Genomic DNA, 57,671 nt, shown 5'->3' with positions numbered 1-57,671 from the left:
GATCTTCGTCATGCTCGCCGTGGGACTCATTGCGTTTGCAATGTTCCGCTACGTCGGCGACCCCATCAATAATATGGTGGGCCAGGACACAACCCTGGAGCAACGTGCCGAGATGCGCAAGCAACTGGGTCTTGATGACCCATTCCTCGTGCAATACGTCCGATTCATCGGCAATGCCGCACAAGGCGATTTCGGCGTTTCCTATCGCCAGCGGCGCCCGGTCAGCGATCTCATTGAAAGCCGTTTGCCCGCAACGCTCGAGCTGTCGCTGGTCTCGGCCCTGATGGCCTTGTTCCTGGGTATTCCCATGGGCATCTATACGGCCTTGAAACGCAATGGGGTGTTGTCGCGCAGTTTCATGGCCCTGTCGCTCATCGGCATATCGTTGCCCACCTTCCTGATCGGGATCCTGATGATCCTCGTCTTCGGCGTCATGCTCCGGTGGCTGCCCAGCTTCGGACGCGGCGACGTCGTGCAGCTGGGATGGTGGTCCACCGGCTTCCTGACCAAGAGCGGCTGGCAATCGCTGATCATGCCGGCCTTCACCCTGGCGTTGTTCCAGATGACGCTCATCATGCGGCTGGTGCGGGCTGAAATGCTGGAAGTCATGCAGACGGATTTCATCAAGTTCGCCCGGGCCCGTGGGCTGCCCGAACGCATGATCAATTTCCGCCATGCGTTGAAGAACACCCTGGTGCCCGTCATTACCATTACCGGTCTGCAACTGGGGTCCATCATTGCGTTTTCCATCATCACCGAAACCGTGTTCCAGTGGCCCGGCATGGGGCTGCTGTTCATACAGTCGATAGGCGCGGTCGATATCCCCGTGATGGCGGCCTACCTGTTACTGATCGCGTTCTTTTTCGTGATCATCAATCTTATTGTCGATTTATTGTATTTCGCTGTCGATCCACGATTGCGTGTACAGAGAAGCTAGAAGGTATCAACCAATGGCCCAAAATGCCTTCTCCCGCCTGTACCACAGCGACGTCGTCTACAGCTTCAGCCGTTCACCCACGGCCATCATTTCGGCGGTGGTGGCGCTCATCATCATCGTCGGCGCTGTCGGCGCGCCGCTGTTTGCACCGCACAACCCCTTTGACCTCTCCACGCTGGATTTGCTCGACGCCAATATCCCGCCGATATGGTCGGCCGACGGCGACCCGCGCTTCCTCCTGGGTACCGACGACCAGGGACGCGACATGCTTTCTGCCATTCTGTACGGCTCGCGCATTTCGCTGCTGGTCGGCTTCGCGTCGGTGCTGTTTTCGCTGCTCATAGGCGTCACGCTGGGTCTGATCAGCGGCTATGTGGGCGGGCGTGTCGACAGCGTGATCATGCGCATCGCCGACGTGCAGCTGTCGTTTCCCGCAATTCTCATTGCGCTGCTGATAGACGGAATCGCCCGCGGCTTGCTGCCCCGCGACTCCCAGGACAGTCTTTCACTGTACGTGCTCATTTTCGCCATTGGAATTTCCGGCTGGGTGCAGTATGCCCGCACCGTGCGCGGCGCCACCATGGTGGAGCGCAACAAGGAATATGTCCAGGCGGCCCGCCTGATCGGCATGCGCCCCTTCATGGTGCTGCGCCGCCATATTTTGCCCAATGTAATGGGTCCCGTCCTGGTCATTGCCACCATCCACCTGGCCGTCGCCATCATTACGGAGGCAACCTTGTCTTTCCTGGGCGTCGGCATCCCGCCTACGACACCCTCGTTGGGCACGCTTATCCGCATTGGCAACAGTTATCTGTTTTCGGGCGACTGGTGGATCTCCATTTTCCCCGGTATCGCGCTGGTCTTGCTGGCCTTGTCCGTCAATCTGCTGGGCGATTGGCTGCGCGATGCGCTCAATCCCAAGCTACGCTAAGGCATATCTATGGCACTGTTGGACATTGAAAACCTGCGCATCGAATTTTCCAGCCGGCGCGGTAACGTGGTCGCCATCCAGGACGTCAGCCTGTCACTGGAAAAAGGCGAGATCCTAGGCGTGGTCGGCGAATCCGGCGCCGGCAAGTCCACCATAGGCAATGCGGTGATCGGCCTGCTTGAAGCCCCCGGCAAGATGACGGGCGGCGCCGTGCTGTTGAACGGAGAACGTATCGACAAGCTCTCGGCGCCGGCATTCCGCCTGGTGCGCGGGCGGCGCATAGGCATGATCTTCCAGGATCCGCTGACTTCCCTCGATCCTTTGCAGACCATCGGCCAACAGCTGGTCGAGACGATGCAGGTGCATCTGCAGCTGAGCCAGCAACAAGCCTCGGCGCGGGCTATTGAACTGCTCGAAAACGTGGGCATCGAACAAGCGCGCATACGCCTGCAACACTATCCTCACCAGTTCTCCGGCGGCATGCGCCAGCGCGTGGTCATCGCACTGGCCTTGTGTTGCGAACCGGAAGTCATCATTGCCGATGAGCCGACCACGGCATTGGACGTCTCCATCCAGGCGCAGATCCTCGACCTATTGCGCAAGCTATGCAAGGAAAAGCAGGTCGGCATGATCCTGATCACGCACGATATGGGTGTGATTGCCGAGGTTACCGACCGGGTTGCTGTCCTGTACCACGGCAAGCTGGTCGAGGAAGGTCCCACAAAAAGCTTGCTGGGCAACCCGCAACACCTCTATACCAAGAGCCTGATCTCGGCAGTGCCCCGTTCGGACATCAAATTGCGGCGCTTTCCGATGGTCACTTACATCGAAGATGTGCTTGCGCCAGCCCAGCAAGGCAACCTGGCGATTGCGACGCGCTGGATGGGCGAGCATCGCGACTATGGGGCAAGCTCGGACCAGCCGCTACTGCAGGTGGAAAACCTGAGCATGCGCTTTGTACTGAAGAATGCCTTTCGCAAACAGAACCGGATCATGCTCGACGCCGTAAAAAACGTCAGCTTTTCCATCAAGGCCGGCGAAGTATTCGGCCTGGTGGGTGAATCCGGCTCCGGCAAGTCGACGATCGCACGCCTGATCGCGGGACTGTATCAAACCACCAACGGCTCGGTCATTTTCAATGGCGTCAACGTCACACAACTTACCGACGCCAAGACGACAAACGCCTTCCGGCGCCAGATACAAATGGTGTTCCAGGATCCCTTTTCGTCCCTGAATCCGCGTATGCGCATCCTGGACATCGTGGCCGAACCCATACGGTTTCACAAGCTCGCCACGACCGAAGCGTTGACACGTCAGATCGTAAGCGGCCTGCTCGACTACGTGGGCCTGGGCGACCAGGCACTGTTGCGTTTTCCACACGAATTTTCCGGCGGCCAGCGACAACGTATCTGCATCGCACGCGCGCTGGCAACCCGTCCACGCTTTCTTATTTGCGATGAACCCACTTCCGCCCTGGACGTTTCCATACAAGCACAAATTCTCAATCTGCTGAAAGACCTTCAGGAATCGCTGGGCCTGACGATACTGTTCATCAGCCACGACCTGCCCGTCATACGGCAGATGTGCGATCGCGTGGGTGTGATGCGCCACGGAGAGCTGCTGGAAGTCGCCGAAACCGAGACACTGTTTTCCAACGCCCGGCATGACTACAGCAAGCAACTGCTTTCGCTTATGCCCAGCCTGGATTTCCTCTCGCGCGAAGGCCTCGACGTCGAGGCGGGCTAGTCCAGCCGGCACTCGACCGCAGCACCGCCTGTTACACCGTCACGATCCTTTAACGTTTGGACACCAAAATAACGGCGGTGTGCTGGACGCCTATCGGCGTCCTCCCTATGATTAACGCATCCAGGCTGCGCTTGCCTGGCGCAGGAAATGCTTCAACGCGCACCTCCGTTCAACTTTTATAGGATAAATCGCCATGGGCATTATCGGCATGATCGTAGTGGGTTTTATTGTCGGTCTGATCGCAAGGGCAATCATGCCGGGCGAACAGAAGCTAGGAATCATTTTGACCATCATCCTCGGGATTGTCGGCGCCCTCGTGGCAGGCTTCCTGGGTAGCGCACTCGGCTTATATCAACAAGGAGAACCTGCAGGCTGGATCGCCTCTGTCGTAGGCGCGATTATCGTGCTGTTCATCTACGGAATGATCGCCAAGAAACGGTGACCGAGGTTGCCCCGCAAGTTGGGGCGTCTGCAGACCGGTAATCCAGAGGCACCCCGATACATCGGGGTGCCTCTGCTTTTGTCTACAATATGATATCCGCTCACCCAGCCGCCCGGAGGCTATATGGACCACTCGCGATACAGGACCGAATACACGCCGCAGCGTTTTTGGCAAAAGCTGGCGCCACTTGCGAAGTTGGCCGGCCGTGGCACGCTGGAAAAGGCACTCTATCTGTACTATGCCGTGCAGAACGAGCACACGCCAAAATGGGCCAAGCGTGTCATTTATGGCGCCCTGGGCTATTTCATTTTGCCGCTCGACGCCATTCCGGACCTTGCGCCCCTCATCGGCTACACCGATGACCTCAGCGTCATGGCCGCAGCCCTGGCAACCGTAGCGTTCTACATCACTCCCGAAGTCAAGGAGCAGGCCCACCGCAAGCTGGACGTATGGTTCCGCAAGCCCGGCTCCCGTGCCTACACGGATGCCTGACGGGCCGAAACAGGCGCCGCCGCATGTGCCCGGCTTTGTCGACTACTGGCAGGCCGAAACGCTGCGCATGCGCGAAGCCTTGTCTGGTCCCCTGGAGGACGCCGGCGAGGTACGCCACGCGCGTGCGCAAGGTACCAGCCACTCGCACAAAATTCTGTTGCGCGCGCAGTTGCTTGGCAGGCGCGAGGGTATCGGCCAGCTCATTGCAAAATGGATACAGGGTGCCAGGCTTGCGCTGCTGGGCCTGCTGATGGCTGCCTTGTTGGCCGGCGCGGCGGCCGCCTCCGGCGCATTGGGCGACGGCAGCCGCTCTGTCAACGTATTGCTGGCTCTCGCTGCCTTGTTGGGTCTCAATTTGCTGGCCTTCGTATTTTGGCTGGCCAGCTTTTTTGTCCAGTCGGGCACCAGCGGCTCTTACCTGGGTGAACTATGGCTGTGGCTGACGCGCAAGCTCGCGCGCGGCCCGGATGCCGCCCTGGTTCCGCGCGCACTCGTCGAACTGCTGGGGCGCAACAACGCCCTGCGCTGGTTGCTGGGCGGCGTCAGCCATGGCGTGTGGGCCGTTGCGCTACTGAGCACCGTGCTGACCCTGCTGGCCATGCTGTCGGCCCGGCGCTACGGTTTCAACTGGGAAACCACGCTGCTGTCGGCCGATACGTTTGTATCCCTGACCGCCGCCCTGGGCTGGCTGCCCTCGTTCCTGGGCTTTGCCGTGCCGCCCGAAGCCGTCGTGCGCGCCAGCAATGGCTTGCACGCGCTACCGGAATCAGCACGGATCCTGTGGTCAAGCTGGCTGATAGGCTGCGTCGTCACCTATGGGCTCATTCCGCGTGTGCTGGCCCTGGCCCTGGCTCTGTTCATGGGCCGCAGGAATGTGGCGGCCATCAAGCTGGATGAAAGCCTCCCCGGCTATGCCGAACTGCGCGACCGCCTGTCGCCCCTGAGCGAAAAGATGGGCACCGACGCACCCGGCGGCCCCGAGTTTCAGTCACGGATCCACCCGCAGCATCTTGGGCGATCCGAGCCGGACCAGCTGTTGCTGGCCGGCATAGAGCTTGCGCCCGATACGCCATGGCCGCCTGCGCCGCTGCCCGAACGCATCATCGACCTGGGGGTGATCGACACACGCTCGCAACGCAGCACACTGCTGGACCGGCTGCAACAACATCCGCCGCTACGATTGCTCGCGGTCTGCGATGCTCGGCAAACTCCCGACCGCGGCACGATCGCGCTGCTGGCCGATCTGGCCGGCCTTGCCGCACAGACACACATCCTCTTGCCGGTCAGTGCGACAACGGGCAACGCGGTGGAATCGCGGACCTCTACCTGGCATGACCGCCTCTCGGCGGCCGGCTTCTTACCGGAACAGCGGCACACGGACCATGGTGAGGCGCTGGCCTGGCTGGCCGGACCCCCGCAAGCCGCCACCGACGCAGGAGCGCCGCATGTCCGCACATGAGACACCATTGAAACTGGCCGTCGTCGGTCACACCAATACCGGAAAAACCTCGCTCTTGCGCACGTTGACCCGCGATCCGGGCTTTGGCGTGGTCGAAGACAGTCCCGGCACCACACGTCATGTCGAAGGCGCCCACCTGCTTGTCGATGGTTCAGTTACTGTAGAACTCTATGACACGCCCGGCATGGAAGATGGCATTGCCTTGCTGGACTACCTGGATCAACTGACCAAGCCGGGCGAGCGCATGGACGGGCCCGAACGCATACGCCGCTTCCTGGCAAGCCCCGAAAGCAAGCGCCGGTTCGAGCAGGAAGCCCGCGTGCTGAAAAAACTGCTGGACTGCGACGCCGGCCTGTACGTGGTCGACGTGCGTGACCCAGTGCTGGGCAAGCACAAGGATGAACTGGCCATACTCGCCAGTTGCGGCCATCCTCTCGTACCGGTACTGAACTTCACACACAGTCCCCAACAGCGACTGGCCACGTGGCGCGAAGCGCTCGCGCGGCTGGGCCTGCACGTCAGCGTAGAGTTCGATACGATTGCACCGGCCCTGGATGGAGAAACCCAGCTGTACGAAAAGCTCGCACTGGTCATGGACAGGCACTCCGGCTCGCTGCAAACGCTCAAGCACGACGTGGCACAACAACGCGAAATTCGCCGTCGCGACGCGATGCGCATGATTGCCGAGCTGCTCATCGATGTTGCGGCCTTGCACCTGGCCAGCGAACCCGGCCCGGAAGCCCTGGAGGCAAGCACCTTAACCTTGCGCAGGAATGTCCGGGCTCGCGAAAACTCGTGTGTACAGGCCTTGCTCAAACGCTATAACTTCAATCCGCGCGATTTTCCGGCGCATGCGCTACCGCTGGAGGGCGAACGCTGGGGCATGGATCTGTTTCATCCACAGGCGCTGAAAGATGTCGGCATCCATGTCAGCAAAGGCATGGCCGCCGGCGCCATGGCCGGCGCAACACTGGATGTATTCACCGCCGGCATCAGCCTGGGCGCGGCCACCTTGCTGGGCGCCGCCGCAGGAGGCCTGTGGCAGGGCGCCGACAAGCTGGGCAAGCGCATGGTCGGGCGCTTGAAAGGCTACCAGGAACTCAGCGTGGACGACGGCGTATTGCGCTTGCTGGCCATACGCCAGCTGGCCCTGGTGCACGCCCTGGAGCGACGCGGCCATGCCGCGCAGGGGCCGATACAGCTGGAGCCCTTGCCTGTCGGCGACGCCGCGGCGCCCGCCGATGGATCGCTGAAAACCTGGCGCAGCGACAGGCTTCCTGCCGAGCTGCTGGAAGCGCGCAGCCAGCCGCAATGGTCCAGCCTGGGTACACACTACGATGCCGGCGCGCGCCGCCCGCAAGCAATCCGCGCGCTTGCCGAGGAACTGTTCAAAGAAGCGTAGGGTCGTTGGGCAGGTCGTTTGTGTTGATGTAGCCTTGCGTCAGAGGCGGGCAACGGGTGCGCAGTATCACTTCAATATCGTCGATGGCCGCCAGTATGCCCGGCGCGTAGTCCTTGTTCCGCAGCCGCGTCCTCAGATTGATGCAGACCTGCTCCCACATTTCGTCGGTCGCGGCGATCGCGCGGTCGCTGACAATCTCGATGCGGTGCCTGTCCAGCGCCAGATAAAGCAGCACGCCCGTATTCAACGGAGTGTCCCACACCCGCAAGCGCCCGAACACTTCGAGCGCGCGGCAGCGGCTGTCGGGTTCATGTGCCGGGCTTACGGCTTCGATGGCCACCACCAGTTCGCCCGTATGATCGAGCTCGCTTTTCTTGATGCGATCGGCAATTTGTGCGAGAACCTCAGGCGTAAAGTGCTTGCGCCGCAGCCACTGGCCCTCTACGGTGGACCAGCCAGTCAATTGCTTCCACTTCCCACCATCTTGACGCACGTTTTCTCCTTGGTTTCATACCGCCAACTACCAACTTCCCGAAGCACCGCCACCACCACTGCCGCCTCCGCCGCCGCCGAATCCACCACCGCCGCCAAATCCCCCGCCACCGCCGAAGCCACCCAGCCCACCACCAAGGCCTCCGATGATGCCGCCGCGACGCGAAGCACGGGCCGCACTGCCACGGCCACCGGCGCCGAATTTGCGGCCTATGCGGCTCAGGATAAAGGCCGCCACGGCCGCCAGGAGGCTGAAGCCTACGCTGCCGAACATAAGGAAGACGAAAATGCCGGCCACCACGGCGGCGAATCCGGCAGGCATGAGCATGGTCATGAAAGCCAGCGGTGCAAGCATGACGACGGGAGAGTCGTCATTGGACGGCGAGTCGCTGCCGGCTGCGGGTGGCGGCAGCGGCTCGCCGTCCACCAGCTTGACGAGGCTTTCCACGCCGGCGGCCACACCGCCCCCGTAGTCGTCCTGCTTGAAGCGGGGCGTGACCTGTTCACGGATGATCCGCCCTGCGAGCAGATCCGGCACGGCTCCTTCCAGCCCATAGCCGACTTCGATGCGCAGGCGGCGGTCGTCTTTCGCCACCACGAAGAGAATGCCGTCATCGACTTTTTCACGGCCCAGGCGCCATTGATCGAATACACGCCGGGCATAGCTTTCTATGGTGTCTTCGCCGGTCGTGGGAACCATCAGCACGGCAATCTGCGCACCCTTGCGCTGTTCGAGGTCGGCCAGCACCTGCTCGAGATGGTCGCGAGTATTGGAATCCAGCGTACCGGTACTGTCGGTGACACGGCTTTTGAGCTCAGGAACAGCAGCCTGCTGCGCATGCGCCGGCGCGGCGAGCGGCGGCATCAGCGACACAAGCACCAACCCCGCCCACAATGCCAGCGACATGGCCAAGGCCTTGGCGCGAGATCCACACCACGAGAAAACTCCGGTCACCGATACGGCCATGGTTCATCCTTACGCAACGACAATGAAACTACGAGAACTACGGCTTAGCGGTTTCAGGCACCGAGAATTTCACCTCGGGATCCTTGATGATCTCATCCTGCCTGGAAACCCCATAGTTTTCGATGGTGTCATAACCGAAAATCTTGGCCGTGATGAGCGTCGGAAACTGGCGCACGATCAGGTTGTATTCCTGCACCGCCTGCACGTAGCGTCCGCGCTCGGTGGCAATACGGTTCTCGGTGCCCTCGAGTTGCGTCATCAGGTCGCGAAACAAGCCGTCGCTTTTAAGCTGCGGATAGTTTTCCGACACGGCAATCAAACGCGACAGCGCCGATGACAATTGCCCTTGCGCCTCGTTGAACCGTGCCATCACTTCGGGATTCTGAAGGTCGTTGGCACTGATTTGTATGCTGCCTACTTTGGATCGCGCTTCGGTGACTTGTGTGAGCACGGCCCGCTCGTTGACCATGTAGGCGTTGACCGAGTTGACCAGCTTGGGGACCAGTTCCGCGCGCCGCTCATACTGGTTCAAGGTCTGCGACCATGCCGTCTTGACCTGTTCATCAAGCCGCTGGATGTCGTTGTAGCCACAGCCGGCCAGCAATACGGACAGGCAGGGCAAGAGAATAAGCAGCAATATACGTTTCATCATCGGGAATCCAAAAAGGGCAACAACACAAATTACAGCAGTTTGTACAGGCCTTGCCAATATGCCTGAAATAGCCGCCATGTGCACAAAATCCGACGACATACGCAACGCCCCATCTTTTACGTTACAATGCTGGATTACGTGTCGCACCAGTCAACACGTGTCTTGCAAGCCATTCTGGTCTTGCCTGAGCTTTTTCGCTCTCAACTTCTTTTATCGTCTGCCTAGATTGGTATCTCTCAACTCGAGCGATAGGCTGTCGCTGGAGTTATTTCTTGAATACCCAAATTACATTTGCCTCCCTAGGGCTGGCAGAACCCCTTTTGCGTGCTGTCACCGATACCGGTTACGTGCACCCCACGCCCATCCAGGCCCAGGCCATTCCCCAAGTCATGTTGGGTGGCGACCTGTTGGCCGCTGCCCAGACCGGCACCGGCAAGACGGCAGGCTTCACCCTGCCCATTCTTCACCGCATGCTGCAGTCTGCTCCACAAAACCGCAAAGCCGGCCAACCCCGCGTGCTGATCCTGACGCCCACACGAGAACTGACGGCGCAGGTCGAAGAGTCCGTGCGCACCTATGGCCAGCATACGTCGATAGTCTCAATGGTCATGTTCGGCGGCGTCAACATCAATCCGCAGATCAAGGCGCTGCGCAAGCCCCTGGACATTCTGGTGGCCACCCCGGGTCGCCTGCTGGATCACGCACAGCAAAAGACCGTCGATTTGTCGGCCGTCGAAATCCTGGTGCTCGATGAAGCGGACCGCATGCTCGACATGGGTTTCATCCGCGACATCCGCCGTATTATTGCGCTGCTTCCCCGCACCCGCCAGAATCTATTGTTCTCCGCCACGTTCTCGGATGAAATCCGGGAGCTCTCCAAGGGCGTACTGAACAATCCGATCGAGATTTCGGTCGCGCGCCGCAACACCGCGTCAGAACTGGTCAAGCAAACCATGGTGATGACAGAACAGTCGCACAAGCGCGATCTGCTCAGTTATATCATCCGTGAAAGCGGCTGGCACCAAACGCTTGTGTTCACCCGCACCAAGCACGGCGCCAATCGCCTTGCCGAAAAACTCGTCAAAGATGGACTTGCCGCCGCGGCCATCCATGGCAACAAGAGCCAGGCCGCCCGCACACGCGCATTGGCCGAGTTCAAGGACGGAAAAGTTGCGGTTCTGGTGGCCACTGACATCGCTGCGCGCGGTATCGATATCGACCAGTTGCCGCATGTCGTGAACTTCGAGCTGCCCAACATCCCGGAAGACTATGTGCACCGTATCGGTCGCACAGGCCGCGCAGGCAGCGAAGGCTCGGCACTGTCGTTGGTCGACAAGACTGAAATCAAGTACCTGAATGCCATCGAGAAAGTCATCAAGCGTTCCATCGAGCGTACGACGATCGAAGGTTGGTCGGTCGACATGGTCAAGGCCGAGCCCGCACATGTGCGGGCCGACGACGACCGCCCGCGCCGTTCGAATGCTCCGCGTAAAAGCGCAGGCAATTCGGGCGCCAGGCCTGCCGGACGCGCGGGCGACGCCCGCCGTTCCACAGGTGGCCGCTCCGAAGGCGGTGCTGGTCGGCCCGCTGGTGCCGGCCGTCCCGCTGGCGCATCGACGGGGCAGCCGCGCCATCGTAGCGGCCCCTCGCGCAACGGCGACGGACAGCGCTCAGCCTTGCTGGGAAAATAAGGCGTACTATCTCAGGCTTCCCACCACGGCCGACACTACGCGATGTCTTTCAACACCTGGCTTGCATTCTTTGCCGCCTCCTGGGCGATTTCTTTCTCGCCCGGGCCGGGCGCCATCTCAGCCATGGCATCGGGCCTGAAATACGGTTTCAAGCGCGGCTACTGGACAACGATCGGCCTCATCCTGGGGATACTCGTACAGTTCGTGGTGGTGGCGGTGGGCCTGGGCGCCTTGCTGGCCGCATCCGAGCTGGCGTTTGGCGTTGTGAAGTGGCTGGGCGTCGGCTATTTGATCTACCTCGGATGGAAGCAATTTCGCACTGACGCCGCTCCCGTGGCGGTCGAGGCCGGCAGCGTCGCGCCTTTCCGCGTTCGCGATCTGGTCGCGCGCGGCTGTCTGATCAACATCACCAATCCCAAGGGAACCGTCTTTCTGCTGGCGGTCGTCCCCCAATTCCTGGACCTGTCACAGCCACTGACCTTCCAGTATGTTGTAATAGCCGCGACCTTGTGCTTTACCGACCTGGTCGCCATGGGCTGCTACACCACGCTGGCCGCGCGCGTGTTGAAGTTGTTGCGCAGTCCGCGGCACATCCGCTGGCTTAATCGCACCTTCGGCGCGCTGTTCATACTGGCCGGTACGGTTCTGGCCTCGTTCAGTCATCATAAATAACCCCTGGTGTTGCGATGGGCGACGGAACATCGGCACCCCTGGCGACACCACGCTAAAATCAGACTATGAGCATTACCCAAGAAGTCGCGCGACGACGCACATTTGCAATCATTTCCCACCCTGATGCAGGCAAGACCACGCTAACGGAAAAGCTGTTGCTGTTCGCGGGCGCCATCCAGATCGCCGGCAGCGTCAAGGCGCGCAAAGCTAGCCGCCATGCCTCCTCCGACTGGATGGAAATCGAAAAGCAACGCGGTATTTCGGTGGCCTCCTCGGTCATGCAAATGGAGTATCGCGACTGCGTGATCAACCTGCTCGACACTCCCGGCCACCAGGACTTCTCCGAAGACACCTATCGTGTGCTCACGGCGGTCGATGCAGCGCTTATGGTGATCGATGCCGCCAATGGCGTCGAGCCCCAGACCTTGCGCCTTCTGCAGGTTTGCCGGGCCCGCAATACGCCCATCATCACCTTCATCAACAAGCTCGACCGCGAAGTCCAGGAACCGCTAAATCTGCTTTCCGAGATTGAATCGCACCTGGGCATGGACGCGGTGCCGTTTTCCTGGCCGGTCGGCATGGGCAGGTCGTTTGGCGGCGTATTCGACATACGCCGCAACCGCATGCGCGTATTTCGCGCGGGGCAGGAACGCCGCGGCGACGGCGACGATCTGATCGAAGGCCTGGACAATCCGCTTATTGCCGCCAGGTTTGGCGACGCCTTTACCAAAGCCAATGAGGAAATCGAACTCATCAATGCGGCCGCCCCTGCCTTCGACGCCGACGCCTTCCTGGCGGGCAAGCAGACACCGGTTTTCTTTGGGTCCGCCATCAATAATTTCGGCGTCCAGGAGGTGCTGGACGCCTTGGTTGATTTTGCCCCGAAACCCGGTTCACGCACGGCATTGCAGCGCGAGGTGCAACCGGACGAACCCAAGTTCAGCGGCGTCGTCTTCAAGGTGCAGGCCAACATGGATCCAGCACACCGGGACCGCGTCGCGTTCATACGCGTCAGCTCCGGTCGGTTCGAGCGCGGCATGCGCTTGAAGATTTCCCGCACCGGCAAGGAAATGCGTCCGAATAATGTGGTGTCCTTCCTGTCGCAAAGGCGGGAGTTGCTGGACGAGGCCTACGCGGGCGACGTTATCGGCATCCCGAACCATGGGGTGCTGCACTTGGGCGATGTACTGACCGAAGGCGAAAACCTGCAGTTCACTGGCCTGCCTTTCTTCGCGCCTGAACTCTTTCAAGCTGTGGAAGTCAAAGATCCATTACGCATCAAGCAGTTGCGAGTCGGGTTGACACAGTTGGGCGAAGAAGGCGCCATTCAGGTGTTCCGTCCGGAAGCAGCGGGCGGCGCACTATTGCTGGGTGCCATCGGCCAACTGCAGTTCGAAGTCGTGGCCCACCGGCTAAAGACGGAATACGGTGTCGAAGCGCGCCTGATGCCATCGCGTTACAACATGGCACGTTGGATTACAGCCGCCGACCCTAAAGTATTGCGAAAATTCATGGACGCCAATGCCGCGAACATCGCTTACGATGTGGTCGATGCCGTGGCATTTTTAGCGAGTTCGCCGGCACAGCTGCGCGTTGCGCAAGAGCTCTATCCCGGGGTTGAATTCCACGCCATGCGTGAACACGGTGGCCAGGTTTTTGGGCAAAATGCATAAACGGCCGGACGGCCGCCTGCTTTTTTACCAAGGGTCCAGCTTATATACTGGGCTCTCTTTCCCAGACAGAGGGTAATAATGTCCTGGCGTTTTATATTTGCAATATTAGTCATCGCCGCTGGCGCTTCCGCCTGGGGCGGATTACGGCTGGGCGACTGGCTTGTAGCCCATGGGCCTATTGCGCCACCGGTCGTCGAAGACCCTTCCGCAATACTGGCCACTCCGGTGCTCGATGCCAATGGCTTGCCTTTCATGGCTCAACCACCCCAGCCGCTGGTCAACGGCCAGCAGGGCGTGCCTGATGTTCCCGACCAGATTGCCTGGGAAATTCCCGATCAATCATTGGATCAAACAAAGGCAACCGCGGCCATCGAACTGGCCACTACCACCATTACCATGGAAGAGGCGATGCAAATTGCCGAGGCCGGCACGGGTCAGTCGTTCCAGGGAATTGCCGACGTGGGCGATCTTGTCCTGGGCACAGGCGGAGCCAACCAGCCTTTGCAGCCTGTAGAAATGGCCCCGGCTCCTCCGCCACCGCCCATTGCCGGGACACCCGCCGCAGGCGGCAACCAAGCCTGGCAGGCCAGCCTGCGCCAGGACTTGCAGGCATGCAGCGCCCAAAGCTTCTTCGACAGGCCCAGTTGCGCATGGACGGCCCGCAATAAATACTGCGAACCGAACAATGCCTGGGGCCGCACGCCCGACTGCCCGGCAAAAAGTTTCTAAGCCGACAGCCCGGCGCGCTGTTGGCTAAGCAAACAGCACGCGCTAGTCGCTTAATTCGCCCATCTGGGACTGCAGGTAATTTTGCAGTCCCACTTTTTCGACCAATTCCATCTGCGTTTCCAACCAGTCGATGTGTTCTTCGGTGTCGTTCAGAATGTCCTGGAACAGGTCGCGCGACACGTAGTCGCGCACGCTTTCGCAATACGCCATGGCTTCTTTGACGGTTTCCTGGGCGCCGCTTTCCAGCCGGTGGTCACAGGAAAGTAGTTCAGGCACATTTTCACCGATCAGCAATTTGTGCAAGTCTTGCAGATTGGGCAAGCCATCCAGCATGAAGATGCGTTCGATCAGGCGATCGGCATGCTTCATTTCGCCTATCGATTCGTCGTACTCGTGCTTACCCAGTTTGTCGAAACCCCAATGGTTGAGCATGCGGGCATGGAGAAAATACTGATTGATCGCGGTGAGTTCGTTCTTAAGTTGTGCATTCAGATACTGAATAACGGTTTTATCGCCTTTCATGGCCATACTCCTGAGCAAAGGTGAGGATCGATAACAGCATCGAGCGCGCGCGCCGGCACATGCCAATAGGCGGTCGCGGCTGAATCCGCCTATAAGGCTAACACGACGACACCCGTATTTATCACAAGGATGATGGCCGGACAGCCGCACAGACGGCGTCTGTGCGGCATGGCCTGAGAATGGGAATGAATTGGTTTATTGATGCACTTTGTGACCACGTCGCGCGACAGTCAAGAAACATGCGGTTATGCCATGGCGATTGGGGAAATCGATGGACGGAATCGGCTTGAACCGAGGCAAAATAGCGCCGCCACACAAGATGCCCTGGCCTTGCGGCGAAATTGCAACCGGAAGTGTCAGGCCCGGCGAACCGCGACGGAAACCATGGCGGCAGCAGCAAGACTCGGGTCGTTGGCCGCATTGGCCACCAGCGTGCCCGCCTGCTGAGTGACGGTAGCTTGTCCGGCGTAGCGCCCGCCCGGCAGATATTCCTGCGCCGTATCGGCGCAGCAGCCGCAACATGTCGCGACCCCCAACTGACCCTGCAGGTCAGCCATGGAGGAAGCCCCGTCCGCTATAGCGGCCTGTACTTGACGCTCGGTGATGGCGTTACAGATGCAAATGAACATGAGAACAATTATTATCCAGGCACGGATAAAAATCAATCTCAATTAACAATTATTTACGCCAACGCCTTGTCTGGCGCGGCCGACCTCGTTCCGGACACTGGCCGACTTGCCCAGTGTGCCGCTCAGACTCCAGGAGGAGGCGTCCCCAGGGCGGCACGCGCCTTGCGCAGTATGGCCGGCTCAATGCCGGCAGCCTCACGGTATTTTGCAACGGTACGTCGTGCAATTACCACACCATGCTCGGCCAGGCGCAGCGCGATCTGGCTGTCGGATAGCGGTTTCTTGCTGGATTCCTCGCCCACGAGCTTGATGATCAATGAGCGCACTGCCGTTGCCGACGTGGATTCGCCATCATCGGTAAGCAGCGCGCCGCCGAAGAAGCGCTTGAGCTCGATGACGCCCCAGGGGCTCTGCAAATACTTTTGGCGGGTTGCGCGCGACACCGTGGATTCATGCAGCGCCAGTTCCTGCGCGATGTCGCGCAGCAGCAAGGGACGCATGGCGCTCAGGCCTTTCTCGAAATACTCCTGCTGCCGGTCAACGATAGCCTGCGTGACGCGCAAAATAGTGACAAAGCGCTGGTTCATGCTTTTTATAAGCCCTTGCGCCTGCTGAAGCTGGTTCTGCATGGCCGGCGCGGCCGCCGCCTGGTCCAGCAGGCTTTCGTATACCGAATTGATGCGCAGCTTGGGGACGACAGCCGGATTCAGGCTGGCCTGCCAGCGGTGCTTTACTTTGCGCACGATGACGTCGGGTGTCACGTAGTCGGCCAGGGACGTTGCCCAGTTACGCGCGGGACGCGGCTCGAGCTGCAACAGCAAGGTGTGCGCGGCGCGCAGCGTAGTCTGGTCGCAGGCCAGGGCATCGCGCAAACGGGCCAGGTTGCCGGATGCCAGCACTGCCAGATGATCGCGCGCAATGTGCATGGCGCAAGCAATGATTTCCGGAGCCACCGCAGCGCCGTCCGCCCGCTGCAGATGCCTGAGTTGAAGGCAAAGACAGTCGGACAGGGACAGGGCGGCCACGCCGGGCGGGTCGAAGGACTGCAACAGGCGCAAGGCCGCGCGCAGCTCGTCAATGTCGACGGCCAGCTCCGCGGGCAGGTATTCCAGGATATCGTCCAGCGGGGTGGGCAGGTAGCCGTTGGCGTCCAGTTCATCGATAAGCAGGGACACCAGTGCGCAGTCACGCGGCTGCGCCCGCGTCATGTGCAGTTGCTGAAGAAGATGGCCCTGCAAGGTCTCGGCCAGGGCCGTCTCGGGACGCATGGGATCGTCGTCGGCGTTATTATTGCTGGCCCGGTTCGCCGCGCCCAACACCGTCCAGCGTTCTTCCTGGGCCTGGCTGTCATCGGCTACCGTATCGGCGGCAACGGTGTCATACTCCTCTTCATGCTCCAGCATGGGGTTTTCAAGCAAGGCCTCGGCCAGTTCCAGCTCTATTTCCTGCGCCGACAATTGAAGGAATCGTATTGACTGCTGCAGCTGAGGAGTCAATGCCAATTGCTGATGCTGACGAAGTTCTAAAGACTGACGCGATTGCATTTTAAAATAAGCTATATGAAAACAAACACTCAACAACCAACCCGCCAGGACGCAGCCTTGTTACGTAACACGCTGCTCAAACTTACGGCTACGCAGAAAATACTGTGTGCCGTGGTCATCGTCCTGGTCGCCCTTATCTGGTACAAGCTGCTCAACCGCCTGGTAGCATTTGGCCGAGACATCGATTATGGCGGTTTACACACGCTAGGTGTCCAGACTATTGCACTGCTGAAACAATACAACCCATTTTTTTGGTGGGCCGTCGTGGCGCTGTGCACACTTATTATTGCCTATTTCCTTTATGGATTCGTACAAGGCACTCAACGGCGCGTGCGGATGAAGCAGGTCAGCGAAGAAACCGTGGCCATGCTGGCTCAGCAACTGTCCGCGCCAGCTCTTGAAGTGTTGCGCTGGGTCTGGGCCGACCGTCGCAACCCCATCACCGTGGGCGATCTGCAACAGACCTCTCACGAAATCAACCACGGCAGGGCGGCCAAGATTACGCTGGTGCGCCGCCATGCCGCCCTGATCGCGCCGCCAGTGGTCGTGGCGCCCCCGGAAAAAACCTTGCCAGAAACCTGAGACTATGGTTGACTATAGGTTATGAGACCCGAACACGCCACTCCCCATAACATCCGCCCCCGCAGCGACGCTGCCGGGCGGAAGTTACGTGTTCAGGGCGCTTATACGCGCCTTTCCTCTTCCCTCGCCCTATCGCTGCTACTACCGATCGGTTGCCGGACCTAGCGTCTCGTGGCAGTTCGGCAGCCTGTTCCAGCCACATCTTGTAGTCCCCCTTCACCGTTTTTTCATGAGCTCCTTCTTTCGATGCTCCGGTGAACACGCCATCAACGAATCAAATCAGCAAACAGGTGCCCCATGATTTCGAACCCATCAGACAAATATCGTCCATTTGTGCCGTTCACGCGCGATTTTTCCGAGCGTACCTGGCCGAGCAAGCGCATTACCCATCCACCGATCTGGATGAGCACCGATCTGCGAGACGGCAATCAGTCGCTTATCGAACCCATGAGCGTCGAACGCAAACTGCGTTTTTTCGAGCAGCTGGTGAAAATCGGATTCAAGGAAATCGAAGTGGGTTTTCCATCGGCTTCGCAGACCGACTTCGATTTCGTTCGCAAACTGGTCGATGAAAACCGCATTCCCGACGACGTCACCATTATCGCCCTGACGCAATCGCGCGAAGACCTGATTCGCCGTACGGTTGAATCAGCGGCCGGCGCAAAACAGGCCATTATCCACTTGTACAACGCATGCGCCCCGGCATTTCGCAAGATTGTCTTCAACATGAGCCGGGATGAAGTCAAGCAAATCGCGGTCGAAGGCACGCGTCTTGTCAAGGAATGCACCGGCCAACATCCCGAGACGTCCTGGCGCTATGAATACTCGCCTGAAGTGTTCAGCACCACCGAGCCGGAGTTTGCGCTGGACGTTTGCAATGCGGTTACCGAGGTGTGGCAACCCACGCCTGAATCCAAGATTATTTTCAACCTGCCCGCCACGATAGAAGCGACGACACCCAACTTGTACGCGGACCAGGTCGAATGGATGCACAACAACCTCAAGCAACGTGACTGCATCGTGCTCAGCGTGCACCCGCACAACGACCGGGGCACGGCGGTGGCCGCCGCCGAATTTGCCGTGATGGCGGGAGCCGACCGCATCGAAGGCTGCCTGTTCGGCAACGGCGAGCGCACCGGTAATGTCGACCTCGTCACGCTGGCACTGAATCTGTACACCCAAGGCATACACCCCGGCCTGGATTTCTCCGACATCGACGAAGTGCGCCGTTGCGTGGAGTATTGCAATCAGCTGCCCGTGCACCCCCGCCATCCCTACGCTGGCGACCTGGTGTTCACCGCCTTCTCGGGCTCGCACCAGGATGCCATCAAGAAAGGCTTTGCTCAGCAAAAGCCCGACACGTTGTGGGAAGTGCCTTACCTGCCCATCGACCCGGCCGACCTCGGGCGCAGCTACGATGCTGTCATACGGGTCAATAGCCAGTCGGGCAAGGGAGGCGTGTCTTACCTTCTCGAACAGGAGCACGGCTTGGTATTGCCGCGCCGCCTGCAAATTGAATTCAGCCGCGCCATTCAGCGCGTCACCGATGAAACCGGCTCCGAAGTTACCGCGGCGAAGGTGTACGATGTGTTTACCGAGGAATACCTGGATCGCGATCAGCCCTGGAAGCTTATCCGGCACCGCATCACGGGCAATCCCAAGGCCAACCCCGGCCAGCAGTTTGCCATCGAAGTGGAGCTCGAGGAAAACGGTGAAGTACGCCACTTGACCGGCGAAGGTGACGGCGCTATCTCGGCATTTGTCGATGCGCTGGATGCGGATGTCCGGATCATGGACTACCACGAGCATGCGATAGGCACCGGCACAAATACCCGCGCCGCATCGTATGTGGAAGTGCGCGTCGGCGATTCGCCTACCGGCTTCGGCGTGGGCATCCATGGCGATATCGTCACCGCTTCGTTCCTGGCCATACTGGGAGCGGTTAACCGGCATGCCGTGAGCACGCCGGCTGAAGCGCTGGCTGAATAGAACCGATCCCAGGGTTGTGGGCGGGCTTACGTCGCCGCGCCAGTTCGACGGTCCGCCAGTTCGACATAGAGTGCTCTGAGAGGGCAAGCTGCATCAGGTATGCAGCTTGCCCTCTTTCTTCGTGCCTACTTTTTTGGAGAGCCACCATGGATGAATCCACATCGCTGGATAGAACCGTAAGCAGCGGCAAGTCGCTGATCAAATCGATCAAGGAAGCCGACGCGCAGCGGGATGACTTTCCCGGGGAACACTTGATCGTGTTCGGTACCGGCCTGCTCTTGCTGTGGGCCGCGGCGCGCAGCCGCTCGACGCTGGGCCGGATACTGGCAGGCGCTGCGGGAAGCGCGGTCATTGGCAGGGCCGCCAGCGGCACCGGCGGCATTGCACGCGTCGCACGCATACTGAATGGTGGACGTCGATGACGTTCTTGCACTGCCCGTTGCCTTCACGGCATACGACTTGCTATCGACTTCGGGCTGCACAGTTCCTTCCTGGCGAAGCTTGAAGAGGCTGTGCAAATACCACTCAACGGTTAATTCAAGGAGTACCTCATGTTTCTCCACAACAAGCGGCTGCAATATACGGTGCGCGTCAGCGAATCCAACCCCGGCCTCGCGAATTTGATGCTCGAGCAGTTTGGCGGCCCACAGGGCGAGCTGGCCGCAGCCTGTCGCTACTTTACACAGGCGCTGGGCGAGGACGATCCGGGCCGCAAGGATATGTTGCTCGACATTGCCACTGAAGAACTCAGTCACCTGGAGATAATTGGCACCATCGTCGCCATGCTGAACAAAGGCGCCAAGGGCCGGCTGGCGGAAGGCGTTGAAGCGGAAGGCGAGCTCTATCGCTCGATCACCGGCGCCGGCAACGATTCCCACGTGACGCAGGTCCTGTACGGCGGCGGCCCCCCATTGGTCAATTCAGCAGGAGTGCCATGGTCCGCTGCCTATATCGACACCATCGGTGAACCCACGGCCGACTTGCGTTCCAACATTGCCGCGGAGGCCCGTGCGAAGATTGTCTACGAACGGTTGATCAACGTGACCGATGACCCAGGCATCAAGGACGCGCTCGGCTTTTTGATGACGCGCGAAGCCGCCCACCTCAAATCATTCGAGAAAGCGCTGTATGCAATCAGCCCCAACTTCCCGCCCGGAAAGATGCCTGTCGATCCCACCTATGCGACGAAGTACTTCAATATGTCCGGGGGTGATGGCGATATGCGCGGGTCATGGAACAGCGACGAGAACTTCGACTACGTCACCGACGGCGACCAGGAAATTCCGGCGGATGATGATGACGGCTTGCCTACGGTGGCCCTGAGCGAAAATGATAAAGCGACACTGGAAGCCATGGCGCTGCGCACCCAGTCCGACCCCAAGGTCGATCCGGTCACCGGCGTGGAGCTGGGTGAAGTAGACGGCGCCGCACTGGACAAGGAGGCCTAACCCCGCGGCAATGAAACCAACGCAGGCCCCTGACGAGGCCTGTATTGGTTTTCGGCGATTACACATCGCCAGAGACGTTTTACTTCTTCGCGGCCTCTTGATTACTTTCCGTCTCGGCAAGGACCGTCAACTTTTCATCGGTGGCCTTCTCTTCAGCCATCGTCTCTTTCAGCAGGCGGAAAGCGTCGTTCATGCCTAACTGCTTGGCGAATGTGCAAAGCGTGCCATAGCTGGCAATTTCGTAATGCTCGACTTTCTGGGCAGCGGCAATCAGCGCCGCGTCCAACACGGGGCCCTTCTCGATCTCGTCGATGACTTCCTTGCCCTCTTCGACCAGGCCTTCCATGGCGGCGCACTTCATGCGCTTTAATCTGATCTCCGACGTTTCGACAATCTGGTCTATGCGCTCGATCTGGCCCTGGGTTTCCTCCAGATGAGCGCGGAAGGCATCGGCAAGCTTGGGATTGGTGGCCGCCCGGGCCATCTTGGGCAATGCCTTGGTCAGCTGCTTTTCGGCGCTATAGATATCCGACAACATATGAATGAACAGATCCTTCAGGGTTTTAGAAGCCATGCCTATCTCCCGAACTGAGGTTTTTGGGAACTACGAGCAGGCTTGCGAGCAAACCCTATGCCCATCCAATCCTCGGGCAAACACTGTAATGACAGCACAATAGGCAGTGGTTAAGATGCACCATGTCTTCCATCACTCTCGATAACGTCAGCAAGCAATATGGTGGCGCAGCGCCCGCCGTCGATCGTGTCAGCTTCACGGTGGAGGCGGGCACGTTTACTGTTCTGCTGGGTCCTTCGGGTTGTGGAAAGTCGACCACGCTACGAATGATTGCCGGGCTCGACGAACCAAGCGCGGGGCGCATCCATATCGGTGGACGCGACGTTACAGAACTTGCTCCGGCACAGCGCAAAATCTCCATGGTTTTCCAGTCCTATGCCTTGTTTCCGCATTTGTCGGTCAAGGAGAACATTCTGTTCGGGCTGAAAGTGCGCAAGGAGCCAAAGTCCAACTACACGGGCCGCCTGAATCACGTGGCCCAGTTGCTGGGCCTGCAAAAATTGCTGGACCGCAAACCCTCCCAGCTATCCGGCGGGCAGCAGCAGCGCGTCGCCCTGGGCCGGGCCGTCATTTCGCAGGCGCCTGTTTGCCTGATGGACGAGCCCTTGTCAAACCTGGACGCACAACTACGGCATGAGATGCGCCGCGAGATTCGCGCGCTTCAACAGAGCCTGGGCATTACCATGGTCTATGTCACGCACGATCAGACCGAAGCCATGAGCATGGCCGATCACGTCGTGCTCCTGAATGGCGGCCGCATCGAGCAGAGCGATAGTCCGGATATGCTTTATTCAAATCCGGGCTCTGAGTTTTCCGCGCGTTTCATCGGCACTCCTCCCATGAACCTGTTGACATTGGATACCCGCAGTGGCGGCATCCAGGGCCGCGAGGACGCCAGACCGCTAAGCGGCATAGCGCCCGGTGCCGTGAAGCTGGGCCTGAGGCCGGAGCATATTTCCATACACGAAAACGGCGGAGTACCCGCCACGGTGGAGAGCGTCGAGTACTTCGGCGCTGATTCCATCGTCATTTGTAAAGTCGGCACCAGCAGCGGCATCGCGGTACGGGCTGCCGGCCACTTGCGGGCACAGCCCGGCGCCAGCATCAGGCTTCACTGGAACAACACGAATCAGCATTTCTTCGACGCCTCGGGCAAGGCGCTGACGCGCGAGCCCTTTACTTTTACCTCTTGACAGGAAAAAACCATGCGACGTACTTTGTTGAAAGCCTTGGCACTCAGCCTCGCAGGTGTCTTTTGTGCTGCCCCAGCCTGGTCCCAGGACAAGCCTGTGGAACTCGAGTTCTATTATCCCGTAGCCGTCGGCGGCCCCATCACCGGAATCGTCGACGGCATGGTCGACAAATTCGAAAAAGAGCACCCAAACGTCGAGATCAAGTCGATTTATGCGGGCTCTTACCAGGATTCGGTTGCCAAGGCGCTGACGGCGCACAAAGGCGGCAATGCCCCACAACTGGCGGTTCTGCTGTCCACCGACATGTTCACGCTGATTGACGAGGGGGCCGTCATCCCCTTCGATCCACTCGTGCAGACGGATGACGACAAGAAATGGCTTAACGGTTTTTACAAAAGCTTCATGGCCAACAGCCAGACCGGCGGCAAGACCTGGGGCATCCCGTTCCAGCGCTCGACTATCGTCATGTACTACAACAAAGACTTGTACAAGGCCGCCGGCCTGGACCCGGACAGCCCTGCGGCGAGCTGGACCGAACTGGTCAGCCATGCTGAAAAACTGACCAAGAAAGATGGCTCGGGGCAGGTGATGCAGTGGGGGCTGGAGATCCCTTCCGGCGGTAGCTTTGCCTATTGGCTGTTCCAGGCGCTGACGACGCCGAACGATGCCATCCTGATGAACGAGGCTGGCAATGAGGTCTACCTGGACAAGCCGGCGGTCATCGAGTCATTGCAGTTCTGGCACGACCTGGCCTACAAACACAAGGTCATGCCCCCCGGCACCATAGACTGGGGCACCACACCCAAGGATTTCCTGGTCGGCAAAACGGCAATCATGTGGACGACCACCGGCAACCTGACCAACGTGCGCAAGAATGCCAAGTTCGACTTCGGCGTAGCGCCCATGCCCAAAGCCAAACGCGGCGGCAGCCCGACCGGGGGCGGCAATTTCTATCTGTTCAAGTCCGCCACGCCCGAACAGCAGAAGGCAGCCTATACCTTTGTCAAATGGATGACCAGTCCGGAAAATGCAGCGGCCTGGAGCATCGCTACGGGTTATGTCGCGGTCACTCCCGCGGCCTGGGAAACGGCACAGATGAAAAGCTATGTGAAGGAAGTGCCTGCCGCTGCAGTCGCCCGGGATCAGCTTGAAGTGAGCGTGGCCGAATTCTCGACCCACGACAACCAGCGCATCACCAAGCTGCTCAATGACAATATCCAGGCAGTCCTGACCAACTCCAAATCGGCGGACCAGGCCATGAAAGATGCACAGCGCGATGCGGATCGGCTGCTGCGTTCCTATAAGTGAACAGGATGAAAGTATCGCTTCATGCGATATATGGCTGGCTGCTTCTGCTGCCAGCCATCGTGCTGCTCGCCGCCTTTACCCACTATCCCGCGCTGGCCACGCTGTGGCACAGTTTCTTTACCACGCCCAAAGCCAATCGGCCGGCCTCCTTCGTGGGCCTGGACAACTATGCGGCGATGCGCGACGACCCCGTGTTCTGGCAAGCCCTATGGAATAACCTTTTCTTCGCGCTGGGCACAATACCTACGTCGGTGGCGATTGCGTTGGTCATGGCCTTGTGGGTGAATCGGCAACTGGCGGGGCGCAGTTTCCTGCGGCTAGCCTATTTCACGCCCACCATCCTGCCCATGGTGGCCGTGGCCAATATCTGGCTATTCTTCTATACCCCGCAATACGGCCTTGTCGATCAGATTGCCGACATATTCAATCTTCCAGGCATGAACTGGCTGGGAAATCGTTCCACGGCCCTGCCGGCGCTCATGTTGGTGACCGTCTGGAAAGAAGCCGGTTTTTTCATGATCTTCTACCTGGCCGCGTTGCAGCAGATCTCGCCGTCGTTGCGTGAAGCGGCCCTGCTCGAAGGGGCTTCCCGCTGGCAGTACTTCTGGCGCGTACTGCTGCCGCTGCTCATGCCCACGACGCTGTTTGTCTTGATCAATGCGTTGATCAATGCATTTCGCCTGGTCGACCACGTACTGGTCATGACCAAGGGCGGCCCCGACAACGCCAGCACGCTGTTGCTGTTCTACATCTACGAGGTCGGCTTCAGCTACTGGGACACGTCGTACGCGGCCACGCTTTCGGTCGTCCTGCTGCTTATCCTGTCCATCACCGCCCTCCTGAAATTTCGCTGGCTGGACCGCCGGACCCACTATCAATGACCCATAAACTCGACACTATCGGTGCCTGGCTGCTGGGCATACTATGGTTCCTGCCGCTGGCCTATACGCTGTGGGCCGCCTTCCATCCCTCGGCGTATTCCACCCACTTCGACCTGACCGCGCCGCTGACACTGGAAAATTTCATTGCCGCCTGGAACGCGGCACCGTTCGCGCGTTATTTCCTGAACACCTTCATCCTTGTCACCATGGTGCTGGTCGCCCAATTCATCCTGTCGACATTGGCCGCGTATGCCTTCGCCCGCTTTGAATTCCGTGGCCGCGATTTTGTCTTCACGCTGGTATTGCTGCAATTGATGATCATGCCGGACGTACTCATTGTGGAGAACTACCGCCTGATGTCCTGGCTGGGCGTGCGCGACACTATTTTTGCCGTGGGCCTGCCCTATTTCGCGTCGGCCTTCGGCATATTCCTGTTGCGCCAGACCTTCAAGACCGTACCTCGCGAGCTTGAAGAAGCCGCACGCGTCGAAGGCGCCAGCCGCTGGCAAATACTCATGAAGGTCTATGTGCCGCTGGCCAAGCCGATTTACGTCGCCTACGGGCTGGTGTCGGTGAGCTATCACTGGAATAACTTCCTGTGGCCGTTGATAATCACGAACTCGGTGGAGTCACGGCCATTGACGGTGGGATTGCAGGTATTCGCATCGACGGACCAGGGCATAGACTGGTCCATCATCACCGCCGCCACACTGCTTAGCGCCGCGCCGCTGCTGATTGCCTTCCTGTTGTTTCAGCGGCAGTTCGTCCAGTCGTTCATGCGAGCCGGCATACGTTAGAGGTCGAGGCCCTAATACCCCACTACAAGCCCGGGAAGATCGACGGTTATTCGCGACTTTTCCAGCGCCATGGCAGCCTGCCGCGCGAATTCGCGTGCGGACTCGCCATCGTCCGAAAGCTTGGCATAACCCAGGGCGTCGGCCACGCCAAGAATCTTGTCCAGCATCAATACCTTGCCGCTGGCACGCAGAGGCTCGCAGCCCAGCCGCGTCCAAGTCGTTTCAAACCATTCGCGCGCCGCCGCGGAGGCGGCACCGCCGGGTTCGACGTCAACGGCCAGTTCGACCGATTGCCGGGCGTTGAAAATTACGGTTACCACACTGCGCATACGCACTCCATTCAAGCAGGTTGAAGACAAGGGCAAAGCGCAAGCGTACGCAAAGCCAGTACCACTGACTGTCACATGAATGACAATACCGCCGCTACCGCATTGTGCCTGCTACCAAGTGGGCGCCGGTTCCCAGATGACGTCGGCATCCTGTTCGCGTGAAAGCCGCAACATGGCCAGCAACGGAAAGGCACGGCGCCGGAAACTTACCGGTTGCGCAATGGGGTGCTCTTTCGAATCGTTGTCATCGTTGTGGTCGTCGGGGTACTCGGATTCGGAATCGGCGGAAATGGCGGCTTCGATGCCTTTGATGGCGGCGTCGAGCTGATCGCGCGTGATGACGCCCCGCTCGGGCAGCGTATCGGTGAAGGGCTTGCCTGCGGCCCGCAGTATAGGAAGGGCATGTTTCGAGAACATAAGCACTTCGGCAGCGGCCTTAGAGTGAAAGACAACTAGCATATTCGGTTTCCCTCAGTGGACACATCCATACACTACCCTAACTTCTGAATGCTGCCAAGCGGCACCATGGCAAGACTTGCTTCATCGGGTTCAAGGCTGAATGGTTATGTTCAGAATGTCATGTCATGTGCTCGTCTTGCTGGCCCTCTCCTGCGCGGCTTACGCCCAGGCGGCCGGCACTTGCGCGCCGTCGCTGCTGGGCCAGCCTTGCGCCGAAGGCGGTCTTGCCGTGGCCAGCCAGGCCGAGCCCACCCTGAACCTGGGCGTGGGCAACCCCATACACATCGTCACCGGCAACAAATACCAGCAGGAAATCGACCTGCCCGCCAACACCAGCGCCCCCGGCATCGAGATCGTACGTCACTACAACGCCCTGGACCGGCGCGCGTCAACAGTGGGGACGGGCTGGCAGCTATCCTATGACACCCGGCTTGCCTACGCCGGCAATCGCTGGCAAATCATCCAGGCAGACGGCAGCCGTATCGATTTTTCGGTTACGGCGGGTAAACCCGCTGACAACCAGCATGGCAAGCTCCAGTCCGCCGGCCAATATTGGATCTGGACGTGGCCCACGGGCAGGCAATTGTGGTTCAACACCACCGGCCACCTTGTGCGTCTTGATGCCGGTCGGCATCTGGCGCTGGATATTGAACGGAACCCTCAGCCCGGGCCGCTGGCCGGTACGATCAGTAAGGTCAGCAACAAGCAAGGCCAGACACTGTTTTTTTCCTATCGCATCGGCGGCGGGCGGGCCTACCTGGCTCATATCGATACAGCCCTGGGCCGCTTCCAGTACCACCACGAAGCTCCCGACATCGCCGCACCGGGCCTGCAGCGCCTGACGCGCATGACTCGGCCCGACGGCATGCAAAGGCGCTATCTGTACGAGCCGGCATTGCAGGCCGGCAATGCCGGGGTGCTCACCGGCATCGAAACCGCCTCGGCTAATACGCCGCAGGCAATACGCAGCAACACCTGGGGCTACGATGCCCAGGGAAGAGCGGTACTGTCCGCGCGTGGCGACCCCGCAAGCCAGGTCGACAGGATCAGCATCCGTTATGAGCGGCAGGCCACCGCGCATCAGTCGGGTCTCACTGTCGTCACCAATGCCGCTCAGCAGGAAACCCGTTTTGAAACAGCGATACGCGGCGGGCGCTTCGTGCTTGCCAACGTGATGGGGGTCGCGTGTCCCGGCTGCGCAGCGCCGGGAAGTTTGGCGCGCCATGACCACGACGGAAAGCTCATTGCGATCAACGGCACACGCTTGCAGCGGGATGCCGCCGGCCACATCCGCAAGCTGGAACCCCATGGCAGCGGCTGGCCCGGCCTGGCCCTGCACTATGGGCCGCTGGGCAACCGCGAAGCCTGGCATTCCGATGCCACGGGTACCGAGCGCATCACCTACAACAAGCAGTCCCTGCCGGCGCGGCGCACCTGGGCCAACGCGGACAGCGTGGACTACCACTACGACTCGCTGCGGCGCCCGGTCCGGCTGCTTGAAAACAATAAGGAGGGTACGCAGGAAACGACCCTGCGGTGGCGTGGAAGCCGTTTGGTGCATATCGGCCATCCCAATGAAACGGAGTCACGCCAGTACGACCGGCGCGGCCAACTGATACGCCGCAAGATTGAACGTGTGGCCGCCTCACCCGCCGCAGCGCTGCACTACACCGAGTCCTTCGAGTACGACGCGCAACGCCGGCTGACCCGGCACCATTTGCCCGAAGGCGGCTCGCTGGCCTATCGCTGGGGTGCCGGCGGCCGTTTGCTGGGCATCGTCTGGCACGACGCCCAAGGCGTGGCGCATGCCGTCATAAAAAGCACAGCGGGAAAGGACGGATATTGTCACGGAAACGGCCTGTGCCTGCGTACGGCCAATGACGGCCAGGGACAGGCCAGCCAATTAGCCGTTTACCGGGGTGACCAGGCAATATGGTCGCTGAATCATGCCTACGATCCGCAGGGCCGCCTGCATCACGAACATCACCGACTCACCGGCCAAAAAGCGGATATCAGCTGGCGCTACGCCTACGATGCGAAGTCCCGGCTTGTCGGTGCCCGGGGCGGACCCGTTTCCGATCCACCTGCCGCCACCGACGGGGCCAGCCTATGGTATGCGTGGAACGACGACGGATCGCTGGCGGCAAGCCGGAACAACGGCACGACGCACCGGCCTGCTTTCCGCCGCGATGCCTCAGGCTTGCCGCTGGCATTTGGCGATACCGTTCTTGAATACGGTCCCAATCGCCGTCTTACCGCCGTACACCGCCAGGGTAAAACGCTGGCCAGGTACCGGCACAATGCGTTTGGCCACCGTATTGTCCAGCACAGCGAACAGGGCCCTACCAACTATTTCTACTTGAACAATCAATTGGTTGCCGAATCACGCCCCGGCTTGGCGCCAACAAGCGTGAAGGCCGACGCCACGCCCAACATCACACGGCGCTATATCTACGCCCACCATGTACCGGTCGGTTTTATCGACTATACGGGCGGCGGCCCAGACACTGCACAACTCTTCGCCGTCCATGCCGATTTCCTTGGCGCGCCGCGCCTGGTGACCGACGCCCGCCAAGCGCTGCGCTGGCTAGCCGCCTATAGCCCCACCGGCGCCGCCACCCGCCTGGCTGGCGACCTTGCGCTGGACCTGCGCCTGCCCGGCCAGGTCTTCGATCACGCCACCGGCTGGCACGATAATGTAATGCGTACCTACCTGCCGGAAGCAGGACAGTACCTCGAGCCCGACCCCCTCGGGCCTATCCCCGAAAACCAGGCGTTCGGCTACGCCGACCAGCAGCCGCGCCGCTATGTCGACCCGCTGGGACTGGTGCTGTTCGCCTTCGACGGCACCCGCAATGGCCCGGATACGCTCAGCAATGTATGGAAGCTCAGCCAGGCGTACACAGACGGACCCGTCTACTATCACACCGGGCCGGGCAATTCCATGTATCTGGACTGGGACGGCGCCACCGGCTGGGATGCCCCGCAAATACTCGAGAACCAGTGGCAATCCTTGCTTAACGCACTGGAGCGGACGGCCAGTCGCAACGAGCGTCTGCCCATAGACATCATCGGCTATTCACGCGGAGCCGCGCTTGCCCGGCATTTCGGCAACCTGATCAACCAGCATACCCGCAACGGCCTGTTTTCTTATCGCGATGCGTCCAGGCCGGCCGTGTCCGCCTGCGTGGACCTTCGCTTCATGGGCCTGTTCGATACCGTGGCGCAGTTCGGCATTGCGGGTTCGCACAATGCCAATTACGACCTGACCATCGCACCGGCCTGGGCATGGGTGGCGCATGCCGTCGCCTTGCATGAGCGTCGCTGGCTATTTCCGCTGACTATCGCAAGCGATACCGAGGGTTACAACATCGTCGAGGCGCCTTTCATCGGTGCGCATGCCGATATCGGCGGAGGCGCCACACGCACGGATGACGGTCAGTCTTCCGTGCGCGGCGACCTCGCCGACGTGACGCTCAACTGGATGCTATGGCAGGCGCGCGCCGCCTCATTGCGCTTCGGTACCCTGGCGGAAGGCGACAGGGAAATCACGGATCCCATCCTGCACGATGGCCGCTCTTCCATCGCGCGATCACTGCAAAATGGCGACCGCCGCCTCAACCAGGCCGATGGCTCGCTGCTATTGAACTACCAGGACGACCATGACCGCTTGGGCCGCGCGCAGCGGGCCGCCACCGAGCCCATGATCGCGCGACCCGAGAATTGGCGCGCCCTGAATACCAGCGAAGTGGGTACGGTCGACCTGACGGGCTATGCGCAGTGGCTGCATGATGAACTGGGCTGGCAGGAGCTACCCACCTGAGCCGGTACCGCCACGCCACCGTTTCCGGCTAGCGTCGCGACGCAGCGCCGGAGAAATCACGCTATCATTTAGCCCTTCCCGGCGTTTTGCGTCTTTTCGGCGTTGATCACAGCGACCGACCAAGCCCCGCGCGGGCTTTGCTCCTTTCTTTTCAATTACTACGTCTTATGCTTCCTGGGCAACAACAACAACTTATTTCCCTGATACAGGCCGCCGTGGGCACTATTCTGCCCCAAGCCACGCCAGTCATTTTGCTTGAGCGCCCCAAGGTAGCCGCCCATGGCGACATTGCCTGCAACGTCGCCATGCAGCTGGCCAAGCCATCGAAGCGCAATCCACGCGAGCTGGCCCAGGAAATCGTGTCGGCGCTACTGGCCGACACGGCTACGCAGTCGTTGATCAGCTCGGCGGAAATTGCCGGACCCGGCTTTATCAATTTCAGGCTGTCCCCAACGGCACGGCAGGCGGTGCTGCATGCCATCGCCCAGGAAGGCCTTCGTTTCGGCCATCGCGAACCCAACCACGAGAAACTGATGGTGGAATTCGTGTCCGCCAACCCGACGGGACCCTTACATGTGGGGCACTCCCGCCAAGCCGCACTGGGCGATTCCATGTGCCGCCTATTTACATCGCAGGGCTACGACGTCACTCGCGAGTTCTACTATAACGACGCGGGCAATCAGATCGATAACCTGGCCATCAGTGTGCAGGCACGCGCCAAGGGCATCGCCCCCGACGCGCCCGATTTCCCGGCCGATGGGTACAAGGGCGACTACATCATGGATATCGCCCGCGACTTCCAGGCGGGTGCAACGGTGATCGGAACCGACGGAGTATCTGTCACCGCCACCACGAACCTCGACAGCCTCGATGACATCCGCTTGTTCGCCGTTGCCTACCTGCGTCGCGAACAGGACCTCGACTTGCAGGCCTTTGGCCTCAAATTCGATAACTACTACCTGGAAAGCTCGCTGTACACCAGCGGACGGGTCGAGAAAACCGTGCAGGCCCTCATCGCGGCCGGTCATACCTATGAAAGCGAAGGCGCGCTGTGGCTGCGCACGACGGAACTGGGCACGGGTGACGACAAAGACCGTGTCATGCGCAAGTCCGAAGGCGGCTATACCTATTTCGTTCCCGATGTGGCCTACCACGTCACCAAATGGGAACGGGGTTTTCACCGTGCCATCAACATCCAGGGTACCGACCACCACGGCACCATCGCACGCGTGCGTGCGGGCCTGCAGGGTCTCGAAACAGGAATCCCCAAGGACTTCCCGTCCTATGTCCTTCACAAGATGGTCAAGGTCGTACGCGAAGGAGCCGAGGTCAAGATCTCCAAACGCGCGGGCAGCTATGTCACCATGCGCGATCTTATCGACTGGGTAGGACAGGATGCCGTCCGATTCTTCCTGAGCCAACGGCGCGCCGACTCCGAATTCGTCTTCGACATCGACCTGGCCCTTTCAAAAAGCGAAGAAAACCCGGTGTACTATATCCAGTATGCGCACGCCCGGATTTGTTCCATGCTTGGCCAGTCCGCCCAGCTTGCAGACCAGATTGCTTCGGCGTCCGTCGACAAACTGGTGGCAGCGACTGAATTCGCACTGATGCAGCGCCTTGCCGAATACCCCAATACGCTTGCCCTGGCCGCCCAGGAACTGGCACCCCATCACCTGGCTTTCTGGCTGCGTGATTGCGCCGCCGATTTCCATGCCTGGTACAACGCCGAGCGAGTGCTGGTAGACGATGACCAGCTCAAGCTTGCCCGGCTGCGGCTCGCCCATGCCACCCGGCAAGTCATTGCCGGTGGCCTTGAACTACTTGGGGTCTCCGCCCCTGAAAGGATGTAACACCCTTTATGGCCCGCACTAGTCGCAAAACATCGAGTTCGAAGTCAGGCGGCAGTACCTTGTTCGGGGTGCTGGTAGGCCTTATATTGGGCCTGGCCGCGGCCGTGGCCGTGGCGCTCTTCGTCACCAAGGTGCCTATGCCCTTCGTAGACAAGGCCAGTCGCGATCCCGCCCAGACGCTCCTGCCCGACGTGCGCGACGCGCCAGACCCGAACCTGGGACTGTATGGCAAAAGCGGTCCTGCCGGCGTCTCGCCCACGGGCCCCACCGACACCGCGCCAGCACCTTTGCCCGGCATGCCGCCGGCCGGCGGCGCGGCGGGCACCGCGGCTCCCACCCCTCCGGACACTCTGGGCAACCTGATAGCCAGCCTGGGCAAGGCCGAACAACCGACCAAGCCGGCCACCCCGCCAAAGCCCGCCCCCGGGACCGAAGCACCGCCTAAAGTGGCCAATAGCCAGACAACCTACTATTTGCAAGCGGGTGCATTCCGGTCCGAAGACGATGCCGAAGCAGTCAAGGCCCAGATCCTTCTCATGGGCATGCCTGTCCAGGTACAGAAGGCGCAAGTGAATGGCTCCACCATCAATCGCGTGCGCGTCGGTCCATTCAAGGGCATCGACGAAATGAATCGCTCGCGGGCACGCCTGGGCGAGGAAAAAATTGCTTCATCGGTGATACGCCAATAAACCCGCGCGCGGCGCGGCGGACATGAACTTTTGCCCGCCGCGCCAGTCTTATGTGTACTTGTATTGTTCTGGAATTAAATATATGTCGTTAAAAAACCTGCTTCTACGTACAGTTGCCATTATCGCCCTCGGTTCAGGCACGCTTTTCGTTCCCGCCGCACAGGCTCAAGCCAACAAGGGCTATGTCACGATCGAGCCCGCACAACCGTCCGATACGACGGGCAAGATAGAAGTACTCGAGTTTTTCGCATATAGCTGCCCACACTGCAACACCCTTGAACCCATGGTGCAAGCCTGGGCCAAGACCTTGCCGGAAAATGTCGTCCTCAAGCCGGTACCGGTGGCGTTCAATGCCAGCATGGCCGACCTTCAAAAGCTGTATTACTCGCTCGAAAGCCTGAACCGGCTAGACCTGCACCCCGAGGTATTCAAAGCCATTCACGGCGAACGCAAGCGCATTTATGACGCCAAGGCGATCACCGACTGGGTGGTAAGCAAGGGCGTCGACCGCAAATCCTTCGAAGATGTGTTCAATTCCTTCGGCCTGCAGTCCAAGGTGGCACGCGCCAACGAACTGGCCAAGGCCTATAACATCGAAGGCACGCCAAGCATTGCCGTGGGCGGCAAGTACGTAACGTCACCGACCATGACCAACAGCTACGAGGCCACCATCAACCAGGCGCAGAAGCTGGTCGAGATGGCCAGTAAATAACTGGCAGTTCAATGTGTAAACCGGAAGGGGCCTGCAAGGCCCCTTTTCCATGTCCAGGCGCTTTACCGCCTGGAGCATCAACACGCCTGGCGTGGCCGCCGCCTAGGCCGCTGCGGCCTGGTCCAGCGCCTGGCTCAGGTCGGCAATAAGATCCTGGGTCGACTCCAGGCCTATATGCAGCCGGACGATCGCATTCTCGCTGGGCGTCCAGTACCCGTGCACGTCAAGGGCGCCATGGTCGACCAACTGCACCAGGCTTTCAAAGCCGCCCCACGAGAACCCGATACCGAAGAGGGTTAAGGCGTCGACAAAGCGATGCGCAGCGGCGTCACCCAGCTTCAGCTCCACAGCGAGCATGCCATTGGAGCCCGTGCAGTCCCGCTGCCATATGGCATGGCCGGGATCGGAGGGCAAGGCCGGGTGATAGAGGCGCACGAGCTCCGGGCGTGAACTGAAGAAGTCGCATATTTCCAGGGCGTTCCGGGCGGTCTGGCGCATGCGTATCGGCAGTGTACGAACGCCGCGTATGGCGAGCCATGCGTCATCGGCACTGATGGAATATCCCATGGCATAGTGCGTGTCGTTGATGCGCTGAATCAAGGCGGGGTCCCTGGCCATGACGGCGCCCAGCATCAGGTCGGAGTGGCCACCGACGTATTTGGTGCCGGCCACGATGGAAATATCGGCGCCCAGCTCCAGCGGACGATAGATGTAGCCCGACCCCCAGGTATTGTCGACAGCCAGGATCAGCTTATGTTCACGGGCGAAGGCGGCCAGCGCCGGAATATCCAGCATTTCAAACAATAGCGATCCTGGGGACTCCACATACAGCACCCGCGTATTCGGACGCAATTGCGCTTTCAGTGCGGCCGGCGTAGCCCGGCAGTAAGACACCTCAATATCCATACGGCCCAGCACAACCTTATCCAGGTAGCGCACCGGTCCATAGCAGCAGTCGGCCACCAGCACATGGTCCCGGCTATTGAGCGTGCTGAAAAAAGCCAGGGTAATGGCCGCCATACCCGATGAAGCAAGAAAGGCCCGTTCGGCACCCTCGAGCTTGCAGAAAACGTCCTCCAACGCCGCGTGCGTATCCATCCCGACACGGCCATACGTCACGCTGCGTTCGCCCTTGGCCTTGGCCTGCTGGGCCCGCTTCAACGCGTCGAGATTCTGAAAGCGCACTGTGCTGGTCCGCACTGCCGGCAAGGCAACCGGCGCCGCCCCGTGGACAGGATCGAATTCACCGATTCCGGTATGTTGCAGCAGCGTGTCAAGATCGGCAGGAATAGAATTGGCCATGGCGTATGTTAAAAATCCGGAAGGAGCGACGGGCTCAATGCTCAAGGATACCAAGAATCATCATGCTGACCTTTGAAGTGGCTGTCTCTTTTTTTGGCATCGCCGTATTGCTGGCCCTCACCCCCGGCCCCGACAATTTGTTCGTGCTGATGCAATCGGCCCTGTGGGGGCGAGGATCGGGAATGCTGGTGGTGCTTGGACTTTGTACCGGACTGATCGGACATACCGTGGCCGTGACCGCGGGACTGGCCGCCGTGTTCGCCACTTCGGAGGCCGCCTTTACCGTATTGAAGCTGGCCGGCGCCGTGTATCTGCTCTATCTGGCGTGGGGAGCATTGCGGGCACCTGGCGGCGTCGATGCGCAGGCAAAGCCCGTCCGGCAAAGCAAGGGTCAGCTTTATCGCCGGGGCATCCTGATGAACCTGACAAATCCCAAGGTATCGCTGTTCTTCCTGGCCTTCCTGCCTCAATTCACCGATACCGCGCGCGGATCTGTCGCGATGCAAACGCTGGCCCTGGGCGGGCTCTTCATGCTGGCAACGCTACTGGTGTTTGGCGCCATTGCACTGTGCTCCGGCATGTTGGGCGAACGCGTTCAGCAATCGCAACGCGCCCAGCGGCTGCTTAACCGTGTCGCCGGCGTCGTATTCCTGGGGCTGGCACTACGGCTGGTCTATATGCAGCGCTGACCAGCCAGCCATTCAATCGGCGACGGCGCCCTGTTTGAACCGGATGACACCGTCGTCGCCGGTGCTGCGCACAAGTTTCCCGTCGAAGTACAAGGCATGCAAATGCGCCAGCGCTTCGCCCATGGCGAACGTCAATTGATGGAGATCCAGCTTGCGCTTGAACATGACCGGCAGAATATCCGTCGTACTCTGGGCCACGGTACAGGCGTCCAGCACTTCAGCCAGGCGCTCGGCATGGTGCAGGTGCTGCTGGCCAATACGCTCGTGCAGGCCTTTGAAGGGGCGGCCATGGGACGGCAACACCAGGGTATCTTCAGGCAGGTCGTCGTAGGCGCGCAAGGAATTCAGGTATAGCGGCAAAGGATTGCTGTCGGGTTCGTAATCGAACACGCTGATGTTGGTGGAAATGCGCGGCAAGACCATATCGCCCGAAATCAGGACTCGCAGGGTATCGCAGTACAACGACGCATGCTCCGGCGCATGGCCATAACCGACGATAATCCGCCAATCGCGGCCACCGATCACCACCCGGTCGCCGTCCATGATGCGGTGAAAGCTTGCCGGAACGTCTGGAACCAGGCTGGGATAATAGTTGGAGCGTTCCCGGATTTTGTCCTGCGCTTCGGGGTCGTTCAGGCCATGGCGGGTGAAATGGTCTACTGCAGACTGGCCATTGGGGCCGCCCGCCGCCATGCCGCCCACGGACGGACGCGACCACAGCCGGGCCACGGCGTAGTCGGTCATGGTCATCCACAAGGGCGCGCTCCACTTCTGGCACAGCCAATGAGCCAGGCCGATGTGATCCGGGTGCATGTGGGTCACAATGACGCGCAATACCGGAAGACCATCCAGAGCATTCTCGAATACCTGTTCCCACAAGGCCTTGACGTCGTCGCGCGACACGCCGCAGTCGACGATGGTCCAGCCTTCACGTCCGTCGATCTTGTCGCGCAATAGCCATAGGTTTATATGGTCCAGGGCGAAAGGCAATGGCATGCGTATCCAGCGGACGCCATCGGCAACAGTCAAGGCCGCCCCCGCTACGGGCAGCGTATCGCCCCATGGGTAGGCCAGTTTTTGTTCATTCGGGTTCATGTGTGGTGTCTCCATTCTTATCGCAGTATGCCTGACCGACGTATTATGGCATCATAGTTTACGTTAACGTAAACTGCCAACACGCATAATGACCAACTCCACCTGGACCATCTCCGAGCTCGCGCACGAGTTTTCCATTACGCCGCGCACTATCCGCTTCTACGAGGACCAGGGCATCGTCAGCCCCACCCGCGACGGACGCACTCGTGTCTATCATCCCCGCGACCGCACGCGGCTGAAGCTTGCCCTGCGGGGCAAGCGCCTGGGCTTGCAACTGACGGAAATCCTAAGCCTCATCGACATGTACGATGGACCGGGGGCGTCGATTGCCCAGCTTGAGCACTACTTGCAGGTGCTGGGCCAGCACCGCGATACATTGAAACGCCAGCGCCAGGATATCGATCTCACGCTCAAGGAAATCGCACAGCAGGAGAAGACCTGCCGGGTACTGCTTGAGCAAAAGCATGCCGGCAAAGCGGACGCCTAGCCGACGGGCGATCGCCACACCGGCCTAACGACGCATTTACGTTTACGTAAACGTCATATAGAATTGTGCAAGACGAACGCCAAACGCTATCGCGTCAAGGCGCGCTGCATTCAAACTTGGAGACAACCATGAATCTTCCCGGCCTCAATTTCGACCTGGGTTCCGACCTCGACATGCTGCGCGACGCAGTCCATGACTTCGCCCAGGCCGAGATCGCGCCGCGGGCCGCCGAGATCGACCGCAGCGATCAGTTCCCCATGGACCTATGGCGCAAGTTCGGCGACCTGGGTCTTTTAGGCATGACCGTGGATGAAAGCTACGGCGGGTCGAACATGGGCTATCTGGCCCACATGATCGCCATGGAAGAGATTTCGCGGGCCAGCGCCTCGGTGGCACTGTCCTACGGCGCTCACTCCAACCTGTGCGTCAACCAGCTGCACCGTAACGGCACGGCCGCACAAAAGCAGAAATACTTGCCCAAGCTGGTGTCGGGCGAACACATCGGCGCACTGGCCATGAGCGAACCGGGCGCCGGTTCCGACGTCGTGAGCATGAAGCTGCGCGCCGACAAAAAAGGCGACCGCTATGTCCTGAACGGCAACAAGATGTGGATTACAAACGGGCCCGATGCCGATACGCTGGTGGTCTACGCCAAGACCGATCCGGCTGCAAAACAACGCGGCATTACCGCCTTCATTGTCGAGAAAGGCTACAAGGGGTTTTCCATTGCCCAGAAGCTGGACAAGCTGGGCATGCGCGGCAGCCATACCGGTGAACTGGTTTTCCAGGACTGCGAAGTGCCCGAAGAAAATATACTGGGCGAGCTCAATGGCGGCGTAAAGGTGCTGATGAGCGGCCTGGACTACGAGCGCGCGGTGTTGACCGGCGGCCCACTGGGCATCATGCAGGCCGTCATGGACGTCGTCGTCCCCTATATTCATGACCGCAAGCAGTTTGGCCAGTCCATCGGCGAATTCCAGCTTATCCAGGGCAAGGTGGCCGATCTTTACACCACGCTGCAAGCCAGCCGGGCCTTTTGCTACGCCGTGGGCAAAAATCTGGACAAGCTGGGTGCCGGACACGGACGGGAGGTGCGCAAGGACTGCGCTGCCGTCATCCTGTATTGCGCCGAAAAAGCCACCTGGATGGCGGGCGAAGGTATACAGATACTGGGCGGTAACGGCTATATTAATGACTACCCCACGGGACGCCTGTGGCGCGACGCCAAGCTTTATGAAATCGGCGCCGGCACCAGCGAGATCCGTCGTATGCTGATCGGTCGCGAGCTTTTCAACGAAACGGCTTGATGCGCAAGCACGGCACGGCTGCCGGCATCAGGCCGAATAAAGGGTGAGGCATGATTTTCGTCGGTGATCATCAGCATATTGAACAGGTATCGCGCCCGGGTCTGTCACCAGATGCCGTGGCCCGGACCATGCTCGATGGCTTTGATCGCCACTACGCCTTGTTCCGCTATAGCGCGCAGCGCGCCAAATCCCTGTTCGAATCCGGCGACTGGCGCGGCATCCAGCAACTGTCGCGCGAGCGCATCGAGTACTACGACACGCGCGTGCATGAATGCGCCACGCTGTTGACGGCGGCGCTTAAAGACAGCGATGCCAGCCCAAGCGGCGCGTCGGCCCAACAAAGCTTGACGCCGGCACAGATGAGCTTCTGGCAGTCCGTCAAGGCCGAATTCGTGGCCCTGCTGGCGGCCCACAGGCAGCCGGAGTGCGCGGAAACCTTCTTCAACTCGGTGTCGTGCCGCCTGTTGCACCGGGACTATTTTCATAACGATTTCCTGTTCGTACGGCCCGCCATTGCCACCGAGTACCTGGACAGCAGGCTGCCCTCGTACCGGGTCTATTATCCGGTCAGCGCGGGACTGGAAAAGTCACTCATCGCCATGGTGGCCGATTTCGGGTTGGCCGCGCCCTTTGCCGATCTGCCGGCCGACACCCGCAAAGTTGCGCGCATGGCCTTGCGCCAGTTACGGCAGGCCATTCCCGGCGGCGCGGGCCAGCGTATTGCGCCCGACTGCCAAATCCATGTGCTGAACTCACTATTTTTTCGAAACAAGGGTGCATACATTGTCGGCCGCGTGATCAATCAGGGCACGACTTATCCATTCGCCATCGCGCTGTTGCGCGCGCCGTCGGGCCATATACGGCTTGACGCCCTGCTGCATGCACCCGACGACCTGACGACGCTGTTCAGTTTTACGCGGGCCTATTTCCTGGTCGACATGGAAACACCCGCCGCCTATGTCCATTTTCTGAGTGCACTGATGCCGCGCAAGCCCAGCGCGGAACTTTATACCGCCATCGGCTTGCAGAAGCAGGGCAAGACGCTTTTCTACCGCGATTTCCTGCATCACCTGGCGCACTCCCACGACGCCTTCGATATCGCCCCCGGCATCCACGGCATGGTGATGGTTGTCTTCACGCTGCCTTCCTATCCTTATGTATTCAAGCTGATACGCGACCGCATCGCCAAGGAAGGCATGGACCATGCAACCGTACGACGCAAATACCAGCTGGTGAAACGGCACGACCGCGTGGGCCGCATGGCTGACACCTGGGAATATTCCCAGGTGGCATTGCCCCGGGCGCGCTTTTCAGCCGCCTTGCTGGCCGAACTGCGCCAGCAGGTGCCCAGCCTGCTGGAAGAAAATGACGACAGTATCGTCTTGCGTCATGTCTACATCGAACGGCGCATGACGCCGCTTAACCTGTATCTGGCCCGGGCCTCGGACAATGCGCTGGAAGCGGCCGTACTGGGCTATGGCAACGCCATACGCGAACTGGCCGCCGCCAACGTTTTTCCCGGCGACATGCTATTCAAGAACTTCGGCGTCACCCGTCTTGGACGAGTTGTATTCTATGACTATGACGAGATCCAGCACATGACCGAAATGAACTTCCGGCATATCCCGCCAGCGCCCAATGAAGAAGCCGAACTGGCCAGCGAACCCTGGTATCCGGTGGGCGCCAACGATGTATTTCCCGAAGAGTTCCGTTTTTTCCTGCTGGGCGACTCTCGCGTGCGGGCGGCATTCCTGAAACACCATGCCGACCTGCTGAATGCCGACTGGTGGCAGGGCTGCCGCGAACGCGCAGCCCAGGGCCGCATTGAAGACATTTTCCCCTATCACCACGACCGGCGCCTGGCCGCCGGCACACTTTCTTTTCCTTATTCCTCAGGAGCAAACCATGTCTGACCCTATTGTTTTAGTATCGGTTGCACGCACCCCAATGGGAGCGATGATGGGCAGTTTGTCCGGCCTGGCCGCGCATGAGCTCGGCGCCATCGTGATCAAGGCCGCCATCGAGCGCGCCGGCATCCAGGGCGACGCCGTCGATGAAGTCATCATGGGCAATGTGCTGCAAGCCGGCCAGGGCCAGGCGCCCGCGCGCCAGGCCGCCCTGGGGGCCGGCCTGCCGTTGACCGTGGGCTGCACCACCATCCATAAAGTCTGCGGCTCGGGCTTGAAGGCGGCCATGTTCGGCCATGACATCATCATGGCGGGCAGCGCCGACGTCGTCGTCGCCGGCGGCCAAGAAAGCATGAGCAATGCGCCCTACCTGCTGCTGCGCGGACGTCAGGGCTACCGCTACGGCCATTCCACGGTTTACGACCACATGGCGCTGGACGGCCTGGAAGACGCCTATCAACGCGGAACGGCCATGGGTGTGTTCGCCGAAGATTGCGCTTCGAAATACACCTTCACCCGCGAACAACAAGATGCCTTCTCGCTCGAATCGCTGCGCCGCGCCCGCGCCGCCACCGAGGATGGCAGCTTCAAATGGGAAATCACGCCGGTCACCGTGGCGGGCCGCAAGGGCGATACCGTCATCGACACCGACGAGGGGCCCACCAAGGCCATGCCGGAGAAAGTGCCCACCCTCAAGCCCGCCTTCAAGAAAGACGGGACCGTCACCGCGGCCAACTCCTCATCCATCTCCGACGGCGCCGCCGCCATGGTGCTGATGCGCGAGTCCACCGCCAAGAAACTGGGCGCCACCCCCCTGGCACGCATCGTCGCGCACACCCAGCATTCGCAGGAACCGGCCTGGTTCACGACCGCGCCCGTCAGCGCCATCCAGAAGGTGCTTGCCAAGAGCGGCTGGAGCGCCGAGGACGTCGATCTGTATGAGATCAACGAAGCTTTCGCCGTCGTCACCATGGCGGCCATGACCGACTTGAAACTGCCTCACGAGAAGGTCAATATCCATGGCGGGGCCACCGCTTTGGGCCATCCCATTGGCGCTTCGGGTGCACGCCTGCTCACCACCCTGGTGGGCGCCTTGCGCAAGACTGGCGGCAAGCGCGGTGTGGCCTCCCTGTGCATCGGCGGCGGCGAAGCCGTCGCCCTGGCCATCGAAATGGTTTAGTTCTGTACGTGGCGCTGCGGCCGGCCCGCGCGCCATTTCTTGCTTTTTAGGAACAGCAATCAATGCCCGTAATCGAATCCCGGATCAATCCGCGGTCGCAAGCATTCATCGACAATGCGCGCGCCATGCAAGAACAGGTCGATGACCTGCAACAACAGCTATTGAAAACCGCCATGGGCGGTAGCGAATCCGCGCGTGCAAAGCATCTGGCGCGCGGCAAGCTGCTGCCCCGTGATCGCGTCGAGCGGCTTCTGGATCCGGGTACGCCGTTCCTGGAGCTGTCTCCCATGGCCGCGCACGACGTCTATGACAATGCGGCACCCGGCGCGGGACTGATTACCGGCATCGGACGTATTTCGGGCGTCGAATGCATGATCGTTTGCAACGACGCCACGGTGAAAGGCGGCACCTACTATCCGCTCACGGTCAAAAAACACCTGCGTGCCCAGGAAATCGCACAGCAAAACAAATTGCCGTGCGTCTACCTGGTCGATTCGGGCGGCGCCAACCTGCCTAACCAGGACGAGGTGTTTCCTGATCGCGAGCACTTCGGGCGCATCTTCTACAACCAGGCCGTCATGTCGGCCGCGGGCATAGGGCAGGTCGCCGTGGTAATGGGCTCATGCACCGCCGGGGGCGCCTATGTGCCGGCAATGAGCGACGAGTCCATTATCGTCAAGGAGCAGGGCACGATCTTCCTGGCCGGACCGCCGCTGGTCAAGGCGGCGACCGGCGAAGTGGTCAGCGCCGAAGACCTGGGCGGCGGCGACGTTCATACCCGTTTGTCGGGCGTGGCCGACCACTTGGCCAATAACGATCTCCATGCCCTCTATCTGGCCCGCAATGCCGTGGCCCGGCTGAACCATCAAAAGCCGGTGCAGTTGCGGCGCAAGGCGTTTGCCGAACCGCTGCACGATCCGCAGGAACTCAACGGCATCATCCCCGCCGACACCCGCAAGCCCTACGATGTGCGCGAAGTGATCGCGCGTGTCGTCGACGGCTCGGAGTTCGATGAATTCAAGGCCCGCTTCGGAACCACGCTGATCACGGGCTTCGCCCATATCCATGGCATGCCGGTTGGCATCATCGCCAACAACGGCGTGCTTTTTTCCGAAGCCGCGCAAAAAGGCACGCACTTCATCGAGCTGTGCTGCCAACGCAAGATTCCACTGGTGTTCCTGCAGAACATCACCGGCTTCATGGTGGGCCGCAAGTACGAAAATGAAGGCATTGCCCGGCACGGCGCAAAAATGGTCACGGCCGTGTCCACGGCATCCGTGCCCAAGTTCACCATTCTTATCGGCGGATCCTTCGGCGCCGGCAACTACGGCATGTGCGGGCGCGCCTTCGGCCCCCGGCTCTTGTTCTTGTGGCCCAACGCGCGCATTTCGGTCATGGGCGGCGAGCAGGCCGCCAGCGTGCTGGCCACGGTGCGCCGCGATGGCATCGAAGCCAAGGGCGGTGAATGGAGCGCCGAGGACGAAGCGGAATTCAAGGCGCCCATACGCGCGCAATACGAAAAAGAAGGCCATCCCTACTACGCCACGGCGCGCCTGTGGGACGATGGCATCATCATGCCCGCCGATACCCGCCGCGTGCTCGCGCTAGGCCTGTCCGCCGCCCTCAATGCCCCTATCGAGGACACACGTTTCGGCGTGTTCCGCATGTAATCCCAAGGAGTCGATGTGTTTACCACTTTACTGATTGCCAACCGGGGCGAAATTGCATGCCGGGTCGCCGCCAGCGCCCATCGCCTGGGCGTACGCACCGTTGCCGTCTATTCCGATGCCGATGCCAGTTCGCGCCACGTCGCCGCGTGCGACACGGCCGTGCACATTGGCGGTTCGGAACCTCGCGCCAGCTACCTGCGCGCCGACGTCATTCTTGATGCCGCCCGCCGGACAGGCGCGCAAGCCATACATCCCGGTTATGGTTTCCTGTCGGAAAACGAAGGCTTTGCGCAGGCCTGCGCCGACGCCGGAATTGTATTCGTCGGACCGCCCGTCAGCGCGATTGCCGCCATGGGCAGCAAATCGGCCGCCAAGACGCTGATGGAAAAAGCAGGTGTGCCGCTGGTACCCGGCTACCATGGCGACAACCAGGATCCTGGCTTCCTGCAGTCCCAGGCCGACGCCATGGGCTATCCGGTGCTTATCAAGGCCAGCGCGGGCGGGGGCGGCAAAGGCATGCGCATTGTCGAATCCGGCGCCGCCTTCGGCGAAGCCCTGGCATCGTGCAAGCGCGAGGCAGCCAGCAGCTTCGGCGACGACAAGGTCCTGATCGAGCGTTATCTGCAAAAGCCCCGGCATATCGAAATCCAGGTATTTGCCGATACACAGGGCCATTGCCTGTACCTGTTCGAGCGCGATTGCTCGGTGCAGCGCCGCCATCAGAAAGTCATCGAAGAAGCACCCGCACCCGGCCTGTCCGACGCGCGCCGCCGCGCAATGGGTGAAGCCGCCGTGGCCGCCGCGCGCGCAGTCGGCTATGTGGGCGCGGGCACGGTCGAATTCATCGTTGAGCCCGATGGCCGTTTCTACTTCATGGAAATGAATACCCGGTTGCAGGTCGAGCACCCCGTCACCGAAATGATTACCGGCCACGATCTGGTCGAGTGGCAGCTGCGCGTGGCGGCGGGCGAGGCACTGCCTGTTACCCAGGAGGAACTCTCCATTACCGGGCACGCCATCGAAGCACGTATCTATGCCGAGAATCCCGAAAAAGGTTTCCTGCCTTCCATAGGCACGTTGACCACGCTGAACTTTCCGCCCCACGCCGCCTTCCAGAACGGCGACATCCGGATCGATGGCGGAGTGCGGGCCGGCGATACCATTACGCCTTTCTACGACCCGATGATTGCCAAGCTCATCGTGCGCGGCGCCGATCGCGACCAGGCCCGTGCCCGCATGGTGCAGGCCCTGGGTGAAATTCAGGGCGTAGGCGTGCAGACCAATATCGCGTTCCTGCGGCGCTTGATGCTGGACGACGCCTTCGCCAGCGCCGACCTCGATACCGGACTGATCGACCGTCAACACGACAGCCTCTTTCCGCCGGCGGCGCTTGCCTCCGACAGCACGCTGGCACTGGCCATCGCCGCCCTGTTGTCCAGGCAAGGACTCGCGCAGTCGGCCGTTCGCCGGAACACGGTGCACGTGGACCCATGGGCCCAGGCTGACGGCTGGCGCATCAACGGCAGCTACCGGCAGGTGTTTTCGCTGCTGGAGCACGAGGCACTGCGCGATGTTCACATCACCCGCAATGGCGAGGCATGGACCTATACCCGCGACGGCCAGGCCCAGTCGTTCGAGTGGCAAACCGAAGCGCTGGCGCCCCGCCAGTACCGGGTGCGCGTGCGCCTGGACAGCGCAGACGCGTCGGCCAATGTCGTGCTCCAGGATGAACACGTGCATGTATTTGCCGATGGCGCCGTGCAAGTGCTGCAAGTTCACGATGCCGTGGCGCACGCCCAGGAAGATTCCAACGAGCACGCGGGCGGCCTGACCGCTCCGATGCCCGGCAAGATCATTTCCATCTCGGTCAAGGCCGGCGACAAGGTCAAGAGCGGCGACGCCCTGCTGGTCATGGAAGCCATGAAAATGGAACACACCATCCATGCGCCATCGGACGGAACCGTCGAGGAATTGTTCTTTGACGTCGGCGACCAGGTCGGCGATGGCGCCGAACTGATCGCTCTTACGGTCTAGGTTAGCTGCCCGGTTAGCGGCTTAGTCCCCGGGCGCTGATGGGCCATAGCGCTTCGACATGCTGGCCGCGCACTGCCACGATGCAGTCGTGCAGGTTGAAGGTGGGGTCGCAATGCCCAGGTATCAGGCGCAGCTGCGTACCCACTTCGGGACGGCTGCGTCGGCTGCCAGCCAGCAGTATGCAATGCTCGTCGTGCACGGCCACGCAACGCAGATCGGGGTGATCGGCGATCCGCGGCGCGCCGCTCTCGGCACTGGTGGACTTCAGTCCTAGATCGACCACTGCCCGTTCGGGCGTAGGCGTACTCATGACCGTACCCAGCAGGTACAAGCTGTGCCGGAATGCCAAGGCATCGCCCCAATCGATAGCGGCGTAGTCGGTGTCCATGAATGCATAGGTGCCTGCCTGGATCTCGGTATACACCTGGCTCGCCACGTCGAATGCCGCGGTGCCGGTGCCGCCGCCGCTGACGACTGGGCATTCGATCTGTGCCCTGGCAAAGGCATCCAGATAACCGCGTATGGCGCGTACTGTCTTGTCGGCCGCTTTCTGGCGCTGGTCCAGCGACCGCTTGTGCTGCAGGCCACCGTGATAGGCCTGCACGCCCACAAAACTGATATTCGGCAGCTTCTGCACCAGGCGTGCCAGCGATACCGCCTCTTCCGGAGTCTGCACGCCGCAACGTTTCTGGCCTACATCGATGTCAACCAGGACGTTCACAGTGGCCTCGTATTCCACCATCATCGAGGACAAGGCTTCGACTGCGCGCACATTATCGACACACACCGACATGTGAGCCTGCCGTGCCAGGCGTGCCAGCAAGGCGAGCTTCGGTGCCCCGATCACCTCATTGCTGATCAGGACATCGCGCACGCCCGCGGCTACAAAGGGCACGGCCTCGGAGACCTTCTGGCAGCATATTCCGCTGGCCCCCAATGCGACTTGCCGGATGGCGATTTCAGGACACTTATGGGCCTTGGCATGCGGCCGCAGCGCCACGCCGTGGCGCTCGGCCAGGACCTGCATGGTCCGCAGGTTGTCTTCAAAAGCGTCCAGATCCAGGATCAGGCTGGGCGTATCGACGGCTTCAATTGGATCGCCCGGGCGGGCCGCCGGCGGAATGGCAATCGTGCTGGCCTGCGGCGGATCGGCTTCGCGTACCGCGTGTTGTACCTCTTCCATGGATACCCCCAAAAGTAGTATTTGACTGCACCATACAGCGTATATCGCCATTGGGCACCGTATAAGCAGCGTCTGCTGGCAACAACAGCCTGATTTGCCCGGGATGACAAATCAGCGTAAAGTCATCATAACTTTACCGGTTAAGCTTTTATCTACTCACTGACTTTCGCACACGCAAAGACTTTCGCAAACAGCAACCGGAATCGCATATGTTCGATATATTGGTTTACTTGTTCGAAACTTACTATACACCCCAAGCGTGTCCCGAGGCCGATGTCCTGGCGCATAAGCTTGCCGCAGTGGGTTTCGAAGACGAAGACATCAACGACGCCCTGGGCTGGCTGCACGGGCTGGCCCAAACCACAGAAGAATGTGGTCAGCTGGCAAAGAATCCGCAAGGCGACAGCCGCCGCATCTTCACCGACTATGAATACCGCACGCTCGGCACCGAGGCCATCGGTTTCATATCGTTTCTCGAAAATTCAGGCGTCCTGCCTACCGTCCTGCGCGAAATTCTAATCGACCGGGCCCAGGCAACGACCGAATCCCCGATCTCCCTTGAAAAAATCAAGATTATCGCGCTCATGGTTCTCTGGAGCCAAGAGGCCGAAGTCGACCATCTGGTATTCGAAGAGCTTCTGGCCGACGACCCGGCGCGCTTATCGCATTAAACAGGCATTGCTGCATGGCGCTGGAAGTACAAGGCAGTAAACGTCCTTATATAGGGCGCTTCGCACCGAGTCCCACCGGCCCACTGCACGACGGCTCGCTCCTTGCCGCGATGGCAAGCTTTCTGGATGCGCGTGCGCATCACGGCAAATGGCTGCTGCGCATCGAGGACATCGATACACCGCGCGTCGTTCCTGGAGCGGATCAAATCATCATGACCCAGCTGCGAGCCCTTGACATGCACTGGGACGAACCGCCCACGTGGCAATCCCGGCATCTGGATCGTTACCAGGCGGCCTTCGACGAGCTCCTCGCGGAGAACCTCGTGTACGGCTGTGCCTGCACCCGCCAGGAGCTTCCATGGGGCGCGTATCCCGGCACTTGCCGCAAGGGACTGCCTGCCGGACGCCAGGCGCGTGCATGGCGCTTCAAGGTTCCCCCCGGCATGGAACGCTTTGATGACCGCTGGCAAGGCCCCCAAGAGCAAAACGTCGCCAGCGAAGTCGGCGATTTCATCGTGCGGCGTGCCGACGGCCTGTGGGCCTATCAGATGGTCGTGGTCGTCGACGATGGCGCGCAAGGCATCACCGACATAGTGCGGGGCGAAGACTTGCTCGATTCGACAGCGCGCCAGCGGGTGCTGGCGCGGCACCTGCATATTGACTATCCCCGTGTCATGCACATTCCGGTGCTGATGGACGACGACGGACGCAAGCTTTCCAAACAGAACCACGCCGAACCGCTGGACATTGCGCATCCGATGCACACCTTGAATCAGGCGTGGCAGGCCCTGGGCTTCCCGCCGGTTGCCGCCAGCGATCTTGGGTCGTTCTGGTCTACCGCCAAATTGCAATGGGCCCAGCGTTTTAGTGTATCGTGACGCCGCTAGGAGTCGTTTTGATTACACTCGACTTGCATAGTGCGATTATCACCTCTTATGATCCGCGCTATTGCTGCTGAAACGCAGTCACTGGAAACTCATGAATAAAACGTTGATTATTGCCGAGAAACCCTCGGTAGCCCTGGATATTTCCCGCGCCTTGGGAGGATTCACCCGGGAAGGCGACTACTTTGAAAGCGAGCAGTTCGTGCTTGCATCGAGCATCGGACACTTGCTCAGCCTTGTCGCGCCCAACGATCCCGTCCGGGGGAAATGGAGCTTTGCGCATCTGCCGGTGATCCCGCCTCAATTCGAGCTGGGGCCCACCGATAAGCGCTCGGCCGAGCGCTTGAAGCTGCTGGTCAAGCTGCTGAAGCGCAAAGACGTCGACGCCGTCATAAACGCATGCGACGCGGGCCGCGAAGGCGAGCTGATCTTCCGTTATATCGTTCAGTTTTCCGGTATCAAGAAGCCCGTCACGCGCCTTTGGCTGCGGTCCATGACCCAGGCGGCCATCCGGGAAGCCTTCGCGAACCTGCGCGACGACGACACCATGAAACCACTGGAAGCGGCGGCGCGCTCGCGCGCCGAAGCCGACTGGCTGGTGGGCATCAACGGTACGCGGGCCATGACAGCCTTCAACAGCAAAGACGGCGGCTTCTTCAAGACGCCGGTCGGGCGCGTCCAGACGCCTACGCTCGCGATCGTGGCCGAACGCGAAGAGCGCATACGCAAATTCATATCCCGCGACTACTGGGAAGTGCATGGCACCTTTGTCGCCGCGGCCGGCCTGTACACCGGTCGCTGGTTCGACCCCAAGTTCGTCAAGGACGATCGTGATCCGGAACGCCGCGACTCCCGGCTATGGTCGCAAACAGCGGCACAAACCATAGTCACCGCGTGCCGCGACAAACCGGGCCACGTAACCGAAGAATCCAAGCCATCGACCCAGATGTCTCCGGCGCTGTTTGACCTGACGTCGCTGCAGCGCGAGGCGAACTCGCGCTTCGGCTTTTCCGCCAAGACCACGTTAAGCCTGGCCCAGACCCTGTACGAGCGCCACAAGGCGCTGACGTATCCGCGTACCGACTCGCGCTACCTTCCTGAAGACTATATCCAGACGGTCCAGCAAACCATGCAGGCGCTGGCTGAAGGCGGCTCATCCGCCGCGGCCAGCGTACGCCCTTTCGCGGAAACGGTATGCAAGCAGAACTGGGTCAAGCCCAACCGGCGTATTTTCGACAATAAGAAAGTCTCGGATCACTTTGCAATCATTCCCACGCTGCAGATTCCGCGCGAGCTGAGCGATGCTGAAACCAAGATCTACGAACTTATCACCAAGCGCTTCCTGGCTGTGTTTTTCCCGGCGGCCGAGTTCCGACTGACCACACGCATCACCGAAGTCTCGGGCCACCATTTCAAGACCGAAGGCAAAGTACTGGTCGCACCGGGCTGGCTCGCCATCTACGGCCGCGAAGCCCAGGGCGACGACACCAACCTCGTGGCCGTCGTTGAAGGCGAAAAGGTCAAGACCGAAGACATCGAGGCCAAAGGCCTGGCCACCAAGCCGCCTGCACGCTTCAACGAAGCCACGCTGCTGTCCGCCATGGAAGGCGCCGGCAAGCTGGTCGACGACGAGGCATTGCGCGAAGCCATGTCCGAACGAGGCTTGGGCACACCGGCCACGCGGGCGGCCATTATCGAAGGCTTGCTCAACGAAGGCTATCTGCGCCGCGAAGGCCGCGACCTTATCCCCAGCGCCAAGGCGCGCCAGCTGATGACGCTGCTGTCCGGCCTGGGCGTCAATGAGCTCACCTCGCCGGAACTGACGGGTGAATGGGAACACCGCTTAAAGCAGATCGAGCAGCGCGAACTGGACCGCGACGAATTCATGCGTGAGATCGCACAAATGACGCAGGTCATTGTGAAGCGCGCCAAGGAGTACGAGCGCGATACGGTGCCCGGCGACTATGCAACACTCAGCACGCCCTGCCCCAAATGCGGCGCCGTGGTGAAAGAAAACTATCGGCGCTATGCCTGCACCAGCTGCGATTTTTCTATCGGCAAGCACCCAGGCGGGCGTACGTTCGAGATACCCGAAGTCGAGGAGCTGCTGACCAAGCGTGAACTGGGACCGCTGCCTGGCTTCATCAGCAAAATGGGCAGGCCATTCGCCGCGCTGTTGCGCATTACGGATGAGTACAAGCTGGAGTTCGATTTTGGCCAGAAGGACGAAAACGACACCGAACCCGTGGATTTTTCGGGCAAGACGGCGTTGGGGCCTTGTCCGAAATGCAGCAGCAATGTGTACGAGCACGGCATGAATTATGTGTGCGAGAAGTCTGTTGGGCCCGAAAAGTCCTGCGACTTCCGCAGCGGCAAGATGATTCTGCAGCAGGAAATCGCGCCGGAACAAATACAGAAACTGTTGTCGACCGGCAAGACCGATTTGCTGGAAGGCTTTGTATCCAGCCGGACAAACCGAAAGTTCAAGGCATATCTGGCCAAGCAGGAGAACGGAAAGATCGGGTTCGAGTTCGAGCCCCGGCCGGAGAAGCCCGGGCGCAAAACTGCCGCAAAGACGGCGACCAAGACCGCTACGAAGACTGCCGCCAAGACAGCCGCGAAGTCCGCTGTAAAGAAGGCGACGAAGACAGCGGCCAAGTCGGCGGTGAAGAAAGCGGCTACTAAAACGGCTACGAAGGCGGTCGCCAAGAAAGCGGCAAGCAAGGCGGCTGCGAAGAAGGCGGTGAAGACGACCGTTGTTACGGCTGGTTCGGACGACGACGATCCGCCATTTTAAGAAAGCGACGCCTTTGAGCTTGCCCTGACGGTGTCGGGGCGAGCTCAAAGCGTCCAAACGTTTGTACCGGTTATATGGGCCCCTGACGGTGTACGTCGGGGGCCGTTTGCTTTCTAACACGGCGGACGGCCTACAGGTTCTTTTACACCTCGGTTTTTTGTACCTCTCTTTTTACGCGCCTGCCTTTTACACGCCTCGGGCGTGGTCATGGGTGCTGCGGTCCTCGCGCTCCGCATGACTTCGGTTGCAGCGGCACGAGTTGGCCCGGCTTATTAGCCACGAGCCATCAAATGACCTATAACCTTATATCCGTAATTGACAGGTCGGCGAAGAAAGAATTGACGCATGCGGTTGCATGAGGCAATATCGGTTCAATTTCAGTTATTTGTAAGGGTGGATTTCATGCGTAAAACTTTTGTTGCCGCCGCACTTGCTGCTGCGCTTGCCGTTCCTGCAATGGGCCATGCGAAAACCTTACGCTGGGCCAGCCAGGGCGATATCCTCACCATGGATCCGCATGCGCAAAACGAGGGCCTGACCATCGCGGCATCGAGTTATGTGTACGATACGCTGATTGCCTATGACAAAGACTTCAAGCTTAGCCCCGGCCTGGCCCTTTCATGGGAACAGCCCGAACCCACCGTATGGCGTTTCAAGCTACGTGAAGGCGTCAAGTTTCATGACGGCACCCCGTTCACCGCGGACGACGTTGTGTTTTCAGTCAAGCGCGCCCTGTCGCCTACGTCCAATTTCAAGGCATACGTCAATGGCATTACCGATGTCAGGCAGGTGGATGATCACACTGTCGAAGTGATTACAGGCGGCCCCAACCCTGTTTTGCTGCGCCAGCTGACCAATGTGTTCATCATGAACCGCGACTGGGCCGAGAAAAATGGCGCCACGGCGCCGCAGGATTTTGCCAAGAAACAAGAGACCTTCTCCGCGCGTAATGCAAACGGCACCGGCGCCTACAAACTTGAGGCCCGCGAGGTCGACGTGCGTACCGTCTTTGTCGAAAACGCCGATTGGTGGGGCAAGGCCAACAAGGTCGGCAATGTGACTGAAGTAATCTATACACCCATCAAGCAAAACGCCACGCGCACGGCGGCGCTGTTGTCAGGCGAGATCGATTTCATCCTCGACCCTCCGGCACAAGACCTTGCACGCATCAAGCAGCAGGCAAAAGTGGTCGAAGGCAACGAATACCGCACCATTTACCTGGGCCTGGACCAAAAGAGCCCGGAACTGAAATATTCCAGCATCAAGGGCAAGAACCCCTTCGCCGACGTGCGTGTGCGTGAAGCGCTTTACCGTGCCATCGATGTCGAGGCCATCAAGAAGGCCGTGATGCGCGGCTCCTCGTCGCCCACCGGCACCATGATCGCCCCGCAAGTGCATGGCTGGTCCAAAGACCTTGCCCAGCGCATTCCGTACGATATTGATAAGGCCCGCAGCCTGCTTAAAGAGGCCGGCTACGAAAACAGTATCGATTTCACGCTCGATTGCCCGAACAATCGGTATATCAACGATGAAGCCATCTGCCAAGCCGTTGTCGGCATGTGGGCCAAGGTTGGCGTCAAGGCGACGCTTAACTCCATGCCGCGCGCCACTTACTTCCCCAAAGTGCAATCGTTTGATTCCAGCGCTTACCTGTTCGGCTGGGGTGTACCCACGTTCGACGCCTTGTACACCTTGCAAAGCCTGATCCACAGCAAAGGCGAAGGTGCCGACGGTTCCTTCAACTTCGGCGGCTATGCCAATCCCGAAGCCGACACGCTGATCAAGCAGATCAAGACCGAGACCGACACAGCCAAGCGCGATGCAGCCATACAAAAAGTGCTGGAAATCCATGCCAGTGAATTTGGTCATATTCCACTCCATGACCAAGTCATTCCATGGGCCATGGGCAAGAACGTCAATGTCGTGCACCGTGCCGACAATCGCTTGTCTGCCGACTGGGTAACGATAGACTAACCCATCGTGCTGCCTTTCATATTACGCCGCCTGGCCCAGGCGGTGGTTGTCATGCTGACAGTCGCCTTGCTGGCCTTCGTCCTGTTCCGCTATATCGGTGATCCGGTCACGATCATGCTGGGGCAGGACGCCACCGACCAGGACCGCATCGAATTGCGCCAAAGCCTGGGCCTGGACCGGTCCGCGCCCGTTCAGTTTGCCCATTTCGTCGCCAACGCCGCTCGCGGCGATTTCGGACTGTCTCTGCGCCAGGGGCAGAAGGTGTCTGAACTGCTACGCGACCGTCTCCCCGCCACCGTCGAGCTCTCGATCGCGGCAGCGGTGCTGGCGCTGATCATCGGCTTGCCCTTGGGCGTGTATACGGCGTTGCGGCGCAAAGGCAAAGGTTCGCAGATCATACTGGCGTTCTCGCTGTTGGGCGTATCGCTGCCTACCTTCCTGATAGGCATACTGCTGATACTCATATTTTCGGTGATGCTCGGTTGGCTGCCGAGCTACGGACGCGGCGAGGTAGTAAAGCTGGGTTGGTGGAGCACCGGCCTGCTTACCGTCGACGGCTGGAAACACCTTATTCTGCCCGCCATTACGCTGTCGCTGTTCCAACTTACGCTGATATTGCGGCTGGTACGATCTGAAATGCTCGAAGTCCTGCGTACCGATTACATCAAGTTCGCGCGTGCCCGCGGATTGCGCAAGCGCGCCATCCATTTCGGCCATGCGCTCAAGAACACCCTGGTGCCCGTCATCACGATTACCGGCTTGCAACTGGGCGGCATCATCGCGTTTGCCATCGTCACCGAGACGGTCTTCCAGTGGCCGGGCATGGGCCTGCTTTTCATCCAGGCCGTACAGTTTGCTGACGTGCCCGTCATGGCCGCCTATCTGTGCCTGATTGCACTGGTGTTCGTGTGCATCAACCTCGTCGTCGATCTGCTCTACTTCGTGGTCGATCCCAGGCTGCGCAGCAGCCTGGGACACTCGGGGGGCCATTGATGAGAGCCATATTGAAACGCTGGGCCGACAGCGACCTGGCCTGGTCGTGGCGCAATACGCCTGTCGCCTGGCTGTCCACGGCGCTTTTCGTGCTGCTTTTAATTGGCGCTTTCGGCGCCCAGTGGGTGGCGCCGCATAACCCCTTCGACCTGACCACGGTCGAGCTCCTAGATGCCTTGTTGCCACCTGTGTGGATGGAAGGCGGACAGTGGACTTTCCTGCTGGGGACCGACAGCCAGGGCCGGGACCTTTATTCCGCATTGCTCTACGGCACCCGGGTTTCGCTGCTTATCGGTCTCGCGTCGGTCGTATTGGCTCTGATCGCCGGCATATGCCTGGGCTTGTTGGCCGGCTATGTGGGCGGGCGTGTCGATGCATTCATCATGCGGGTGGCCGATGTGCAGTTGTCTTTTCCGGCAATCCTCATCGCTTTGCTGATCGATGGCGTGGCGCGCGCCGCCATGCCTCGGGAGCTGCACGACATACTGGCCTTCCCCGTGTTGGTAGGGGCCATTGCCCTGGCTGGCTGGCCCCAATATGCACGCACCGTTCGCGGCCTGGCCATGGTCGAGAAAAGCCGCGAGTACGTACAGGCGGCGCGCGTTATCGGCGTCGCCCCGCTGATCATCATGTTCCGCCACGTGTTGCCTAACGTCATGGGGCCCGTCCTGGTGCTGGCCACCGTGCATCTGGCAACCGCCATCATCACCGAAGCCACGCTCTCCTTCCTTGGCGTAGGAGTGCCGCCAACCTCGCCATCCCTGGGCACCCTCATACGTATCGGCAACGACTTCCTGTTTTCCGGCGAATGGTGGATCACCATCTTCCCGGGCATGATGCTGGTGTTGCTGGTGCTTTCGGTCAACCTGCTGGGCGATTGGCTGCGCGATGCGCTCAACCCCAAGCTGAATTGAACGGGCCCAAGCATGACCGAACTCCTTGAAGTCAGAAACCTTAACGTCGAATTTCCCAGTCGGCGCGGCACGCTAAAGGCGTTGCAGGACGTCAGCTTCACCATCGCGCAGGGAGAGATCCTGGGTGTGGTGGGCGAGTCCGGTGCAGGAAAGTCGCTGACCGGCGCATCGATTATCGGGCTGCTGGATCCACCCGGACGGATATCAGGCGGCGAAATCCTGCTGGACGGCAAGCGCATCGACAATTTGCCCGACGGCCAGATGCGCCGCATACGCGGACGCGAGATCGGGGCCATCTTCCAGGACCCGCTGACTTCGCTCAACCCGTTGTACACCGTCGGCCAGCAGCTTACCGAGACCATCGTCACGCACCTGCCGCTATCGCAAAAGCAGGCGCGCGAGCGCGCCATCGAGTTGCTGGAATCCACGGGAATTCCCGCGGCGCGCGAACGCATTGATCACTATCCGCACCATTTCTCGGGCGGCATGCGCCAGCGGGTGGTCATCGCCCTGGCCCTTGCCGCCCAGCCCAAGCTCATCGTGGCCGACGAGCCGACCACAGCGCTGGACGTGTCGATACAGGCGCAGATCATTGACTTGCTGAAGACGCTGTGCAAATCGCAAGGAGCGTCAGTCATGCTGATTACGCACGATATGGGCGTCATCGCCGAGACCGCTGACCGGGTCGCCGTCATGTATGCGGGCCGCATTGTCGAGCTTGGCCCCGTGGCCGATGTCATCCGGCACCCGCAGCACCCTTACACGGCAGGACTGATGGGGTCCATCCCCATGCTGGACAAGAACGTGGAACGGCTGGTGCAGATCGACGGCAGCATGCCGCGACTTAACGCCATACCGCCGGGCTGCGCCTTTCATCCGCGCTGCACGTTCACCATGCCTCGCTGCACGCAGGAGCGGCCTGAGCTCTTGTCCGCGGCAGCAAGCCGCGCCGCCTGTTGGCTGCATGCGCAGGAGCACACTCATGAACCCGCCTGAACATCCGCTCATACTGGTCAACGATGCCGCGCGCTGGTTTGACGTATCCATACCATGGCTGGATCGAGTCATTCATCGAAAGCCGCGCGTCACGCTGCGCGCGGTAGACGGCGTATCGTTCCACATCAATAAAGGCGAAACACTGGCGCTGGTGGGCGAATCGGGCTGCGGCAAATCGACGATTGCCCGCCTGCTGGCGGGCCTGTACCAGCCCTCCCACGGCAGCATCGAGTTCGACGGCCAGACGGTACAGTCCATGAGCCGCAAGGCGCGCCACGCAATGCGCAAACGGCTGCAGATGATTTTCCAGGACCCGTATGCAAGCCTGAATCCGCGATGGCGCGTGGGGCGCATCATCGCCGAACCCCTGGCAACGCACACCCGCATGACGGCTGCCCAGCAACGCAGCAAGGTAGACGAACTCCTGGCCCAGGTAGGCCTGGACCCCAACGACCAGAATCGCTACCCGCACCAGTTTTCGGGCGGCCAACGTCAGCGCATCTCGATTGCTCGCGCGCTCGCCCTTGGGCCGGAGTTCCTTGTTTGCGACGAACCCACATCCGCCCTTGACGTGTCGGTGCAGGCACAAGTGCTGAACTTGATGAAAGACCTGCAACGCGACCTGGGACTGACCTACCTGTTCATCTCGCACAATCTGGCCGTCGTCCATCACGTAGCCGACCGCATCGGCGTCATGTACCTGGGCCGGCTGGTGGAAGTCGCCACGCGCGACGATTTGTTTGCCAACCCGCGGCATCCGTATACGCGCATGTTGCTGGGAGCCATCCCCGACCTCACCGGCGCAGGCCGCGCCCGCGTTCCGGTGGGCGGCGAGGTACCCAATCCCTTGAACCCTCCCACGGGCTGCACCTTCCACCCACGTTGCCCTCACGCCAACGACCGTTGCCGCATCGAGGCGCCCGCCACCCTTTCATATGGCGATACCAAAGCCGCCTGTCACGGCCTGGAAGAAGGCCGCATCTGACGCTAATATGCCAAGCATGCCGATCGTCCCAGCGAACCTGCAATCATCCCCTATGCAGTCGGAGGGGTGCTGGTGGGGATGTTCGCGACTTTCGGGGCGCCCGCATAGGGGCGCCCCAGCGGGCTGTCGGCGAAAGGAGCCCGAACGGGCGGCGAAGGCGCCGAATAGGGCCACAAGGAGCGGACATCCTCGCCACCACCCCGCCGACATGTCGAGAAGCAACGAACCATCGACGCGCGTCAGCCGTCGCTCCTACCCGTAAACCAGCTCTTTGAAAAAGAGCGATATCTCCGGAATATAAGTAATCAGCAACAGGCACGCCACGATCACGCCAACGAAGGGCAAGAGCGGGCGGACCAGCCTCTCGATGGGGAGTTTGGCCACCGCGCATGCCGCGAACAGATTCACCCCGAACGGCGGCGTCACCATGCCCAGCGCCAGGTTTACCACCATAATGATCCCGAAGTGCGCTGGATCGACGCCGAAATGCATGGCAACCGGCAGCAGCAAAGGCGCCAGCACGACGATGGAAGCCGAGGTCTCGATAAACATGCCGATGACGAACAGGACGGCATTGACGCCCAGCAGAAAGGTGTATTTGCTGCTGAAAATCTCGCCCAGCCATTCTCCGAGCGCGGCAGGGATGCCGGCCCGGTTAAGCAGGAAGCCGAAGACGCCCGCGTTGGCGATCACGAACATGATCACCGCTGTGGAGACGACAGACCGGTGCAAGGTCTTGGACAGGTTCGCGAAAGTCAGGCGCCGATAGACGAATATTCCAATGACAAGGGCGTAAACGACCGCCACGGCCGAGGCCTCTGTAGGCGTAAAGATACCGCCGTAGATGCCGCCCAGAATAATGACCGGCATCAGCAGTGCAAGCCAGGCCTGCTTGAAAGCCGGCCATAGCGCCAGGCGCCCGTCGCCATCGTTCTTGCCATAGCCATTCCTGCGTGCGTACAGCCACACGTACAGCATCAAGGCCC

The 57,671-nt window shown here is 60.4% G+C and carries 51 protein-coding genes (2 of these 51 cut by a window edge); 38 read left to right on the top strand and 13 right to left on the bottom strand.

Annotation, left to right across the window (positions count from 1 at the left end; all coding sequences use genetic code 11):
- From CR159_RS09240 to CR159_RS09210, 7 genes are all read left to right on the top strand, one after another.
- Positions 1-937 carry the 3' portion of an ABC transporter permease gene (locus tag CR159_RS09240; RefSeq protein WP_102073724.1) on the top strand. Its footprint begins 35 nt before the window's first position, so 937 of the gene's 972 nt are visible here — the last part of the coding sequence; the start codon falls outside the window, past its left edge; its stop codon occupies positions 935-937.
- 13 nt (positions 938-950) lie between these two features.
- The gene (locus CR159_RS09235) at positions 951-1,868 is read left to right on the top strand and encodes an ABC transporter permease (protein WP_102073723.1); all 918 of its coding nucleotides are present in this window, start codon (positions 951-953) and stop codon (positions 1,866-1,868) included.
- 9 nt (positions 1,869-1,877) lie between these two features.
- On the top strand, positions 1,878-3,614 hold the full coding sequence (locus tag CR159_RS09230) for a dipeptide ABC transporter ATP-binding protein (RefSeq protein ID WP_102073722.1): 1,737 nt from the start codon (positions 1,878-1,880) through the stop codon (positions 3,612-3,614).
- A gap of 193 nt (positions 3,615-3,807) precedes the next feature.
- Positions 3,808-4,056, top strand: a complete 249-nt coding sequence (locus tag CR159_RS09225; RefSeq protein ID WP_102073721.1) for a GlsB/YeaQ/YmgE family stress response membrane protein — start codon at positions 3,808-3,810, stop codon at positions 4,054-4,056.
- 123 nt (positions 4,057-4,179) lie between these two features.
- On the top strand, positions 4,180-4,548 hold the full coding sequence (locus tag CR159_RS09220) for a YkvA family protein (RefSeq protein WP_102073720.1): 369 nt from the start codon (positions 4,180-4,182) through the stop codon (positions 4,546-4,548).
- Entirely contained in the window at positions 4,541-6,007 is a 1,467-nt protein-coding gene (locus tag CR159_RS09215) for a DUF2868 domain-containing protein (protein ID WP_102073719.1), read from the top strand. The genes CR159_RS09220 and CR159_RS09215 overlap by 8 nt, the downstream gene beginning before the upstream one ends.
- The gene (locus CR159_RS09210) at positions 5,994-7,409 is read left to right on the top strand and encodes a GTPase/DUF3482 domain-containing protein (protein ID WP_102073718.1); all 1,416 of its coding nucleotides are present in this window, start codon (positions 5,994-5,996) and stop codon (positions 7,407-7,409) included. The genes CR159_RS09215 and CR159_RS09210 overlap by 14 nt, the downstream gene beginning before the upstream one ends.
- On the opposite strand, the gene CR159_RS09205 is transcribed toward CR159_RS09210, so the two are convergent.
- The 3 genes from CR159_RS09205 to CR159_RS09195 form a co-directional block, all read right to left on the bottom strand.
- Positions 7,396-7,902, bottom strand: a complete 507-nt coding sequence (locus tag CR159_RS09205; protein WP_102073717.1) for a TPM domain-containing protein — start codon at positions 7,900-7,902, stop codon at positions 7,396-7,398. The two genes, CR159_RS09210 and CR159_RS09205, sit on opposite strands and share 14 nt — an antisense overlap.
- A gap of 27 nt (positions 7,903-7,929) precedes the next feature.
- Positions 7,930-8,808, bottom strand: coding sequence for a TPM domain-containing protein (locus tag CR159_RS09200; protein WP_102073809.1), 879 nt, complete (start codon positions 8,806-8,808; stop codon positions 7,930-7,932).
- A gap of 97 nt (positions 8,809-8,905) precedes the next feature.
- The gene (locus CR159_RS09195) at positions 8,906-9,517 is read right to left on the bottom strand and encodes a LemA family protein (RefSeq protein WP_102073808.1); all 612 of its coding nucleotides are present in this window, start codon (positions 9,515-9,517) and stop codon (positions 8,906-8,908) included.
- A 275-nt stretch (positions 9,518-9,792) separates the two neighbouring features.
- On the opposite strand from CR159_RS09195, the gene CR159_RS09190 reads away from it, so the two are divergent.
- The 4 genes from CR159_RS09190 (at position 9,793) to CR159_RS09175 (ending at position 14,285) form a co-directional block, all read left to right on the top strand.
- A complete protein-coding gene (locus tag CR159_RS09190; protein WP_102073716.1) occupies positions 9,793-11,211 on the top strand; it encodes a DEAD/DEAH box helicase in 1,419 nt (472 codons plus the stop codon).
- 42 nt (positions 11,212-11,253) lie between these two features.
- Complete coding sequence (locus CR159_RS09185; RefSeq protein WP_102073715.1) at positions 11,254-11,883, top strand: LysE family transporter; 630 nt, start codon at positions 11,254-11,256, stop codon at positions 11,881-11,883.
- A gap of 65 nt (positions 11,884-11,948) precedes the next feature.
- The gene (locus CR159_RS09180) at positions 11,949-13,556 is read left to right on the top strand and encodes a peptide chain release factor 3 (RefSeq protein WP_102073714.1); all 1,608 of its coding nucleotides are present in this window, start codon (positions 11,949-11,951) and stop codon (positions 13,554-13,556) included.
- 78 nt (positions 13,557-13,634) lie between these two features.
- Positions 13,635-14,285, top strand: a complete 651-nt coding sequence (locus tag CR159_RS09175) for a hypothetical protein (RefSeq protein WP_102073713.1) — start codon at positions 13,635-13,637, stop codon at positions 14,283-14,285.
- A gap of 42 nt (positions 14,286-14,327) precedes the next feature.
- On the opposite strand, the gene bfr is transcribed toward CR159_RS09175, so the two are convergent.
- The 3 genes from bfr to rpoN all read right to left on the bottom strand — a co-directional run bounded on the left by bfr (position 14,328) and on the right by rpoN (position 16,980).
- Positions 14,328-14,807, bottom strand: coding sequence for a bacterioferritin (gene bfr / locus CR159_RS09170; RefSeq protein WP_102073712.1), 480 nt, complete (start codon positions 14,805-14,807; stop codon positions 14,328-14,330).
- A gap of 356 nt (positions 14,808-15,163) precedes the next feature.
- Complete coding sequence (locus CR159_RS09165) at positions 15,164-15,436, bottom strand: (2Fe-2S)-binding protein (RefSeq protein ID WP_102073711.1); 273 nt, start codon at positions 15,434-15,436, stop codon at positions 15,164-15,166.
- 122 nt (positions 15,437-15,558) lie between these two features.
- Positions 15,559-16,980, bottom strand: a complete 1,422-nt coding sequence (rpoN, locus tag CR159_RS09160) for an RNA polymerase factor sigma-54 (protein WP_102073710.1) — start codon at positions 16,978-16,980, stop codon at positions 15,559-15,561.
- Positions 16,981-16,995: 15 nt separating this feature from the next.
- Between rpoN and CR159_RS09155 the strand changes: the two genes are divergently transcribed.
- From CR159_RS09155 to CR159_RS09140, 4 genes are all read left to right on the top strand, one after another.
- Positions 16,996-17,562, top strand: a complete 567-nt coding sequence (locus CR159_RS09155) for a hypothetical protein (protein ID WP_102073709.1) — start codon at positions 16,996-16,998, stop codon at positions 17,560-17,562.
- A gap of 297 nt (positions 17,563-17,859) precedes the next feature.
- Entirely contained in the window at positions 17,860-19,551 is a 1,692-nt protein-coding gene (leuA, locus tag CR159_RS09150) for a 2-isopropylmalate synthase (RefSeq protein WP_102073708.1), read from the top strand.
- A 146-nt stretch (positions 19,552-19,697) separates the two neighbouring features.
- On the top strand, positions 19,698-19,973 hold the full coding sequence (locus CR159_RS09145; RefSeq protein WP_102073707.1) for a hypothetical protein: 276 nt from the start codon (positions 19,698-19,700) through the stop codon (positions 19,971-19,973).
- A gap of 129 nt (positions 19,974-20,102) precedes the next feature.
- Positions 20,103-20,999 carry a manganese catalase family protein gene (locus CR159_RS09140; protein ID WP_102073706.1) on the top strand — a complete coding sequence of 299 codons (897 nt, stop codon included), beginning with the start codon at positions 20,103-20,105 and terminating at the stop codon, positions 20,997-20,999.
- A gap of 79 nt (positions 21,000-21,078) precedes the next feature.
- Here CR159_RS09140 and CR159_RS09135 read toward each other — a convergent pair whose 3' ends face one another.
- Entirely contained in the window at positions 21,079-21,573 is a 495-nt protein-coding gene (locus CR159_RS09135) for a YciE/YciF ferroxidase family protein (protein WP_102073705.1), read from the bottom strand.
- Between the two features lie 122 nt (positions 21,574-21,695).
- Between CR159_RS09135 and CR159_RS09130 the strand changes: the two genes are divergently transcribed.
- The 4 genes from CR159_RS09130 to CR159_RS09115 are packed head-to-tail and all read left to right on the top strand — an operon-like array spanning position 21,696 to position 25,752.
- Positions 21,696-22,766 carry an ABC transporter ATP-binding protein gene (locus tag CR159_RS09130; RefSeq protein ID WP_102073704.1) on the top strand — a complete coding sequence of 357 codons (1,071 nt, stop codon included), beginning with the start codon at positions 21,696-21,698 and terminating at the stop codon, positions 22,764-22,766.
- A 12-nt stretch (positions 22,767-22,778) separates the two neighbouring features.
- Entirely contained in the window at positions 22,779-24,074 is a 1,296-nt protein-coding gene (locus CR159_RS09125) for an ABC transporter substrate-binding protein (RefSeq protein WP_102073703.1), read from the top strand.
- Between the two features lie 5 nt (positions 24,075-24,079).
- Positions 24,080-24,955 carry a carbohydrate ABC transporter permease gene (locus CR159_RS09120; protein WP_102073702.1) on the top strand — a complete coding sequence of 292 codons (876 nt, stop codon included), beginning with the start codon at positions 24,080-24,082 and terminating at the stop codon, positions 24,953-24,955.
- Positions 24,952-25,752: a carbohydrate ABC transporter permease gene (locus tag CR159_RS09115; protein WP_102073701.1), complete on the top strand. Its 801-nt coding sequence runs from the start codon at positions 24,952-24,954 to the stop codon at positions 25,750-25,752. Before CR159_RS09120 ends, CR159_RS09115 begins: the two co-directional genes overlap by 4 nt.
- A gap of 11 nt (positions 25,753-25,763) precedes the next feature.
- Here the strand turns inward: CR159_RS09115 and CR159_RS09110 are convergent, their stop codons facing one another.
- Positions 25,764-26,081, bottom strand: a complete 318-nt coding sequence (locus tag CR159_RS09110; RefSeq protein ID WP_102073700.1) for a hypothetical protein — start codon at positions 26,079-26,081, stop codon at positions 25,764-25,766.
- A gap of 111 nt (positions 26,082-26,192) precedes the next feature.
- The gene (locus tag CR159_RS09105; RefSeq protein WP_102073699.1) at positions 26,193-26,540 is read right to left on the bottom strand and encodes a DUF1840 domain-containing protein; all 348 of its coding nucleotides are present in this window, start codon (positions 26,538-26,540) and stop codon (positions 26,193-26,195) included.
- 106 nt (positions 26,541-26,646) lie between these two features.
- On the opposite strand from CR159_RS09105, the gene CR159_RS09100 reads away from it, so the two are divergent.
- The 4 genes from CR159_RS09100 (at position 26,647) to CR159_RS09085 (ending at position 33,617) form a co-directional block, all read left to right on the top strand.
- Positions 26,647-30,363: a phospholipase effector Tle1 domain-containing protein gene (locus CR159_RS09100; protein ID WP_158238526.1), complete on the top strand. Its 3,717-nt coding sequence runs from the start codon at positions 26,647-26,649 to the stop codon at positions 30,361-30,363.
- A gap of 167 nt (positions 30,364-30,530) precedes the next feature.
- Complete coding sequence (gene argS / locus CR159_RS09095) at positions 30,531-32,216, top strand: arginine--tRNA ligase (RefSeq protein WP_102073697.1); 1,686 nt, start codon at positions 30,531-30,533, stop codon at positions 32,214-32,216.
- A gap of 8 nt (positions 32,217-32,224) precedes the next feature.
- The gene (locus CR159_RS09090) at positions 32,225-32,905 is read left to right on the top strand and encodes an SPOR domain-containing protein (RefSeq protein ID WP_102073696.1); all 681 of its coding nucleotides are present in this window, start codon (positions 32,225-32,227) and stop codon (positions 32,903-32,905) included.
- An 82-nt stretch (positions 32,906-32,987) separates the two neighbouring features.
- A complete protein-coding gene (locus CR159_RS09085; protein WP_102073695.1) occupies positions 32,988-33,617 on the top strand; it encodes a thiol:disulfide interchange protein DsbA/DsbL in 630 nt (209 codons plus the stop codon).
- A gap of 102 nt (positions 33,618-33,719) precedes the next feature.
- Here the strand turns inward: CR159_RS09085 and metC are convergent, their stop codons facing one another.
- Positions 33,720-34,919, bottom strand: coding sequence for a cystathionine beta-lyase (gene metC, locus CR159_RS09080; RefSeq protein WP_102073694.1), 1,200 nt, complete (start codon positions 34,917-34,919; stop codon positions 33,720-33,722).
- Positions 34,920-34,981: 62 nt separating this feature from the next.
- Between metC and CR159_RS09075 the strand changes: the two genes are divergently transcribed.
- The gene (locus tag CR159_RS09075; RefSeq protein ID WP_102073693.1) at positions 34,982-35,608 is read left to right on the top strand and encodes a LysE family translocator; all 627 of its coding nucleotides are present in this window, start codon (positions 34,982-34,984) and stop codon (positions 35,606-35,608) included.
- 12 nt (positions 35,609-35,620) lie between these two features.
- Here the strand turns inward: CR159_RS09075 and CR159_RS09070 are convergent, their stop codons facing one another.
- Complete coding sequence (locus CR159_RS09070; RefSeq protein ID WP_102073692.1) at positions 35,621-36,703, bottom strand: MBL fold metallo-hydrolase; 1,083 nt, start codon at positions 36,701-36,703, stop codon at positions 35,621-35,623.
- Positions 36,704-36,791: 88 nt separating this feature from the next.
- Between CR159_RS09070 and CR159_RS09065 the strand changes: the two genes are divergently transcribed.
- From CR159_RS09065 to CR159_RS09040, 6 genes are all read left to right on the top strand, one after another.
- Positions 36,792-37,190, top strand: a complete 399-nt coding sequence (locus tag CR159_RS09065; RefSeq protein ID WP_102073691.1) for a MerR family transcriptional regulator — start codon at positions 36,792-36,794, stop codon at positions 37,188-37,190.
- Between the two features lie 128 nt (positions 37,191-37,318).
- Positions 37,319-38,497, top strand: a complete 1,179-nt coding sequence (locus tag CR159_RS09060) for an isovaleryl-CoA dehydrogenase (RefSeq protein ID WP_102073690.1) — start codon at positions 37,319-37,321, stop codon at positions 38,495-38,497.
- Positions 38,498-38,547: 50 nt separating this feature from the next.
- Complete coding sequence (gene aceK, locus CR159_RS09055) at positions 38,548-40,410, top strand: bifunctional isocitrate dehydrogenase kinase/phosphatase (protein ID WP_102073689.1); 1,863 nt, start codon at positions 38,548-38,550, stop codon at positions 40,408-40,410.
- On the top strand, positions 40,403-41,584 hold the full coding sequence (locus CR159_RS09050; protein WP_102073688.1) for an acetyl-CoA C-acyltransferase: 1,182 nt from the start codon (positions 40,403-40,405) through the stop codon (positions 41,582-41,584). The genes aceK and CR159_RS09050 overlap by 8 nt, the downstream gene beginning before the upstream one ends.
- 62 nt (positions 41,585-41,646) lie before the next feature.
- Positions 41,647-43,254: a carboxyl transferase domain-containing protein gene (locus CR159_RS09045; protein ID WP_102073687.1), complete on the top strand. Its 1,608-nt coding sequence runs from the start codon at positions 41,647-41,649 to the stop codon at positions 43,252-43,254.
- Between the two features lie 15 nt (positions 43,255-43,269).
- Complete coding sequence (locus CR159_RS09040) at positions 43,270-45,288, top strand: acetyl/propionyl/methylcrotonyl-CoA carboxylase subunit alpha (protein WP_102073686.1); 2,019 nt, start codon at positions 43,270-43,272, stop codon at positions 45,286-45,288.
- 13 nt (positions 45,289-45,301) lie between these two features.
- On the opposite strand, the gene CR159_RS09035 is transcribed toward CR159_RS09040, so the two are convergent.
- On the bottom strand, positions 45,302-46,471 hold the full coding sequence (locus CR159_RS09035; RefSeq protein WP_102073685.1) for a DSD1 family PLP-dependent enzyme: 1,170 nt from the start codon (positions 46,469-46,471) through the stop codon (positions 45,302-45,304).
- A gap of 209 nt (positions 46,472-46,680) precedes the next feature.
- On the opposite strand from CR159_RS09035, the gene CR159_RS09030 reads away from it, so the two are divergent.
- From CR159_RS09030 to CR159_RS08995, 8 genes are all read left to right on the top strand, one after another.
- The gene (locus tag CR159_RS09030; protein ID WP_102073684.1) at positions 46,681-47,142 is read left to right on the top strand and encodes a Smg family protein; all 462 of its coding nucleotides are present in this window, start codon (positions 46,681-46,683) and stop codon (positions 47,140-47,142) included.
- A gap of 14 nt (positions 47,143-47,156) precedes the next feature.
- Positions 47,157-48,020, top strand: a complete 864-nt coding sequence (gluQRS, locus tag CR159_RS09025) for a tRNA glutamyl-Q(34) synthetase GluQRS (RefSeq protein ID WP_102073683.1) — start codon at positions 47,157-47,159, stop codon at positions 48,018-48,020.
- Positions 48,021-48,120: 100 nt separating this feature from the next.
- Complete coding sequence (locus CR159_RS09020; protein WP_102073682.1) at positions 48,121-50,823, top strand: DNA topoisomerase III; 2,703 nt, start codon at positions 48,121-48,123, stop codon at positions 50,821-50,823.
- Positions 50,824-51,225: 402 nt separating this feature from the next.
- A complete protein-coding gene (locus tag CR159_RS09015; RefSeq protein ID WP_102073807.1) occupies positions 51,226-52,797 on the top strand; it encodes an ABC transporter substrate-binding protein in 1,572 nt (523 codons plus the stop codon).
- A gap of 6 nt (positions 52,798-52,803) precedes the next feature.
- A complete protein-coding gene (locus CR159_RS09010) occupies positions 52,804-53,790 on the top strand; it encodes an ABC transporter permease (RefSeq protein WP_102073681.1) in 987 nt (328 codons plus the stop codon).
- Positions 53,790-54,704: an ABC transporter permease gene (locus CR159_RS09005; protein WP_102073680.1), complete on the top strand. Its 915-nt coding sequence runs from the start codon at positions 53,790-53,792 to the stop codon at positions 54,702-54,704. Before CR159_RS09010 ends, CR159_RS09005 begins: the two co-directional genes overlap by 1 nt.
- 12 nt (positions 54,705-54,716) lie before the next feature.
- Positions 54,717-55,700 (top strand): ABC transporter ATP-binding protein, encoded by a 984-nt coding sequence (locus CR159_RS09000; protein ID WP_102073679.1) that lies wholly within the window; start codon positions 54,717-54,719, stop codon positions 55,698-55,700.
- Entirely contained in the window at positions 55,687-56,685 is a 999-nt protein-coding gene (locus CR159_RS08995) for an ABC transporter ATP-binding protein (RefSeq protein WP_102073678.1), read from the top strand. Before CR159_RS09000 ends, CR159_RS08995 begins: the two co-directional genes overlap by 14 nt.
- Positions 56,686-56,937: 252 nt before the next feature.
- Here the strand turns inward: CR159_RS08995 and CR159_RS08990 are convergent, their stop codons facing one another.
- A protein-coding gene (locus CR159_RS08990; protein ID WP_102073677.1) for a TRAP transporter large permease crosses the window boundary here: on the bottom strand, positions 56,938-57,671 show its 3' portion. The gene runs 544 nt beyond the window's last position; the window shows 734 of its 1,278 coding nt (coding positions 545-1,278); the start codon falls outside the window, past its right edge; its stop codon occupies positions 56,938-56,940.

The organism is Pollutimonas subterranea (assembly GCF_002849655.1).
GTDB classification, from domain to species: Bacteria; Pseudomonadota; Gammaproteobacteria; order Burkholderiales; family Burkholderiaceae_B; genus Pollutimonas; species Pollutimonas subterranea.
This window is presented reverse-complemented; position numbering and strand designations above follow the sequence as displayed.

What these genes read in the sequence shown, in the direction of transcription:
- CR159_RS09085 (WP_102073695.1), top strand. Translation starts at nt 32,988, where the DNA reads ATGTCGTTAAAAAACCTGCTTCTACGTACAGTTGCCATTATCGCCCTC.
- CR159_RS09155 (WP_102073709.1), top strand. Translation starts at nt 16,996, where the DNA reads ATGAAAACAAACACTCAACAACCAACCCGCCAGGACGCAGCCTTGTTA.
- CR159_RS09105 (WP_102073699.1), bottom strand. Translation starts at nt 26,540, where the DNA reads ATGCTAGTTGTCTTTCACTCTAAGGCCGCTGCCGAAGTGCTTATGTTC.
- CR159_RS09065 (WP_102073691.1), top strand. Translation starts at nt 36,792, where the DNA reads ATGACCAACTCCACCTGGACCATCTCCGAGCTCGCGCACGAGTTTTCC.
- CR159_RS09125 (WP_102073703.1), top strand. Translation starts at nt 22,779, where the DNA reads ATGCGACGTACTTTGTTGAAAGCCTTGGCACTCAGCCTCGCAGGTGTC.
- CR159_RS09175 (WP_102073713.1), top strand. Translation starts at nt 13,635, where the DNA reads ATGTCCTGGCGTTTTATATTTGCAATATTAGTCATCGCCGCTGGCGCT.
- CR159_RS09165 (WP_102073711.1), bottom strand. Translation starts at nt 15,436, where the DNA reads ATGTTCATTTGCATCTGTAACGCCATCACCGAGCGTCAAGTACAGGCC.
- leuA (WP_102073708.1), top strand. Translation starts at nt 17,860, where the DNA reads ATGATTTCGAACCCATCAGACAAATATCGTCCATTTGTGCCGTTCACG.
- CR159_RS08995 (WP_102073678.1), top strand. Translation starts at nt 55,687, where the DNA reads ATGAACCCGCCTGAACATCCGCTCATACTGGTCAACGATGCCGCGCGC.
- argS (WP_102073697.1), top strand. Translation starts at nt 30,531, where the DNA reads ATGCTTCCTGGGCAACAACAACAACTTATTTCCCTGATACAGGCCGCC.
- CR159_RS09045 (WP_102073687.1), top strand. Translation starts at nt 41,647, where the DNA reads ATGCCCGTAATCGAATCCCGGATCAATCCGCGGTCGCAAGCATTCATC.
- CR159_RS09100 (WP_158238526.1), top strand. Translation starts at nt 26,647, where the DNA reads ATGTTCAGAATGTCATGTCATGTGCTCGTCTTGCTGGCCCTCTCCTGC.
- CR159_RS09180 (WP_102073714.1), top strand. Translation starts at nt 11,949, where the DNA reads ATGAGCATTACCCAAGAAGTCGCGCGACGACGCACATTTGCAATCATT.
- CR159_RS09215 (WP_102073719.1), top strand. Translation starts at nt 4,541, where the DNA reads ATGCCTGACGGGCCGAAACAGGCGCCGCCGCATGTGCCCGGCTTTGTC.
- CR159_RS09115 (WP_102073701.1), top strand. Translation starts at nt 24,952, where the DNA reads ATGACCCATAAACTCGACACTATCGGTGCCTGGCTGCTGGGCATACTA.
- CR159_RS09145 (WP_102073707.1), top strand. Translation starts at nt 19,698, where the DNA reads ATGGATGAATCCACATCGCTGGATAGAACCGTAAGCAGCGGCAAGTCG.
- CR159_RS09230 (WP_102073722.1), top strand. Translation starts at nt 1,878, where the DNA reads ATGGCACTGTTGGACATTGAAAACCTGCGCATCGAATTTTCCAGCCGG.
- CR159_RS09020 (WP_102073682.1), top strand. Translation starts at nt 48,121, where the DNA reads ATGAATAAAACGTTGATTATTGCCGAGAAACCCTCGGTAGCCCTGGAT.
- CR159_RS09140 (WP_102073706.1), top strand. Translation starts at nt 20,103, where the DNA reads ATGTTTCTCCACAACAAGCGGCTGCAATATACGGTGCGCGTCAGCGAA.
- CR159_RS09225 (WP_102073721.1), top strand. Translation starts at nt 3,808, where the DNA reads ATGGGCATTATCGGCATGATCGTAGTGGGTTTTATTGTCGGTCTGATC.
- CR159_RS09130 (WP_102073704.1), top strand. Translation starts at nt 21,696, where the DNA reads ATGTCTTCCATCACTCTCGATAACGTCAGCAAGCAATATGGTGGCGCA.
- CR159_RS09015 (WP_102073807.1), top strand. Translation starts at nt 51,226, where the DNA reads ATGCGTAAAACTTTTGTTGCCGCCGCACTTGCTGCTGCGCTTGCCGTT.
- CR159_RS09185 (WP_102073715.1), top strand. Translation starts at nt 11,254, where the DNA reads ATGTCTTTCAACACCTGGCTTGCATTCTTTGCCGCCTCCTGGGCGATT.
- rpoN (WP_102073710.1), bottom strand. Translation starts at nt 16,980, where the DNA reads ATGCAATCGCGTCAGTCTTTAGAACTTCGTCAGCATCAGCAATTGGCA.
- CR159_RS09035 (WP_102073685.1), bottom strand. Translation starts at nt 46,471, where the DNA reads ATGGAAGAGGTACAACACGCGGTACGCGAAGCCGATCCGCCGCAGGCC.
- CR159_RS09090 (WP_102073696.1), top strand. Translation starts at nt 32,225, where the DNA reads ATGGCCCGCACTAGTCGCAAAACATCGAGTTCGAAGTCAGGCGGCAGT.
- CR159_RS09235 (WP_102073723.1), top strand. Translation starts at nt 951, where the DNA reads ATGGCCCAAAATGCCTTCTCCCGCCTGTACCACAGCGACGTCGTCTAC.
- CR159_RS09005 (WP_102073680.1), top strand. Translation starts at nt 53,790, where the DNA reads ATGAGAGCCATATTGAAACGCTGGGCCGACAGCGACCTGGCCTGGTCG.
- metC (WP_102073694.1), bottom strand. Translation starts at nt 34,919, where the DNA reads ATGGCCAATTCTATTCCTGCCGATCTTGACACGCTGCTGCAACATACC.
- CR159_RS09050 (WP_102073688.1), top strand. Translation starts at nt 40,403, where the DNA reads ATGTCTGACCCTATTGTTTTAGTATCGGTTGCACGCACCCCAATGGGA.
- CR159_RS09200 (WP_102073809.1), bottom strand. Translation starts at nt 8,808, where the DNA reads ATGTCGCTGGCATTGTGGGCGGGGTTGGTGCTTGTGTCGCTGATGCCG.
- CR159_RS09060 (WP_102073690.1), top strand. Translation starts at nt 37,319, where the DNA reads ATGAATCTTCCCGGCCTCAATTTCGACCTGGGTTCCGACCTCGACATG.
- CR159_RS09110 (WP_102073700.1), bottom strand. Translation starts at nt 26,081, where the DNA reads ATGCGCAGTGTGGTAACCGTAATTTTCAACGCCCGGCAATCGGTCGAA.
- CR159_RS09195 (WP_102073808.1), bottom strand. Translation starts at nt 9,517, where the DNA reads ATGAAACGTATATTGCTGCTTATTCTCTTGCCCTGCCTGTCCGTATTG.
- CR159_RS09120 (WP_102073702.1), top strand. Translation starts at nt 24,080, where the DNA reads ATGAAAGTATCGCTTCATGCGATATATGGCTGGCTGCTTCTGCTGCCA.
- CR159_RS09210 (WP_102073718.1), top strand. Translation starts at nt 5,994, where the DNA reads ATGTCCGCACATGAGACACCATTGAAACTGGCCGTCGTCGGTCACACC.
- CR159_RS09220 (WP_102073720.1), top strand. Translation starts at nt 4,180, where the DNA reads ATGGACCACTCGCGATACAGGACCGAATACACGCCGCAGCGTTTTTGG.
- CR159_RS09075 (WP_102073693.1), top strand. Translation starts at nt 34,982, where the DNA reads ATGCTGACCTTTGAAGTGGCTGTCTCTTTTTTTGGCATCGCCGTATTG.
- CR159_RS09070 (WP_102073692.1), bottom strand. Translation starts at nt 36,703, where the DNA reads ATGAACCCGAATGAACAAAAACTGGCCTACCCATGGGGCGATACGCTG.
- CR159_RS09135 (WP_102073705.1), bottom strand. Translation starts at nt 21,573, where the DNA reads ATGGCTTCTAAAACCCTGAAGGATCTGTTCATTCATATGTTGTCGGAT.
- bfr (WP_102073712.1), bottom strand. Translation starts at nt 14,807, where the DNA reads ATGAAAGGCGATAAAACCGTTATTCAGTATCTGAATGCACAACTTAAG.
- aceK (WP_102073689.1), top strand. Translation starts at nt 38,548, where the DNA reads ATGATTTTCGTCGGTGATCATCAGCATATTGAACAGGTATCGCGCCCG.
- CR159_RS09030 (WP_102073684.1), top strand. Translation starts at nt 46,681, where the DNA reads ATGTTCGATATATTGGTTTACTTGTTCGAAACTTACTATACACCCCAA.
- CR159_RS09000 (WP_102073679.1), top strand. Translation starts at nt 54,717, where the DNA reads ATGACCGAACTCCTTGAAGTCAGAAACCTTAACGTCGAATTTCCCAGT.
- gluQRS (WP_102073683.1), top strand. Translation starts at nt 47,157, where the DNA reads ATGGCGCTGGAAGTACAAGGCAGTAAACGTCCTTATATAGGGCGCTTC.